The organism is Streptomyces sp. BL1, assembly GCF_057628045.1.
In genome coordinates this window covers 8071690-8123803 of sequence record NZ_JBXYWZ010000002.1, presented here as the reverse complement: position 1 = coordinate 8123803, position 52114 = coordinate 8071690, and the positions used below count along the sequence as shown (strand labels likewise).

The 52114-nt window shown below is 71.1% G+C and carries 46 protein-coding genes and 2 pseudogenes (1 of these 48 cut by a window edge); 13 read left to right on the top strand and 35 right to left on the bottom strand.

All coding sequences use genetic code 11. The annotated features are described in order from the left end of the window. A partial coding sequence (locus AC3AGO_RS35910; protein WP_487824494.1) for a hypothetical protein occupies positions 1-203 on the top strand: 203 nt, incomplete at its 5' end. A 997-nt stretch (positions 204-1200) separates the two neighbouring features. Here the strand turns inward: AC3AGO_RS35910 and AC3AGO_RS35905 are convergent. Beyond that, positions 1201-2004, bottom strand: coding sequence for an OLD family protein (locus AC3AGO_RS35905; RefSeq protein ID WP_487824493.1), 804 nt, complete (start codon positions 2002-2004; stop codon positions 1201-1203). Positions 2005-2308: 304 nt separating this feature from the next. Between AC3AGO_RS35905 and AC3AGO_RS35900 the strand changes: the two genes are divergently transcribed. Both AC3AGO_RS35900 and AC3AGO_RS35895 read left to right on the top strand, forming a co-directional pair. Next, positions 2309-2644 carry a hypothetical protein gene (locus AC3AGO_RS35900; RefSeq protein WP_487824492.1) on the top strand — a complete coding sequence of 112 codons (336 nt, stop codon included), beginning with the start codon at positions 2309-2311 and terminating at the stop codon, positions 2642-2644. 1261 nt (positions 2645-3905) lie between these two features. Continuing rightward, positions 3906-4112 carry a hypothetical protein gene (locus AC3AGO_RS35895; RefSeq protein WP_487817980.1) on the top strand — a complete coding sequence of 69 codons (207 nt, stop codon included), beginning with the start codon at positions 3906-3908 and terminating at the stop codon, positions 4110-4112. A gap of 500 nt (positions 4113-4612) precedes the next feature. Here AC3AGO_RS35895 and AC3AGO_RS35890 read toward each other — a convergent pair whose 3' ends face one another. From AC3AGO_RS35890 to AC3AGO_RS35880, 3 genes are all read right to left on the bottom strand, one after another. Next, positions 4613-6106, bottom strand: a complete 1494-nt coding sequence (locus AC3AGO_RS35890; protein WP_487817981.1) for a SulP family inorganic anion transporter — start codon at positions 6104-6106, stop codon at positions 4613-4615. Between the two features lie 114 nt (positions 6107-6220). Then, positions 6221-6814 (bottom strand): carbonic anhydrase, encoded by a 594-nt coding sequence (locus AC3AGO_RS35885; RefSeq protein ID WP_487817982.1) that lies wholly within the window; start codon positions 6812-6814, stop codon positions 6221-6223. A gap of 666 nt (positions 6815-7480) precedes the next feature. Further along, entirely contained in the window at positions 7481-8275 is a 795-nt protein-coding gene (locus tag AC3AGO_RS35880; RefSeq protein ID WP_487817989.1) for an SAM-dependent methyltransferase, read from the bottom strand. A gap of 1153 nt (positions 8276-9428) precedes the next feature. Here AC3AGO_RS35880 and AC3AGO_RS35875 point away from each other — a divergent pair. Continuing rightward, positions 9429-9743 carry a DUF4873 domain-containing protein gene (locus AC3AGO_RS35875; protein WP_487817983.1) on the top strand — a complete coding sequence of 105 codons (315 nt, stop codon included), beginning with the start codon at positions 9429-9431 and terminating at the stop codon, positions 9741-9743. 142 nt (positions 9744-9885) lie between these two features. Here AC3AGO_RS35875 and AC3AGO_RS35870 read toward each other — a convergent pair whose 3' ends face one another. Further along, positions 9886-10227, bottom strand: a complete 342-nt coding sequence (locus tag AC3AGO_RS35870; RefSeq protein ID WP_487817984.1) for a DUF309 domain-containing protein — start codon at positions 10225-10227, stop codon at positions 9886-9888. A 1512-nt stretch (positions 10228-11739) separates the two neighbouring features. Between AC3AGO_RS35870 and AC3AGO_RS35865 the strand changes: the two genes are divergently transcribed. Further along, a complete protein-coding gene (locus AC3AGO_RS35865; protein ID WP_487817985.1) occupies positions 11740-12423 on the top strand; it encodes a DUF4389 domain-containing protein in 684 nt (227 codons plus the stop codon). A gap of 198 nt (positions 12424-12621) precedes the next feature. On the opposite strand, the gene AC3AGO_RS35860 is transcribed toward AC3AGO_RS35865, so the two are convergent. Further along, positions 12622-12966, bottom strand: coding sequence for an EthD domain-containing protein (locus tag AC3AGO_RS35860; RefSeq protein WP_487817986.1), 345 nt, complete (start codon positions 12964-12966; stop codon positions 12622-12624). Positions 12967-13075: 109 nt separating this feature from the next. Between AC3AGO_RS35860 and AC3AGO_RS35855 the strand changes: the two genes are divergently transcribed. Beyond that, positions 13076-13564, top strand: a complete 489-nt coding sequence (locus tag AC3AGO_RS35855) for a MarR family winged helix-turn-helix transcriptional regulator (RefSeq protein WP_487817996.1) — start codon at positions 13076-13078, stop codon at positions 13562-13564. A gap of 393 nt (positions 13565-13957) precedes the next feature. Next, positions 13958-14311 carry a hypothetical protein gene (locus AC3AGO_RS35850; RefSeq protein ID WP_487817988.1) on the top strand — a complete coding sequence of 118 codons (354 nt, stop codon included), beginning with the start codon at positions 13958-13960 and terminating at the stop codon, positions 14309-14311. 344 nt (positions 14312-14655) lie between these two features. Here the strand turns inward: AC3AGO_RS35850 and AC3AGO_RS35845 are convergent, their stop codons facing one another. Both AC3AGO_RS35845 and AC3AGO_RS35840 read right to left on the bottom strand, forming a co-directional pair. After that, the gene (locus tag AC3AGO_RS35845; protein WP_487824922.1) at positions 14656-15375 is read right to left on the bottom strand and encodes a hypothetical protein; all 720 of its coding nucleotides are present in this window, start codon (positions 15373-15375) and stop codon (positions 14656-14658) included. Between the two features lie 179 nt (positions 15376-15554). Next, positions 15555-15712: pseudogene (locus tag AC3AGO_RS35840) on the bottom strand (NF041680 family putative transposase); the annotation flags it as partial. Between AC3AGO_RS35840 and AC3AGO_RS35835 the strand changes: the two are divergent. Continuing rightward, positions 15707-15796 (top strand): annotated as a pseudogene (locus AC3AGO_RS35835) (IS5 family transposase); the annotation flags it as partial. The pseudogenes AC3AGO_RS35840 and AC3AGO_RS35835 overlap by 6 nt on opposite strands. Positions 15797-15819: 23 nt before the next feature. Then, on the top strand, positions 15820-15951 hold the full coding sequence (locus AC3AGO_RS35830) for a hypothetical protein (protein WP_487824491.1): 132 nt from the start codon (positions 15820-15822) through the stop codon (positions 15949-15951). Positions 15952-15973: 22 nt separating this feature from the next. On the opposite strand, the gene AC3AGO_RS35825 is transcribed toward AC3AGO_RS35830, so the two are convergent. From AC3AGO_RS35825 to AC3AGO_RS35785, 9 genes are all read right to left on the bottom strand, one after another. Continuing rightward, the gene (locus tag AC3AGO_RS35825) at positions 15974-16210 is read right to left on the bottom strand and encodes a hypothetical protein (protein ID WP_487824490.1); all 237 of its coding nucleotides are present in this window, start codon (positions 16208-16210) and stop codon (positions 15974-15976) included. A gap of 220 nt (positions 16211-16430) precedes the next feature. Beyond that, entirely contained in the window at positions 16431-16796 is a 366-nt protein-coding gene (locus AC3AGO_RS35820) for a nuclear transport factor 2 family protein (RefSeq protein WP_487824489.1), read from the bottom strand. Positions 16797-16950: 154 nt separating this feature from the next. Continuing rightward, the gene (locus AC3AGO_RS35815) at positions 16951-17319 is read right to left on the bottom strand and encodes a hypothetical protein (RefSeq protein WP_487824488.1); all 369 of its coding nucleotides are present in this window, start codon (positions 17317-17319) and stop codon (positions 16951-16953) included. After that, positions 17295-18266, bottom strand: coding sequence for an aldo/keto reductase (locus tag AC3AGO_RS35810; protein ID WP_487824487.1), 972 nt, complete (start codon positions 18264-18266; stop codon positions 17295-17297). Before AC3AGO_RS35810 ends, AC3AGO_RS35815 begins: the two co-directional genes overlap by 25 nt. A 319-nt stretch (positions 18267-18585) precedes the next feature. Then, positions 18586-18930, bottom strand: a complete 345-nt coding sequence (locus AC3AGO_RS35805) for a winged helix-turn-helix transcriptional regulator (RefSeq protein ID WP_487824486.1) — start codon at positions 18928-18930, stop codon at positions 18586-18588. Between the two features lie 247 nt (positions 18931-19177). After that, a complete protein-coding gene (locus tag AC3AGO_RS35800) occupies positions 19178-19867 on the bottom strand; it encodes an HAD family hydrolase (protein WP_487824485.1) in 690 nt (229 codons plus the stop codon). A 110-nt stretch (positions 19868-19977) separates the two neighbouring features. Then, positions 19978-20805, bottom strand: coding sequence for a class I SAM-dependent methyltransferase (locus tag AC3AGO_RS35795; protein ID WP_487824484.1), 828 nt, complete (start codon positions 20803-20805; stop codon positions 19978-19980). A 225-nt stretch (positions 20806-21030) separates the two neighbouring features. Next, entirely contained in the window at positions 21031-22572 is a 1542-nt protein-coding gene (locus AC3AGO_RS35790) for an acyl-CoA synthetase (RefSeq protein ID WP_487824483.1), read from the bottom strand. A 429-nt stretch (positions 22573-23001) separates the two neighbouring features. Next, positions 23002-24426 carry an MFS transporter gene (locus AC3AGO_RS35785; RefSeq protein WP_487824482.1) on the bottom strand — a complete coding sequence of 475 codons (1425 nt, stop codon included), beginning with the start codon at positions 24424-24426 and terminating at the stop codon, positions 23002-23004. Positions 24427-24598: 172 nt separating this feature from the next. Between AC3AGO_RS35785 and AC3AGO_RS35780 the strand changes: the two genes are divergently transcribed. Next, positions 24599-25135, top strand: a complete 537-nt coding sequence (locus AC3AGO_RS35780; RefSeq protein WP_487824481.1) for a winged helix-turn-helix transcriptional regulator — start codon at positions 24599-24601, stop codon at positions 25133-25135. Positions 25136-25345: 210 nt separating this feature from the next. On the opposite strand, the gene AC3AGO_RS35775 is transcribed toward AC3AGO_RS35780, so the two are convergent. The 4 genes from AC3AGO_RS35775 to AC3AGO_RS35760 all read right to left on the bottom strand — a co-directional run bounded on the left by AC3AGO_RS35775 (position 25346) and on the right by AC3AGO_RS35760 (position 27813). After that, complete coding sequence (locus AC3AGO_RS35775; RefSeq protein WP_487824480.1) at positions 25346-25720, bottom strand: hypothetical protein; 375 nt, start codon at positions 25718-25720, stop codon at positions 25346-25348. A 399-nt stretch (positions 25721-26119) separates the two neighbouring features. Beyond that, a complete protein-coding gene (locus AC3AGO_RS35770) occupies positions 26120-26533 on the bottom strand; it encodes a VOC family protein (RefSeq protein ID WP_487824479.1) in 414 nt (137 codons plus the stop codon). Then, a complete protein-coding gene (locus AC3AGO_RS35765) occupies positions 26530-27114 on the bottom strand; it encodes a dihydrofolate reductase family protein (RefSeq protein ID WP_487824478.1) in 585 nt (194 codons plus the stop codon). The genes AC3AGO_RS35770 and AC3AGO_RS35765 overlap by 4 nt, the downstream gene beginning before the upstream one ends. 327 nt (positions 27115-27441) lie before the next feature. Further along, positions 27442-27813, bottom strand: a complete 372-nt coding sequence (locus tag AC3AGO_RS35760) for a hypothetical protein (protein WP_487824477.1) — start codon at positions 27811-27813, stop codon at positions 27442-27444. Between the two features lie 812 nt (positions 27814-28625). On the opposite strand from AC3AGO_RS35760, the gene AC3AGO_RS35755 reads away from it, so the two are divergent. Together AC3AGO_RS35755 and AC3AGO_RS35750 are read left to right on the top strand one after the other, a co-directional pair. Then, positions 28626-30260: an SLC13 family permease gene (locus AC3AGO_RS35755; protein WP_487824476.1), complete on the top strand. Its 1635-nt coding sequence runs from the start codon at positions 28626-28628 to the stop codon at positions 30258-30260. Between the two features lie 279 nt (positions 30261-30539). Further along, positions 30540-31445, top strand: a complete 906-nt coding sequence (locus AC3AGO_RS35750) for a LysR family transcriptional regulator (protein WP_487824475.1) — start codon at positions 30540-30542, stop codon at positions 31443-31445. Positions 31446-31513: 68 nt separating this feature from the next. Here AC3AGO_RS35750 and AC3AGO_RS35745 read toward each other — a convergent pair whose 3' ends face one another. The 5 genes from AC3AGO_RS35745 to AC3AGO_RS35725 form a co-directional block, all read right to left on the bottom strand. After that, positions 31514-31912 (bottom strand): DUF3592 domain-containing protein, encoded by a 399-nt coding sequence (locus AC3AGO_RS35745; protein ID WP_487824474.1) that lies wholly within the window; start codon positions 31910-31912, stop codon positions 31514-31516. Positions 31913-32221: 309 nt separating this feature from the next. Further along, entirely contained in the window at positions 32222-33439 is a 1218-nt protein-coding gene (locus AC3AGO_RS35740) for a cytochrome P450 (RefSeq protein ID WP_487824473.1), read from the bottom strand. A 355-nt stretch (positions 33440-33794) separates the two neighbouring features. Continuing rightward, entirely contained in the window at positions 33795-35432 is a 1638-nt protein-coding gene (locus AC3AGO_RS35735) for an MDR family MFS transporter (protein WP_487824472.1), read from the bottom strand. A gap of 150 nt (positions 35433-35582) precedes the next feature. After that, positions 35583-36803 carry a glycosyltransferase gene (locus AC3AGO_RS35730; protein ID WP_487824471.1) on the bottom strand — a complete coding sequence of 407 codons (1221 nt, stop codon included), beginning with the start codon at positions 36801-36803 and terminating at the stop codon, positions 35583-35585. A 180-nt stretch (positions 36804-36983) separates the two neighbouring features. Further along, complete coding sequence (locus AC3AGO_RS35725; protein WP_487824470.1) at positions 36984-38297, bottom strand: UDP-glucose dehydrogenase family protein; 1314 nt, start codon at positions 38295-38297, stop codon at positions 36984-36986. 233 nt (positions 38298-38530) lie between these two features. On the opposite strand from AC3AGO_RS35725, the gene AC3AGO_RS35720 reads away from it, so the two are divergent. Then, complete coding sequence (locus tag AC3AGO_RS35720) at positions 38531-39211, top strand: TetR/AcrR family transcriptional regulator (protein WP_487824469.1); 681 nt, start codon at positions 38531-38533, stop codon at positions 39209-39211. 85 nt (positions 39212-39296) lie between these two features. Here AC3AGO_RS35720 and AC3AGO_RS35715 read toward each other — a convergent pair whose 3' ends face one another. The 9 genes from AC3AGO_RS35715 to AC3AGO_RS35675 all read right to left on the bottom strand — a co-directional run. Continuing rightward, complete coding sequence (locus AC3AGO_RS35715; RefSeq protein ID WP_487824468.1) at positions 39297-41057, bottom strand: ABC transporter ATP-binding protein; 1761 nt, start codon at positions 41055-41057, stop codon at positions 39297-39299. Then, on the bottom strand, positions 41054-41578 hold the full coding sequence (locus tag AC3AGO_RS35710; RefSeq protein ID WP_487824467.1) for a lasso peptide biosynthesis B2 protein: 525 nt from the start codon (positions 41576-41578) through the stop codon (positions 41054-41056). Before AC3AGO_RS35710 ends, AC3AGO_RS35715 begins: the two co-directional genes overlap by 4 nt. A 114-nt stretch (positions 41579-41692) precedes the next feature. Further along, positions 41693-41974 (bottom strand): PqqD family protein, encoded by a 282-nt coding sequence (locus tag AC3AGO_RS35705; RefSeq protein ID WP_487824466.1) that lies wholly within the window; start codon positions 41972-41974, stop codon positions 41693-41695. Between the two features lie 2 nt (positions 41975-41976). After that, positions 41977-43119, bottom strand: coding sequence for an asparagine synthase-related protein (locus tag AC3AGO_RS35700; RefSeq protein WP_487824465.1), 1143 nt, complete (start codon positions 43117-43119; stop codon positions 41977-41979). 1019 nt (positions 43120-44138) lie between these two features. Beyond that, a complete protein-coding gene (locus AC3AGO_RS35695; protein WP_487824464.1) occupies positions 44139-45776 on the bottom strand; it encodes an adenosine deaminase family protein in 1638 nt (545 codons plus the stop codon). Positions 45777-45920: 144 nt separating this feature from the next. Beyond that, positions 45921-47192 (bottom strand): aspartate aminotransferase type Ic, encoded by a 1272-nt coding sequence (locus AC3AGO_RS35690; protein ID WP_487824463.1) that lies wholly within the window; start codon positions 47190-47192, stop codon positions 45921-45923. A 124-nt stretch (positions 47193-47316) separates the two neighbouring features. After that, a complete protein-coding gene (locus AC3AGO_RS35685; RefSeq protein WP_487824462.1) occupies positions 47317-48102 on the bottom strand; it encodes a hypothetical protein in 786 nt (261 codons plus the stop codon). After that, positions 48099-50084, bottom strand: a complete 1986-nt coding sequence (locus AC3AGO_RS35680) for a class I adenylate-forming enzyme family protein (protein ID WP_487824461.1) — start codon at positions 50082-50084, stop codon at positions 48099-48101. Before AC3AGO_RS35680 ends, AC3AGO_RS35685 begins: the two co-directional genes overlap by 4 nt. Then, positions 50081-52114, bottom strand: partial view of an amino acid adenylation domain-containing protein gene (locus AC3AGO_RS35675; protein WP_487824460.1) — the 3' portion only. The gene runs 9444 nt beyond the window's last position; 2034 of the gene's 11478 nt are visible here — the last part of the coding sequence; its start codon lies off the right edge, out of view; it ends in the stop codon at positions 50081-50083. Before AC3AGO_RS35675 ends, AC3AGO_RS35680 begins: the two co-directional genes overlap by 4 nt.

The following is a 52114-nucleotide window of genomic DNA, read 5'->3' as shown; positions in this document are numbered from 1 at the left end:
TCCCGCCCCGAAGGCCGCACGAGATGATCGCCCAGGAATACACCGAGCTCGTGATGGTCGCTGTCCCGGCGATTGCCGGCGTCTGCCTGGCCCTGCGCCGGGCCGAGATACTTGAGCTGCTTCCCCAGGCCCGCCACCAGCACTCCGAGGAGCGCCTGTGCTCCGCGAACGCCGGCTGCGGCTGCAGCCGCGGACAGTCTTGAAGTACACCCCTGCCGGGGCAACCGTGCAGGAAGAGGCCGCCGACGGCAGTTCGTTGACCGTCCAACGCTCGTGCGAGGAGTACCACCTGTGGTGAATCGGCCCGAGCCCGTCGCGCTGCTCCCCGGGCTGAATGCCGAGCAGCTGGCCGAGTGCGAAGCACTCCACACGCGCCCTGCTAAACCACTTGCTGCGCGGAACGTTCAACCTCTCCATAGCCGACAGCGAGGACATCGCGCAGAGGGCCTTCGAGGAGCTCCTGTCCCGGCGGCCGCACCTCGATCCGACGTGCGCTGCCGGATGCGTGCCGGACCGCCCGCAACCTGGCCAGGGATCTCTTCAGGTGGCGGATACGTGAAAGCCGGGCAACCGGGCCTGACTGGACAACAACCGGGCGAGCATCCCCTCCCCTGACCTTGAGGCCACTGAGGAGGCCGCGCTGCGGCAGGCGATCGACGAACTGGGACCACCACAGCGCGCCGCTGACCGGTACCGTCCTCCACTCCACCGGCCCCGACGCCCAGAACATGCTCCGCACCCTCATCCCCCACCACGCATACCCCTCCCCCGCCACACCAGCGCTGGCAACCACCCACCCGCGCATGCCCAACAGCCGCCCACCAGGGGCGAGATGGTGTCGAGCCGAGAAACCTGACCTTGGCCCGAACGCGAGCGCGTGACGGTTTCGGCGGAACGTGACACAGCCCCTGACCTGGCACAGGGCCGCGCGCGGCACGGCAGCCAGCGCTGGTGCTACGCGGGGTGATTGTCAGTGGCAGGAGAGAAGATGTCTTCTAGGGGAAGGAGGAGCTGATGTCCTTATCGCGTTCCGCCACGGATGACCGTATCCCTACACCTGGTGGGTGCCGGTGGTGCGGGATCGACGCACGCGAGCATGCCCGGCAGTGGCTACCGGGGGTGGGCTGGCATGCCTGGGTAGCGCCCACCACCGCGCAAGCAAGGAGCGCATGCAGCAGCGGCGCGCTCGCCGGGAGCTCCCTAGGAAGCCAGGTTCTGTACGTCGGTGAAAATGTCTCGCAGCTGGGTGGGGACGTCCTCGGCGGTGGTCAGCGTGGTAACCAGGTCATAGACCATGTCCGTCTTTCCGTTGGGGCTGTTCTCCTGGGCCTGTTCCTTGAGCATGGTGAGGACACGTCCGCTGAATTTGCTTCCGCGGTGTGGTGTGAAGTCGTCGGCGCTCCAAGGGCGCCCGGTGCGGGGCCAGTGGATGTTGGCGGCGGTTGCCCACTGCTCGTCGCTGAAGAGCTCTTCGAACTCGTTGTGCCCGCGGTTTCGCCGACGTAGGAGACTTCCGTGGTGAGGTCGAGCCCGGCCTGGATGAAGTTTTTCTTCCTTGAAATGCCTGTTGGAGCGGCTGTCGTTGTCGACCATCAGCATGACCGTGCGGTGGTGTTTGACGAGGTAGCCAGCGAGGAGCAGAGCCCCTTCGTTGTTGCCGCAGGCCCAAAGGGCAATGCCGGCTGCCTGCAGGGACAGCCCCTGGGAGAGGCGGAAGAGCAGCGGCACGCTCTGCTGTTCGGTGGGGCCTTCCACCGCGAGGAAGCAGCGTTCGTGGAGCAGGACGGAATTGCGCAGTCCTACGGCGGCCGCGATCTGGCCGAGGTGGAAGTCGATGCCTGCGTGGGTGTCTTCTGTCAGGCGTTCGATGAGGGTGCGGCCGCGGTCGTTGAGCTTGAGGTGGACCACGTCGGCGATGTCGACGCCGTCGATGAGGTTCATCGAGTGCGTGGCGATCATGACGTTGACGTGGGGCAGGGCGCACTGTTTGCGGATGATGTCCATGACGGTGCGCTGGTGGCGGTAATCGAGGTGGGTGTCGGGTTCGTCGTAGACGACGATGGTCTGCGTGGGCTCTGGCGCGCTGTGTTCTGCTGCCGTAGCGAGCTCGGCGCTCTCCAGGAGGTTGCTGGTCCATTCCCACGCCGCCAGGGCGATGCGCCGGGTGCTGCCTTTGGCCTGAGCGGGTCAGGTCCACCGGCTCCCCATCGGCCCGGGAGACTTCGAGGGGGGCGCGTTTGAAGCCGCCTTTGAAGGAGACCTCCGGCCTCACCTCTACCTCTACGAACTCGCTGCAGTGCCGGCGGATGTGCTGGCACAGCGAGTGGGCCTCTTTCTCCAGCCGCTGCGTGATCTCCGCTTCGATCTCCCGCACCTGTCCCAGGAGTGTCTCGTCCTCGAGGTGGGTTTCGTAGCAGTTACTGAGCGCGGTGCGGACGGCGTCGTCGGGGCTCTCGTGCCGGCCGCCGAACGACAGCAGCCGCGGGAGGCGTTCCTCCAGTTCTTTGGGAAGCGGCTGCCACTGCTGGACCTGCGGCACGGTCGCGGCGTGCGCGGTGAGGGCGGCGAGCAGGTCGTCCTTGAGTGTCCCGGTGGGGGTCAGGCCGAACTCGGTGACGCGCTGGGCCAGGTCTGGCTTCCGTAGCTGGTCCAGGCCCTGCAGGCGGCTGTCGTCGGGCTGGGCGCCGAAGAACTCCCAGCAGGCGGCCTCATCGGCGCGGGCGCGGCGGCGGATGCGCAAGGAGGAGGGCAGCGTATTGGTCGCTTGCTCCGTGGCATCGAGGGTGAAGTCGCCCTCGACCCACGTCTCCGAGCACCGCTGCCCGGTGACGCCGTCGCTTTGCTCGTAGGTGCGGTCCTCCTCGGTGAGCCGGTGGGTTCCCAGGAGGAAGGCCAGCGCGGTCAGTACCGCGCTTTTGCCGCTGTCGTTGCGCCCGGCCAGGATCGTGGGGCTGCTGATGGGGATGTCTGTCACGTGGGTGAGGGAGCGGAAGCCACCGGCGGAGAGGCGGGTGAGGTGCACGATCGAGCTACTCCGTATCTCCCCTTGGCCGGAAGGGGCGTGGCGTGCGGGCTCTCCCTGCACTGATGGGGCACGTGTTGCCCTCCGTGCAGGAAGTCATCGTAGATGCCTATCAGGCAAATACCCCACACTTCTTGCCACTTGAGGCGGTCCGGCCCCGCACGCTGCCGGGAGTGATGCCGCCACCGGCGGCTTGCCCCCCCCCCGCGTGCCGCGAGAGGGGAGGCGGGGCGGGCGTTTCTCTTCCTCACCCGTACCCCGCCGTCACTCCCCCAGCGGTGGGCACACAGGACCTTGAGATCCCTCATCTACCCGCCCAGGGAGGGAAGTTGGGTGGATCAGTAGCCGCAGGGCGTAGAGGGCGCTGGTGCAACGCACCTGCCGCATGTGGGCCGGCAGGGCACCGGCGCGAGCTCGCCTGCTGCACGACCGGCACAACGCGGTGCCCCCCCCGGGGGGGCCGCCGCCTGCCCCCGGGAATCAGGTACGCACGTCTTCCCGCTGCGCGCCCAGGCTCCGGAATCCGTGGCCAGCCGTCTCGGTGCAGTGCCCCCGCGCACACCCCGCCCCGAGCCGCTCACGGGACGGGCGCGCACCTGCGGCAACAGCGCGCCACGCCGGAACAGGCGGAGTCAGGACGGGACACCGAGACCGGGTCAACTGCCCTGCCAGGTACGGAAGTTACCCCAGGGCGGGGGTCGGTGTGGCGCGGCGTTGGGCCGTACGGGCGGGGCGGGGTAGCGCGGCGTTTCCTGGTGGTGGCCTGCTCGTTGGGCCATGAGTGATCTTGCATGTCCCGCCCTGGCGGGGCTGCGGCAAGAGCGCGTGGACCTGCCGGAGCATGGGTGCTCCGGCCCGAGAAGAGGAGGATCTTGTGCGTCGGATGAGCATTGCCCTGGCCCTGGCCGTGGCCGCCGGTGGACTCGGTGCGTCGGCAGTGGGCGCCCAGGCCGCTGCCGCCTCGGAGCCCCCGTTCCCCTACAGCGACTGCCTCGACGCGACCGCGAAGCACGGGGAGAGCCCCTCACACGGGAAGTGGCACTGCGACCAGCTGGTCAAGAAGGGCTGGGTCACCCCGCCCAGCAACTGACCCGGCCCCCGGACAGCCACACCCCCGCCCCTCCCCGCCCCGACGTGGGGCGGGGCGGGGCATCCCGGCCCGGCCGGCCACCGCCCGGGCCGGGGGCGCCCGTTCCTTCCCGGGCGGGGGCGCACGGACACCGCGCGGCCAGCGGCAGCCGGCCACGCGCGGGGACGCACGGGGACGGCGTACGGGCCGGGTGGCAGCCGAGCGGGCGGCGCCGCAGGCCCTCAACGCCCGTACGGAACGCCGGCGTTGACACACCCACCGCACGCAGCACGGAGAACAGCAGCGGGCGCAGCGTCCCCGCGAACGGCCCCCGCACGCCCGCCCCCTTGCGGCGCCCAACCCCCCTGCCGGCCTCTGCGCTGGGCCGTGGGCGTGACGCGTCACCGAGGAGGCCCGGGCGCCTCCCCTCGCCCCGTCCGGCAGCTGCGGGCAGGGCCAGAGGACGCCGGCGCAGCCAGGAAAGAGGGGGCGCCCTGGGCGCTTCCTCCCCCGCATCCGGCCTAGCCGGCCGCCGGAGCCGGTGCTGTGGGGGCCGTGGTGTTGTGCTGTTCGGCCCAGTGGTCCAGGGCGGTGCGGCAGGCGTGGTCGAGGTGGCGCAGCCCGGAGAGGTCGAGTTCGACCGGCTTGCCGCGGGGCAGCGACTCCAGGGTGTCCAGGATCTTCGGCAGCCGCAGGAAGGTCGCGTTGCCGCTGAGGGCGACGACGAGGCGGCCGCCGGTGAGTTCGTGCGTGGCGATGTGGAGGTGCGAGGTCTCCCACGCGCTCTTCACGACGGCGAGCAGCAGCCCCACGAGCACGCCCTCGAACATGTTGGCCAGCACGATGGCGAGTGCCGTCACAGCGAGGATGACGGCCTCGCCCCGGTGTTCGCGCCACAGCGGCAGCAGTTGACGTGCGGGCACCAGCTTGGCGCCGGCGTGCACCAGTACGGCCGCGAGCGCCGCGAGCGGGATGACGCCGAGGGCCGCGGGGAGCAGGGCGGCGAACACCAGGAGCCACAGACCGTGCAGGATGCGGGAGAGCTTGGTGCGGGCGCCTGCCTGGACGTTGGCGGCGCTGCGTACGATCACCGCGGTCATGGGCAGGGCGCCGAGGAGACCGCACACGGCGTTGCCCGCGCCCTGGGCCATGAGTTCCTTGTCGTAGTCCGTACGTGCGCCGTTGTGCATGCGGTCGACGGCGGCGGCGCTGAAGAGGCTCTCCGCCGAGGCGATGAGAGTGAACGCGAGGACGGTGCCGAGCGCGGAGACCTGGGCCAGCACCGTGAGGTCACCGGCGCCGGGCGGCTGCACGGAGGCCAGCAGGCCGTGGACCTCCACCTTCTCGACGGGGAGACCGGCGATCGCCGTCACCACCGTGGCCACGGCGATCGCGGCGAGCGGCCCCGGCACCACGCGGACTTTGGCGGGCATCCGCTTCCACACAACCAGCAGGGCGAGGGTGGCGGCACCGACCCCGAAAGCCGTCATGGCCCGCGGGTTAGGGCCGGTCACGAGCCCGGCGGCCAGGCCGGGCAGCCCGGTGATCTTCGCGATGCCGGTGCCCGGCTGCGGGGTGTCGGCCATCGCGTACACCTGGCCCAGGACGAGGAGCAGGCCGATGCCGGCCAGCATCCCCTGCACGACGGCGACCGATATCGCGCGGAACCAGCGGCCCAGGCGCAGGGCCCCCAGGCCGAGTTGGAGGAGCCCGGCGGCGAGGACGAGGGCGCCGAGCGCGGCGAGACCGAAGGCGTGCACCGCCTCGTAGACAAGCACGGTGAGCCCGGCGGCGGGGCCGCTGACCTGGAGCGAGCTGCCGGGCAGGCAGCCGGTGAGCAGTCCGCCGACGATCCCGGTGATCAGGCCGAGTTCGGCCGGCACCCCGGAGGCGACGGCGACGCCGACGCACAGGGGGACGGCGACGAGGAAGACGACGAGGGAGGCGAGGACGTCGCGCCGCACAGCGGCGGGACGGAGCGTGGAGGGGAGGGCGTTACTGAAGCGGGGCAGCATGGGATTTTCCGATTCCTCGACGTGATGCGCGAAGTGCTGTGTCAGGGAGGCGCGTTACAGCGGGAGGGAGGCGCGTTACAGCGGCAGGAAGGCGCCGCTGCCGGGCCGGTGGCTTCACACCACCCCGGTGTTCACCTCGTAGAACCCGGCGTGCAGAAAGAGGCACTCCGCCCCGATGCCCCCCGCGTACGCACGGGTAGGCGCGCAGTCTGGCCGGCTGCGCGAGCGCGTGCCGCTGCGCGGCCCCGGCGACGTCGCACGCAACCGGCTGCGGCATCCGGCCCCTTCCCTCCCCCCTGTGCTGCGGCTGCCGCGGCGCGGCGCGGTGCTGTCGAGCCACGCACGTACGGCCGGGGCGGCGCGCAGATCGTCATTGCGTGCCAGAGCGCCCACCGCCCCGCACGGGGAGTGCCCGCACACCACGATGTGCCCGACCCCCAGGACATCGACCGCGTACTCGATGCTCGCGGCCTCCCCCGCGGGGTGCCCGCGGCGGTAGGCGGGCACGATGTTGCCCGCCGTGCGCAGCGCGAAGAGTTCCCCCGGGCCCGGCCCGGCCCCGGTGCTCAGGGACGGCATGACCCGGGAGTCGGAACACGTGAGGAACCGGGCCCGCGGGCTCTGCCCGGCTTCGAACTCCTGGAAGTCCGCCGCGCCTTCCGTACACCGGGACGCGAACACCCGGGCCTGTGCGATCAGTTGCTGCATGGTCGGCCTGCCTCCTACGCGCCCCGCCGCGGGGCACGTGGTGTGGTCGGGTCAGGGAGTCGTGGCCCGGAGACCACGTGCCGCACTCTCGCGCACCGTTCCTGAAGGGACGCTGAAGACCCGCCCGTAGCGGCGGTGACGACACCGACGGGGGCGGAGAGGCGCGCGGCGCGCTGCGCCGCCGCAGCGCACCGCGCTGCCCACCCGGCCGGGCAGCCGGCTGGGCAGTCGGCCGGGCAGCCGACTCATGGTCAAGCACGGCGCAGCGGCCGGCCGGGATCCGGCAGCGGCACCCGGACGTGGCTGAGGACACGTCAGGCGGTGTGCCGGCAGGGGCAGATCCGGAGGCGGGGACTGTGGCCCGGCGCGCAGGACCCGGGGCGCGGCGGCGGACAGGCCGGCCCCCTCCCCGTTCCGCGGCCGGGGCACGCCGGGCAGCAGCCCGGTCCGGGACCGCAACAGCCCACAAGGGGCGCCGGACCGCAAGGAGCGTCCAGGCCGGAAGGGGCGTCCAGGCCGCCGGAGAGGGTGTGCGGGCCGGGCCCCCGAGGACGTACGGGGCGCGCCGGGCAGCAGCCCGCAAGGGTGTCCAGGCCGCAAGGGGGCGTCCAGGACGGCGGAGAGGGGTGTGCGGGCCCGGGCCCCGAGGACGTACGGGGCGCGGGGTCAGGGTTTGCGGGCCAGGGCGCCGTAGAGGGGGACGTCCCCCTCACCCAGCCCCTCGGCGGCCGCATCCTCGGGCCGCCAGCGGTGCACGACTCTCAGCCCGGGATCGACCAGCTCCAGGCCGTCGAAGAACCGCGCCACCTCCTGCCGCGAACGGCAGACCAAAGGGGCCCCGGCCGCGGCGAAGACACCGGCCACCTCCCCCATCGCAGCCGGCGCGAAATCCGCCGTCACATGACTGAGCGCCAGATAGCTGCCCGACGGCAGCACCTCCAAGAGCCGGGCGACCACCGGATAGGGGTCGGTACCGGCCGGCAGCCAGTGCAGAACCGCCAGCAGCGACAGCGCCACCGGCTCGCGCAGATCCAAAGTCTCCCGCAGCACCCCGTGCCCGGTGACCGACTCCGGATCACGCAGATCCGCCTCGAGATAAGCGGTACGGCCCGCCCGCCCGCTGGTGTGCAGGGCCTGGGAATGCACCAACACGATCGGATCATTGTCGGCGTAGACGACGCGGGCGGCAGGGGTGACGCCCTGGACGACCTCGTGCAGATTCGGCGACACCGGAATCCCCGTGCCGATGTCGAGGAACTGGCCAATCCCCGCCTCACGCGCCAGATAGCGCACCACACGGTGCATGAAAGCCCGGTTGTGCCGGGCAATAGCAGCAGCCCCGGGCAGGACCTTCAGAGTCTCCTCCGCCGCCTGCCGGTCCGCCGCATAGTGCGTCTTCCCGCCCAGCAGCGCATCGTAGACCCGCGCCGGATGCGGCCTGTCCGCATGCAGATCCACCAGACCATGCCGCCCCCGCGACCCCGCGGGCCGTGGCCACGGCCGTGACCGCTCCGACACACCCCCACCCCACTTCCCCACACACCACCCCGCACCGCCCCGCGCCGGCAAGCGCGGACGGCCAACTCCCCCGCGCACACTAGCGCCCCACCCCACCCCGACACGCCCCGAAACAACCCCCACCCACCCCCACACACGACCCAGGCACCAGACCCCCTACGGCCGATGACGGCCCCGCACACCAGACCCCCGCGGGCAGCTACGCGGGCCGGGTGCCGGACACCCCGTACGCGCAGAACCCGCAACCAGACACCAGCCCCCACCCCGCCCCGCCAAGAGCCGCCCGGCCCGGCACAGCAGGACCCGCAGCACCCCGAGGCGGGCGCAGCCCCGAAACCACGAACGGGGCCGGAGTCGGGCACCGGAGTCCTTCCCGTACCCCGCCGGCAGGGGCCGTGCAGCCGGGGCGCAGCAGGGATTGCGGCCGCCTCCGGGCAGGCGCCGCCCGAAACCACCCGGCACCCGGAACCCCGGCACCCACCGCGCCCCTGACCTGCTCAGGGCCTCCCCACACCTGCGCGCCTTCGCTCCCACCCGCGACACGCGGACGCGCCCGGAACCCCGCCCCGCCGGATCCGCCCGACCGCCGGCCCGCACCTGGGCCAGAACGAGCTGACCAGAAAGAGGCGTAGCCCAACACCGGGCGACGCCGCAGACACCCCTGACCGGGAGGAGCGGCCCGACCCCTCAACCGGCAGGCAACTCCAGCCCCTTCGCCCACTGCGCAACCGGGAGAGCCGACCGAGCCCGGGGAAAAACCGGCGATCCCCACCACCCCGCGCCCCGCCGCCAGAGCCGAGCCGTACGCCCCGGCGCAGCACGGACGACAGCAGCCCAGCGGGCAGACGCGGCCCACGCCACGAACAGGGGGCCGCAACCGGATACCGGCCCCCTCCGCCCGGCCCGGCCGGCAGGAAACCGTGCGCCCGGGACGCAGCACGGATTGCGGCAGCCCCAGCCGGCAGACGCAGCCCCGAACCCACGAACGGGGCCGGAGCCGGGCACCGGAGTCCTTCCCCCACCCCGCCGGCAGGGGCCGTGCGGCCGGGGCGCAGCAGGGTTTGCGGCCGCCTCCGGGCAGGCGCAGCCTGAAACCATGGCGACTGCTGAACGCACCTACCAGGGCCCCGCCGCCCTCCTCCTCAACGAGACCGAATACCCGGTGACCGCCGAACTCACGGCCTACCGCACCACCGGCGGCGACGAGGAATGGTGCGGACTGCTGAAAACCGACAACCCCCTCGAAGACTTCGCCCGCTTCGCCGACCAGCCCGTCACCCTCCGCCTCCCCAAGGGCGACGACGAAGGCGGCGAAGACAGCAGCGAAAGCGGGAACGAGGCGCAGGTACTCCTGCACGGCTGGGGCAGCCAGTACGTACGCGTCCAAGGCAGCGGCGACGCTCCCTTCTAACCCCTGCCCCTCCCGTTTCCCGGCCCCGCTCCCCGGCCCCGCCGGCCACATCCGGCGCACGCCCCTGCGTGGCCGGTGACCCGTATGACGGCGGCAGTGGACCACGCCGCCGGGCCTGCGCCACCGTCATGGCTGCGCCGGCTCAGCGGCGGCGCAGCCGTGGCGGGGTGAGGTCCGTGGCGGGGGCGGCGGCCGCCTCCCGCGCCCACACGGTGAGCGCCGTGATGTCGAGACCGTACGGCGGGTCTTCGCTGTAGGGGGCGAGGCTGTCGGCCGCACGGGTCAGCAACGACGCCGCACCGGAAGCGTTGCCGCGGGCCGCGTGGGTAAGGCCGACGGCGAACTGGGCCAACGCCCGCCACAACCCCCGCTCGCTCTCGGGGCCGGTTTTCCAGGCGTCCTCGAACACCTCGTGTGCGTGGAAAGGCATGCCGGTGTCGAGGAGGTGCTGGGCCTCGGTGAGGGTCTCCTGCGCGGTACGCACGACTCCCTCAGGCTGCCGCGCCACCCCCGGCGTCCCATACGGCAACGGACGCCCCAACCCGTCCCGCGGCCGCGCATTCTGCGCCCGCCCCGTGGCCGGGTCCCGGTCCCGCCCCCGGGGGCGGCTCCGACTGCGCGGCGCAGCCGAGGAGTTACCGGCCCCGGCACGCTGCCCGCCGGAGACAGCCCCCTCACCGGGAACGGCCCCCTCACCGGGGACGGCCGCCTCGCCGGAGGCGGCAGACGCAGCAGCGCCCGCGCCGGAACCCGCACCCGTACCGGGCCCCGCACCGGGGCCCGCCCCCGCAGGAGACTCCTCCACCGGCTGCTCTCCCGCCCCCGCACCAGAGGAAGCGGCACCATCATCCGCACCGCCGGACCGGCCGGCAGCAGAGGGAGCGGCACCATCATCGGACACAGCAGCCCCGGCAGACGCAGCAGCAGCGCCGGCGGCGTCACAGGAGACCGCACCACACCGCGGACACGGCCTACGCGGGTCGGCGGACTCACGCACCCCGCCGCACCCGGCACACACCAGCCCCGCCCAGCACGCCGGGTCACCGCCCCCGCCACGGTCCTCGCTCACGCGGCCTCCCTCACATCCTGCGTCCGTACCGGTCACCACCCCCGAAACCCTACGGGCCACGAGAGGACCCCACGCCACACCAGAGGGGCAAGCGACACGCCCGCACCCGACACCTGGCCGACAGGCCGCACCCCACCCCCTGAACCGAACATGCCCCCCCCACACCGGAGAACAGAAAAAGCCCCGGAACCCACCAGAGGGCCACCACGACAGCCACCACCACGGCGACGAGCCCCCCCCCGGGGGCACCGACACAGCACACCAGGGAAGAAGGACGGACCGGGCACCAGGGAAAAAGAGGCGGGCGGGCCGGCCGGGCAGGGCGCAGGCCGGCGCACCCCTCCCGGCCGATCCTGCCGCCCCGGCACACACCGCCCCAACACGCAGGCACATACGGACCGTTCAGCCGGCCCCCGCCCACCAGCAACCCCGGCCCGCCCCCGGACGGCACCACCCGAAACGAACGTGCCCCAGGCAGCCGCGCCCGAGGCAGCCCCGCACCCGGAACCCACACCCCCTACCCCGGCCTCCCGCCCACACCCCTCACCCCGGCACCGCAGACGCCGCGCCCACACCCGCCCGCCGCACCCGCCCGCCGCGCCCGGCAGGATGGCCGGCCGGGTGTGCACCCGGCTGTTGACACAAGCCGAACTGCACGCGCCCGCACACCCGTTCTGGCCGAAACGGCACCGCCCCGCCGCACCCGGCCGCCCACCAAGCCCCTCCCGCCCTCCCCCGGCACGCAGGGCGGCGCCCGGCCCGCCCGACGACAGCAGAACCCGGCATTCCGCCAGGCCACACGGAGAATTTCCGGCCGAGCACGAAAGCGTCATCGCCCCACCACACCGCCCGCCGGTACGGTCAGGCCCCGGTGCCCTCCAGCCCCGGGAACCCGGTGCCGGCCAGCCCGGAAAGGGAGTGGCGCACATGACCTACCCCGAGCGTGAATCCGCCCCGAAACCCTCACCCGTCACCGTCCAGGGCCTCCTCGAACCCAGACTGTCCCGCGGACTGTGGCTCATCAAGTGGCTGCTGGTCCTGCCGCACATGGTCGTGCTGCTGTTCCTGTGGATCGGCTACGCGCTGGTGTCGGTGGTCGCCTTCTTCGCGATCCTCTTCACCGCCCGCTACCCCCGCCCCCTCTTCGACTTCTCCGTGGGGGTGCTGCGCTGGAGCTGGCGCGTGCACTTCTATTCGTACGGGGCGCTGGGCACCGACCGCTACCCGCCCTTCACCCTCGCCGATGTGCCGGACTACCCCGCACGCCTCGAGATCGCCTACCCCGAACAGCTCTCCCGCGGACTCGTCCTCATCAAATGGTGGCTCCTCGCCCTCCCCCAACTACTGGTCGTCGCCCTCCTCACCGGCGGCTCCGTACGCGCCGGCGGACTCACCGGACTCCTCGTCCTCTTCGCCGGCATCTCCCTCCTCTTCACCGGCCACTACCCGGCCGGCATGTTCCCCCTCATCCTCGGCCTCCAACGCTGGATGCTCCGCGTCGCCGCCTACACCAGCCTCCTCACCGACACCTACCCACCCTTCCGCCTCGACCAAGGCCCCCACGAACCCCCCACCACCACAACACACACCACAACACACACCCCCACCTGACCCACCACCACAAACCCCACCCACAAACCGTGTTTCGGCACCACACACCCCTGACACCCCGTCACCCGAGACCCCGCCCGGGCCGTGTGTGGGGGCCTGATCGTCAGGTCACCCGGGACCCGACCCGGGACCCGAGCACAGCGAGCTGCCTGCAGCCGACTGCCCCCCCCCGGGGCGAGTCGGCGCGGACGGCGGCGGTCAGCCGAAGACCGGGGTTTCGGCCGAGTAGAGGAAGCGGGTCCGGGAGCGGTCGAGGAAGTTCTCCTCGTCCGCCGCGATGGTGGTGGTGTAGGTGTCGGAGGTGAACCAGCGAGTGGCGTCGGCGATGCTGTCGACCCACACCTCGGCGACACCGTCACAGACAGCGGTGCTGATGCCGGGGATCTCGTCGCCGGTGGGCAGCAGTTGCACGTAGCGCCGGACCGGGACCTCTCCGGCGGGCAGCGTCGCCAGCAACGGGGTGTGCTTCTGCGTCCAGTACTCCACGAACTCCTCGTGGGACAGGTCCGGCCGCCGCGTCAGGAAGATACTGAGCTTGATCACAGGAGACTCCTCGAAACCGAGATTGACTTGCCTGAGCAACTGACAACGTAGACCGCATTACTTGCCCGGGCAATAGATATTTCTTGCCCAGGCAAATAACATGGGCCACATGGACGAACCCTCACCCTGGCTCGACACCGAGCAGCAGGACCTCTGGCAAGACCTCCTCACCGTCGTGATCGCCCTGCCCGCCGCCCTGGACCGCCAACTGCAACGCGACGCAGGCATCTCCAACTTCGAATACAGCGTCCTCGCCCGCCTCTCGATGGCGCCTCAAGCCACCATGCGGTTCAGCGAGTTGGCCCGGGACTGCGACAGCACCCTCCCCCGCCTGTCAAAACTCATGGACCGCTTCGAAACCCGAGAATGGACCACCCGCCAACCCGACCCCCACGACGGCCGCTACACCCTCGCCACCCTCACCGACACCGGCCGGCAGAAGGTCGTCGACAGCGCGCCGGCACACGTCGCACAGGTGCACCGACTCGTGTTCGAGCCTCTCACCGCTGCGCAGCGCCGCCACCTCGGCGCAGCACTCACCAAAATCGCCGAAACCCTCCGCCAGGAGGCAGGCGACTCCACCGGGCGAACACACTGACCCCGCACAACCACACACACACGAACAACAAGCCCCCCGAGGACAGTTCGACCGGTTACGCATCGCCGAACTGCCGAGACGCCCTCGCCTCCATGCGCGCACCACCGGAAGATCACCTGGCCAGGAACCCTGTTCGACCCGCGCATCCCGGCCTCACACCCCGCCCATGAGTGAACGACGCCCGCACCCCAGCGACCCGCCCGACACCCGCCGCGAGTTGACCCAGCCCACCCTCACCACCCGGCACCCCCGACAGCAGCACAGCGGCCGTCCCGTAACTGCTGGTGACAAGCGTTGGCCAGGCAGAAACTGCGTGCTGGCGAGTCCGCAGTGCCGGTATGGTCCGGTATCCCGCCCGCCCTACCAGCGGCCGACATTCAGAGAGCGATCCACATGACCAGCCAGCACGCGACGACGACCCTGTGGCGTCCCACCGGCCCCAAGGAGCTGGAGCTGGTCCGCGAGCTGAACTGGCATGCGTGGCCGCCCCGGCTGCCCGAGCAGCCAATCTTCTACCCGGTCCTCAACGAGGACTACGCGATCAAAATCGCGCGGGACTGGAACGTGAAACACCACGGCGCCGGCTACGTCACCCGCTTCGAGGCCGAGTCACAGTTCCTGAGCCGGTACCCCGTCCAACAGGCGGGCGGACAGACGATCCTCGAACTCCGGGTTCCCGCCGAGGAGCCGGAGGACCTCAACGCCCACATCGTCGGCGAAATCCAGCTGGTCCACGAGTTCCACTGACACGGGAAGCCTGCTGACAAGGGCATGCCGGCCCGGTACGAGAAACCCGACGCGGCTGGCGCGATCACACCGCCGAAGCCGCCCCCGGACAACCCCGCTCACCGGGCCGAGCCGGCTTGCCTTGCGAACCCGCCACCCCCGCACAGGAGATGAAGAACAAGCCCAGGATAATTCGGCGCACCCCCTCACCATGCGCCGCAAGGTACCCCCCACAGCCGACAACACCCACACCGGACACACACACAGCCCGACCCGGACCACCTCCACCACACCCACGGACCCCACCCTCGACCCGCCACCGAGCAGCATGGCCGGAGCGACAAGCCTCTCTTGGCGTGCGCGGGTCACGGTGCCAGCGCGGTAGTCACTCGGGCCAGTCGATCGGCTGACAGGGCGAAGCGGTTGGCGGGGTTACGGACGGAGTACTCGCCATCGTTCACGGAGCAACCGTGCACGGAGGTTGTCCAGTGCGCGGGGCCGGGAGCCCCTTGATCGTCCAGGAGAGCAGAGGCAAGGGTCTCGGGGTCTTCCACATCGGTGCGGGCGCGTAGCGCACCGGCCAGGCGGCCAATGGCATCGTCGGGTACTGCGCCGTCGCCGAACGCAGGCAGCAGGAGCAGCAGTCGGGTGTGGGGATCGGTGGTGCTACCGCCGGGCAGCGCGTTGTCCGCGGCTGCCACGAGCTCGGGCCAGGACAGGCCCGGTCCCATGAAGTGCCCGTCGTCCCGGGCGAGGTGCTCGGCTTGGTCCCAGTGGGGGTGGTGGATGAGGTAGTCGGTGCCAGGGTCGTCCGTGACAGTGCGGTAGACCACGTGGAGACGGTGATCGGCGGTGAGCGGAACCGTGAATACCGGCCACTCGGCCCGCTCCCACAGCCGCCGCTGGAAGTCTCCGGCCGCGTCGTAGTCCGCGCCGAACAGCAGTTCCTCAGCTTCCCCGCTCTGGCCGCACGAGGAGAGGTGCCCAAGCCAGAAAAGGGACTCGTCCAGGAACCCGGCCCGGCACGTGAGGGGGCCACCGCCGTAACCCGGTATCCGGGCAGGATGCAGGTCTGCGCTGTTCATCACGGAGGACATCATGCCGCCCAGGCTCCGCGCCCTTGAGGCCCCGGGGAGTCGCAGAACCAGATCACCCGGCACTGTCCTGTCGGGGTGCGCGCAAGGTCGAAGTGGGCTGGACCGCCCTCGATGATGCGGCCCGTGCTGCCGGGCCTGCGCATTCAACGCGCAGCCCAAGCAGAGCAGATGGCCTGGGCGGGGGCGGGTGTTGAGGGTGTTGGCGCACGAGCCGGACAGTGCAGGTACGGGCGGAGGTTCCGAAACCTCGGCGGACACGGGCCGGGGTGAGCCGTGCGGGCTCGGCCGGTTTCTCCCAGAACCGGCTGAGATTCGCTGCGGGTTCGTGATCCTGCCCAGGCGTTGGATCGTGGAGCGCCCGATCGGTTGGTGGATGCACGCCTGGCGGCTGGTCCGCGACTACGAACGCGCCACCGCCCACGCAGAAGCGAGGTGAACACCTTCGTCATCACGCTGATGGCCCGCCGCCTCACCCGGCCATCACTCCATCCCACCGCGGCCGCACCGCGGGCCGGCGAGCTCGTGCAGGCCGCGTGGCCGGCTCCTGTCGGCCACGCGGCCTGACGCGCCCGGTTCGTTGCGGCTGCTAGCCGTCGAAGCCGGCGTGATCGAAGCCGCCGTCTTGGTAGTTCCCGCTCGGAGAGCCGAATGCGGGACCCTGGTCGGTGTTGGAAGTGTCGCCGGTGACGATGTCCGAGCCGTTGATCGCCGACCCGTCCTCGAAGGAGCCTCCACCGGGCTCGTCGGCGGCAGCGGTGCCGGCAGCACCCAGCACGGCTGCTGCGGCCAGGCTCGCGGCAGCGATGGCAGTACGAATACGCATGAGCGTCTCCTGAAGATCAGATACACCAGTACGAAACCGGACTGCCCGCCCGCCATGTCGCTGATGTGCTGCGGCTGGCCGCCTCACCCAACCGGCCGCGCGGCACCATCCGTACCGCCTCTGCCGGCTTGCTCCGCCTCAGCCAGCCGATTACCGGCCCGGGCCCCTGGTCATATCGCCTTCAGAAGCAGGGACTTACGGGCGGCGGACCATCCTTCGCTCAACTCGCCAACGTGCCCTGGTGGAAGTACATGCGCCAGCCCGTTTCCGTCAGACGCCACAGAGAGGACCGCCACGTTCGGCGCCCATTGTTGTCAGCGAAGTACGTCAGGTGAACGATGCCCGGAGCGAGTACGACCCCGGTCATCTCGCTGACCTCGACGGGAGACGCCGGATCCACTGAACCGGCGCTCGTCACCGTGAGAATCGACGTCGCGTCCCAGCGCCTGCCAGATGCTCCGAACTCGGTGAACTCCGGGTCCAGAAGCTCCGAGACCAGGACCGGGGAAGCACGCACGTCGGGGTCGAGGAGCCGTATCTCCGCCGCGATGGCCGCCTCAACGGCGAGCTCATTCTCGTCTGCCATGCACGAACCTTATGGACGGGCCCCGTCCCGTTACAGCGCATAGTTGACGCCATCCACACCCTGGCGAGGGGAGCACGGCAGGAGCCAGCGCAGCCGGCGCCGCAACAGTCGCCTCCGTCGTCATCCGGTAACGCGCCTGCTGATCCAAGAAGACCTACTCGCCCGTCAGCTCCGCCAGGAGAGCGGGGTCGCCCACTAGCGGGGCCAGCAGACTCTCCACATAGCTACGGCGGGTCGCCGGTTCCATGGCTGTGACGGCTTCAGCGTGGTCCCGCAAGTGCTGTCGCACCCTGTCCAGGACCTCTCCGTGCCCACGCGCGTCCCGCCAGGACTCCCATCTCGTGGCCTGATGGGGTTCAGCCCGCATCAGCGCTTCAAGGACCGCGTGCTGCGCGGCCGCGAGGTGAGGGCTGCCGAAGAAGACATCGTCGGGACCGTCGAACTTCCGCTCCATCACCATGCGATGCAGGGCCTTCACATGCCACAACGAGCTGAAAGTCACCGAGAGGGAATCATCTGCCACACCTGGATCATGACGCACCAGGCTCCCGGCACACGCCGCAGGGGATACACCAGCGGCCGGGCCGGCCCTGACCATCCCCCCGGTTCCGCCGTCGATGCCCGCTTCGAGCCCGGGGCCGAAGCGGGCATCCCTCCCCCTCGCACGCCCCCGCGAGAGTGTGCCGTGTCCTGGAGTTGCGCGTGTCCGCCAGCGAGAACATTCCGCTCCCGTCCGTACAGCGACTGCGGGCCGGGGCCGCCCTGTTGAACCCCCAGTTCGTGTGCGGGGCTCCCCTCCGCGGGCCCGCCGGGACGGTACTTCCCCGTCAGAAAGCCGCGGGCCAGGGCGACATAGGGCAGGCAGGCCAGCCCGGCGGCGGCAACGGTGGGTGCCAGGCCGCGTTCGTAGCCCTCGCGCTGCACCAGGTTGTACTCCGCCTGCACCCCGATGTAGGCGGCGAGCCCTTCCCGTGCCGAGGTTGCCAGTGATTCCGTGAGCCGGGCGGCGGTGAAGTTGGACGCCGCGATGTAGCGCACCGAGCCGGCCCGTACCAGCGCGTCGAACGCGGCGAGGGTCTCGGCGACAGGAGTGTCAGGGTCATCGACGTGTGCGTAGTACAGGTCGATGTGGTCCACCCCCAGCCGGCTGAGCGAGGCCTCGGCGGCGCGCCGGATCGTGGCGGGCGCCAGCCCCTCCAGGCCCGGCAGCGCGCCCACTTTGGTCGCGATCACCATCCGGTCGCGGCAGCCGCGGGACTTCAGCCAGCGGCCGATGATCGTCTCGGATTCGCCGCCTGTGTTGCCGGGGACGTTGAAGGTGTAGCGGTCCGCTGTGTCGATGAAGGTGCCGCCCGCTTCCGCGTACGCATCCAGCACCGCGAAGGAGGTCTCCTCGTCCGCGGTCCAGCCGAAGGGATTGCCTCCCAGGCACAGCGGCGAGACATCGAGTTCGCTCTTGCCGATTTTCACTGCTCCTCCAAGACGGACGAGGGTGGTGGCCGGGCGCGCAGTGGCGGCCGGCCCGTGTCACGGCGAACGGCGCTGCGGGCACGGGGCGTTGACGACCGCTCGGGTGCCGGAGCTCCGATGCGCATGCCGGCAACGTTAGGAGCGCGCAGGGCACCAAGCGGTTCCCCATCCGCCATCTCCCGCGTCCGGTCAGCCGGCCCGTCACCGCAGCCCTGGGGGGCCGCCGGTGACCTCGTGCGTCGGCCGCCTCCTGCGCCGCTGACCTCGTACGGCAGTCGCCGCGTACGTGAGTCGCCTCGTACGTCGGTGGCCTCCCGCGTCAGTCGACGTGCCCGTCGCCCAGTGCGTCGGCGTGCTCCTCGGCCCACTTCGCGAGCACGGACACCGGACCCAGCAGACTCTCGCCCAGTGCGGTCAGCCGGTACTCGACCCCTGCCGGCGCGGTGGGCAGCGTCCGGCGTTCGACTAGGTTGCCGCGCTCCCGCTTGCGCAGTGTCTGCGTCAGCATCTTGTTGCTGATCCCGCCGATCCGGTCCCGCAGATCGCTGTAGCGCCGTGGACCGCGCCCCAGGCCGAACACCACCACGACCGACCAGGTATCGGCGACCAGCCCCAGCGTGGTGCGGGCGGGACAGTCCGCGAGGAATACGTCGTATGCAGCCATGCCGGCCTCCCCCTCATCCCCTGGGAGCCCCTGCACGACCGGCCCGGGCACAGCGAATCGCCTCCCGGGCCCGTAGCCCGCCGCGCGCAAACACCCACGGTCAACCGCCCCCGAACTCCCTTGCCTTGAGTGTGGAGGAAACGACCGGCCCGGCGAAGCACCTGGACCGTGTGCTCGCCGGAGGGGATGAGGCCCCCGAGGCAAGCCGGGTGGGCCCGCCCTCAACCACCGGCCTGTGAACAGCCGTTCAGGATCCACTGAGACCGGCGAGGCGCAGCACCGCGTCCAGGCCGCGGCGCGCACCGGGCACGGGAGCGCCCGGCAGGACATAAGCCCGGAGCCCCGCGCCCGCGGCGCCGCCGTCCTTTGCCGGATGATCTCCGACCATCAGTGTCTCGGCCGGGTCGACGCCCAACTCCCTGCAGGCGTAGTGGAAGAGGGTCGGGTCCGGCTTCTCGGTGTCGTGGTCGCAGGAGTGGACCCAGGTGGTGAAGTGGTGATCGAGGGCGTGGTGGGCGAACGTGGGGCGCAGGTCCCAGCCCACATCGCTCACCACCCCCAACGCCAGTCCGCCCTGACGCAGGCGGGTCAGTGTGGCGTCCGCGTCCGCGTAGGGCAACCAGTGCCCGGGAGAGCGCAGTTGCTCGTACAGCGTGTCGGCGACCGGTGCCAGAGCGGGTACGGACGCGTACCACGTCGTGAACGCGTACCGGTGCGCCGCGGACGACACATCCCGGCCGTGCTGCGCCGCCATCACCTCGGGGTCGGACAGGCCGGCGGCGAGTCCGTCCAGCAGGGCGTCCGTCTCCGCCTCCCCCACCGGCCGTCCCAACGCGGCCCGGATCCGCTCCGCGTACGGGGCGACCTGGAAGAGCGTGCCGGAGAAGTCGAAGAGCACTGCCCGTACGGGTCGCGGCTCCTGAGGGGTCGTCACCATGCGCAACGGGCCCTCAGGGCCACACACACCAACATCAGTCATGCGGTATTCCTACCGGCACCGCCCCACAAGCCGACACCGCTGCCGGCTGCGGCCGGGGCGTTGGCGGGTCAGAACTCGGCCCGGAACAGGCGGAATGCGTTCTTGTACCAGCCGATCCGGGATCCCAGACGGTAGGCGCGGCGCGCTCTCGGGTCGGGGATCTGTTCGTACAGTGCCATGGTGGCGACGTGGTCGCGGTAGCGCAGTGCGGGGTTCCAGTGCTCGATGTCCGAGCCGTCGCGGATGGCCGTACGGAAGGCCGGATGGCCGTACCAGCGGCCCAGATACCTGCTGAGCAGCTGCGTCGCGCGGACCATCCAGGGAGCCGCGCCGTCGAAGATGAGCTCCCCGGCGGGGAAACGGTCGGTCAGCCGCTGCAGCAACTGCCGGACCTCGTTCTGCGGCGGGTACATCAACAGGCCCTCGGCAATGATCAGCACGGGCCTGTCGGCGGGGATCTCATCCAGCCAGGCCTCGTCGGTCACCGATGAGGCGATCATGCGGTAGCCGTCGGCTTCGTCGTAGAGGCTGCGGCGCAGCTCGATGACGTCGGGCAGGTCGACATCGAACCACCGCACCCCGGCCGGCACATCGAGCCGGAAAGCCCGGGCGTCCAGGCCGCATCCCAGCTGGAGCACCGTCGCATCCGGGTTGCGCCGCAGGAAATCGGCGCTCCAGAGGTCGAGTTGCCTGGAGCGGAGCACGACTGCGAACCGGGCACGCTGGTTCCCCGGCTTCTCCAGCTTCGCCCAGTCGTGGTCGATCCGGTCCACGGCCTCGGCCGCGAAGCGGTCACCGAGTACGGGGGACGGATCCTGCGCGTCCACCGCCCTCAGGAACAACGTCACCAGCATCGTCGACTGCACACCGGTGAAGTCGGCCTTTTTCGTTGTCATTTGCTCACTCCTGAGTACCGCGCGGCAGCCTATCCACGACCGGCAATCATCCCCCTGAACCGGCTACGTTCCTCGACCGGCCCGTCGCCGCTGGGAAAGCCCGGCGATCCGCTGTCGGCGTGCGGCCGGCGGAAAGCGACGGTCTCACCGTCCGCGAGCATCCGCGCCGCCGACGGGCTTGCTGCCGCATGGCGGACAGGAGCGGGGCCGGTCAGTCAGGCCCGGTCAGGTCAGGGTGTCGCGGAGTTGGCGTTTGAGGATTTTGCCGCTGGCGTTTCTGGGGAGCGCTTCGGTGAGGACGATGCGTTTGGGGGCCTTGAAGCCGGCCAGGCGTTCGCGTGCGTAGGCGAGCAGTTCGTCCGTGGTGACCTCTGCGCGCGGTACCACGACGGCGGTGACCGCCTCGACCCACCGTTCGTCCGGCAGGCCGATGACTGCTGCCTCGGCGACCGCGGGGTGGGTGTAGAGAACGTCCTCCACCTGCCGCGAAGCCACCAGCACACCGCCGGAGTTGATGACGTCCTTCACCCGGTCGACGACCGTGAGATAGCCCTCGTCGTCGCGCACCACGAGGTCGCCCGAGTGGAACCAGCCGTCCCGGAAGGCCGCCTCCGTCTCCTCCGGCTTGTCCCAATAGCCCTGGCAGAGTTGGGGTGAACGGTAGACGACCTCGCCCTGCGTTCCGTTCGGCACGTCGTTGCCCTCCTCGTCGACCACCCGCGCCTCGACGAACAGCACCGGCCGCCCGCACGAGTCCATCCGGCCCTCGTGCTCCTCCGGCCGCAGCACGGTAGCCAGCGGGCCGATCTCGCTCTGCCCGAAGCAGTTGAAGAACCGCAGCCGCGGAAGCCGTTCGCGGATCCGTTCCAGGACGGGTACGGGCATGATCGACGCGCCGTAGTACGCCTTGCGCAGCGCGCTCAGATCGCGGGTGGCGAAGTCCTCACGCCCGGCGAGCGCGATCCACACGGTCGGCGGGGCGAAGAGGCTGTCCGCCTCTCCCGCCTCGACGAGGTCGAAGATCCGGTCGCCGTCCGGTGCGTCCAGGATCGTGTTGCGCGCGCCGACGGCGAGGTAGGGCAGCAGGAAGACGTGCATCTGTGCGGAGTGGTAGAGCGGCAGGGAGTGCACGGGGCGGTCGTTCTCGTGCAGCTCCAGGGCCGTGATGGCGCTGACGTACTCGTGCACCAGCGCACGGTGGGTGAGCATCGCGCCCTTGGGGAGCGCAGTGGTGCCGGAGGTGTAGAGGAGCTGGACGAGGTCCTCGCCGTCGGGCCCCTCGAAGTCCTCCGGGAGGGGGCCGGCATCGTCGAGGCGGGCCAGCAGCGAGCGGTCATCGCTGTCGCGCAGTGGCAGCACGCGCGTGCCGGACGGCAGCCGCCCGGCCAGGTCCGGGTCGGCGAGTACGAGGGAGGAACCGGACTGCGTGAGCAGGTAGTCGAGGTCCTCGCCGTCGAGATTCTGATTCACCGGTACGTGTACCAGTCCCGCGCGGGCGCAGCCGAGGAAACCGATGACGTACGCGTCGGAGTTGTGCCCGTAACTGGCCACCCGGTCGCCGGGCGCAAGGCCTTCGGCGCGCAGTACGGCCGCGGCGGCGGAGACCGCCGCGTCCAGCTCGGCATACGTCCAGGTGCGCTCGCCGTAGCGGACCGCGGTGCGCGCCGGCACCCGCCTGGCGCTGCGGCGCAGCATCCCGTCGACCGTGCTGCTCCGCACTCCCGCCCCGTGTCCAAGGGCGGAGGTGACGGCGGGTTCGGTGCTCATCTGGTACCCCTTCTTCGGCCTTCACGGGCGGGTGATCCGGCGAGGTCCGTACGTGCGGTGACGGAACGGCCTCGCCCGTGCTCACCTCGATCTGCCGGTGCTTCAGCAGGTCCCGGTGGTTCAGCAGGTCCGTGCTTCAGCAGGTCGAGGTGGGCCGCAGCTTGGGCCAGTGTGCAGGAAGCCCCGGCCGCACGGGCACCGTTGGCCCCCTTGCCCAGCGGCCTGTTGACCAGGTCGGCGCGTCGACCCCGGGGACGGGCCCTGGGATGCGGGGCAGTGGTGCCGTACGCCCGGGCACTGATCGTCGCACGGGGCGCTTCCGCCGTCCTCGTCCTGGCATCTTGCACCTTGCGGCAGACCCTGACTTGCCGCAGACGATGACGAGGGGTCGACGGCGAGGGGTGGCGGTGGAGGGGGCGGCCGCGTTGGTCATGCCGGACGGGGCCTGCACAAGGCGACGGTCAGGGCGCCGGCGAAGGACAGGCCGGCGGCGAGGACGGCGGCGTACGTCATGCCCGTTGCCACATGGTGGGCGGCGTCGGAGTCGGCGGGGGCTTGGGCGAGGACCGCCGCGACCAGCGCGATGCCGAGGGCCGAACCGACGTAGCGGGCGGTGTTGTTGGCACCCGAGCCCATGGCGGCACGGTCCGGCGGAACAGTGCGCACCGCCAGGCCCGCCAGCGCCGCGTTGGCCAGCCCCGCTCCGACACCGGCCACAGCGAGGCCGGGGACCAGCTGCCACCACGGGGAATGCGGGGCGATGCCGTACAGGCCCAGTTCACCGATACCGCACAACACCAGCCCGACCGCCACCTGGTGACGTCCCGTCAGTCGCCCGGACAGGCGGCGGGCCTGGATGGCCACCAGGAAGGAGGTGCCCGACCAGACACCCAGCACTCCGGCGGCGTCCAACGCGCTGAGCCCAAGCGCCTGTTGGGCGAGTGCCGGCATGTACGACATGAAGGCGATCACCGACACCCCGTTGGCCAGCGCGCCGGCCGTCGCGGCGAGGAACGCGGGACGGCGCAGCAGATCCAGGTCCAACATCGGGTCCGGGCTGCGGCGTTCGGCGACGACGAAAGCGGCCAGCAGCGCGACCGCAGCCACCAGGGAGCCGAGCACAAGCGGGCTCGTCCAGCCTTCACGGCCGGCGGTTACCGCCGTGACCAGGGAGGCCACGCCGGGGCCGAGGGTGAGCACGCCCGCCACGTCCAGGGGGCGGTGCCGTTCGCTGCGGGACTCGGGCACCGTACGAACCGCCGCCACCGCGAGGGCGAGGACGAGCGCGGCGCTCACCGCGTAGACCGCACGCCACGACGCCGCCGCACCCAACGCCGCGGAGAACACCGGGCCTACAGCGATACCGGCGCCGATCATCGCGCCCCACACGCCCGTTGCCCGCACACGCTGCGGCCCCGCGGGGAAAGCGTGCGCGACCAGACCCAGACTGGACGCCAACAGCGCGGCGCTCGCCGCGCCCTGCACAATGCGGCCGCTCACGAACACGGCCGTATCCGGCGCGGCCGCACACACCGCCCCGCCCACCGCGAGCAGCACGGCGCCCCCGGTGAAGATGCGGCGCCTGCCCCAGTTGTCGGCCAGGCTCCCCGCGATCAGCAGCACGGCGGCGAGCCCGAGGCTGATGCTGCCCAGAATCCAGGTCTGCCCCTGCTGGCCGGCCCCCAACGCGCGGGCAGTGGCGGGCACGTCGGACATCGGGGCGGTGAAGTTCATCAACACCAGCAGCGTGGCCACGCTCGCCACGACCAGGACCGCGCGGGACCCGGCGGCAGACTCGGCATCAGGACCGGTCGCGGCAGCGGGAGTTGGGGCGGTCAGGGATTCGGAGGACATCACGCTCACGACTCCTCGATGCGATCGGTACGGCGATGTGGCAGGCGGAACGGGTCGGCCGGCACATGGGCGTACGGCCCCGACCCGACCCCGGACAGTTCATTCACTGAACTGCGAGACACGCTAGCAGCGGCAGTTCAATAACTGAACTGCGCCGAGTAGAGTCGGAGCAATGGGACTCGGCAAGGACTACGCCGCGCAGGACTGCTCACTGGCGCGCGCCCTCGAAATCGTCGGAGAACGCTGGACGCTGCTCGTCCTGCGCGACTGCTTCTACGGCGTGCGCCGCTTCGGCGACCTGCACGCCCACCTCGACATCCCCCGCGCCGTTCTCACCGAGCGGCTCAAGTCCCTCACCGCCGCAGGCCTGTTGGAGCGCCGCGCCCACGGCTCCGTACACGAGTACGTGCTCACCGAGCGCGGAATCTCCTTGTGGCCCGCCGTGTTCACGCTCGCCCAGTGGGGCGAACAGCACCTCTCCCCCGCCACCGGCCCCCGCCGCGTCTTCAGCCACGCCGCGTGCGGGACCGACCTCGAACCCAGCGGGCTCTGCCCCACCTGCCGCACCGTCCCCGACGCCGGGGAGCTCCTCGTACGCAGCGGCCCCGGCGCCGACCCCACCCTCCGCACCGACCCCATCTCCCGCGCCCTGCGCCGACAGCCCCACCGACTCCTCACCCCACTCGAACCGGCCACCGACGAGGACTGACACAACCCGACTCCAGGATTGCGCGCATGCCGCCGTCCCCGACTGGCTGCCCGTCCTGGGCATCAGCCCGCCGCCACGGAGCTGACCAACAGCAGGCGGCAGGCAGCAGGCAGCAGGCAGCAGGCAGCAGGCAGCAGGTCAACGATGTGGTGCGGGCGGCCTGCCGGGAGCAGCCCCCTGCTCGGCCGGGCCGGTAGGGGGCCTCGTGGCTCATCGCCCGTACGGGCGCCTCGGATGGGGCTGTTCGTGGGCGGCGTCCGAACGGTGCGCGGGTGCCGTCTGCGACGCCAGCGCGCGCAGCCTCTCCAGCCCCTTCAGGACGTCGTTACGATGCTCCGCCTGCTTCATCCAGCGCGGCAGTCGCGGAATCATCACGCTGGTCGAGGTGCTCGGTCCGCGCCCCCGCAGCCGGGCGGCGATGTAAGGGGCGAGCGTGTCGACGTGTTCTTCGTTGTAGGCCCACAGCAAGTGCCCGGCGCACCTGGCCTGGAGCCACAACGGCCGCCCGAAAAAGGGATCTTTTGGCTCACCCAGCACCACCCAGGTCCGTCCCGAGCCTTCACTCCCCCGTTCCCACTCGCTCACGACGCCGCAGCCGGCGCACATGAGGCGGCGCGGCTGGGACAACAGCCCGGTGTCGTAGCGCGGCGGAGCGAGTCCTGGTCGCGTCCTGACGCTCGCCTGGCCACCGCATCGCGGGCAGACGACGAGGACCCGACCAGTGAACTGGGCAAGCCGAGCACCCGCTTCGGTGTGCCGCACAGGCGTCGGCTCCGGCTCCGGCTCCGGCAAGGTAGACATGGTCAACACCCTGGCAGAACCGCACGGTTGGCGCGATCGAGATTCGCGCCCCGGCCTCAGCGCCGTTGGAGCTTCACCCCTGCCTCATGAGTAATCGTCAAGGCCTGCGGATGGGGTGGGAAGCCACCTCTCGTTGCGCCGCATCTCTTCAGGCGAAGCTTCGTCACTCCCCTCACGGAACGCTCAGGAGAAGTCTGCGGTGATGATGCCGTCGGGGTGTCCGGGTGGCCACTCCACCAGCTCGATCCGGTAGCCATCCGGGTCGGTGAGCCACGACGCCTTCGGGCCGCGAGGGCCGCCCGGGTACTGGACAGGTCCCGGCTCCAGGCCGGCGGCGGTCAGCCGCTCCAGGGTGGCGGACAGTGTGTCCACCTGGATCGCGAGGTGGTCGAAACCGCTGCCCACGTCGACGAGTCCGTTGGCGGGACGGTGGACCAGTTCGAGCGAGGCCGCCGGTTCGCCCGGGAACTTGAGGATCACGAGGCGGCTCCCGTCGCCCCCGTCGACCCTGCCCAACTCGACGTAGCCCAGGGCGGTGTAGAAATCGAGCGAGCGGTTCAGGTCGGTGACGCGGTAGGAGACGAAGAGCGTCTTCATGCGGTCTCCTCGGGTCGGCGTACCCGGTAGCGGAGGTGCGTGACGTCCCGGTCCTCTAGCTGTCGGACGAGGTCGAGTTCGATGTGATCACCACCGAGGTGGTCGAAGAGTCGTCGGCCGTCGCCGAGGAGGACCTGAACCAGGTGGATCTCCATCTCGTCGAGGTGCCCGGCTCGGAGGAGCGCTTGGGCCGCGCCCGCCCCATGGACCATGACCGGCCGGCCCCCGGCGGCCGCGCGGGCCTGACTGGCGCAGTACTCGACGTCGGTGACGAATCGCGCGTGGCCGGGTGGCACGTCCCCGTCGTCCACGTGGTGGGTGAGGACGAAGATCGGCACACCGTCGTGATGGTCGCCCTGCCAGCGCCCGGCGAGTTCGAAGGTCCGCCGGCCGGAGATGACCGCGCCGGTCGCCAACGCCTCGCGATAGACCTGTCCGCTGGGGCCCTCGGATTCCCGGTCGTCGAGCCAGTTGAAAAGACGTCCACCGGCACGTCCGAGCTCCTGGCCCGGCCGGTCGTCCGGACCGGCGATGTAGCCGTCGAGCGACATCGACATGTACAGCCGAATCGGATTGCTCATTCTGGCCTCCCTCCTCCATGAGCGGGCGTCCCGCCTCGTAGGGGCGGGAAGGTCACAGAGGAAGACCTCCGGCAGCAGGCAGACTCATCGACCTGACGAGGCGTAAGTCAACAGCAGTCCATCAGCTGAGGTGGCTCAGACTGCGTGAGACTGCGGCCGCGGTGAACGCGCGGCACGTTCACCGCGGCCGAAGTGTGGATGCCGTGGCCTCCGGCCGGATTTCCGTACGGCGCTGATCAGTCCGTACGGAGCCCCCCTCGATGGGTGCGCTACTGCATGCGCGGGTGACGGGTGACGGGTGACGGGTGACGGGTGCTCAGGATGGGTCTATGCGGGCGCGTTCAGCCATACACGTGCGTCGGCGGCCTTGTGGAATCCGGTGTTGTAGCGGGTCTGCTCACCGCCGCAGTCCTTGTAGGAACTGCTCTTGCCGCTGGGCGTGAACTTCACCCTGCCGTAGACACACTTCTTGTTGTTGTCCTTCTGGTCGTTCAGCACGCCTCTGACCCGGCGCTGCCGGTCGCCGTTCTTCGTGCGTGTGCATTCCTCGTAGACCGTCTCCCCGCCCTTGCCGCTGATGCGGGCCTTGTGGCAGCGCATCTGGTCGGCGTCGGCGCTGCCGGCGGCTGCGGTTCCGGCGAGGCCGCCGGTGAGGACGAGAGCGGCTGCTGAGGCTGCGATGAGTCGTCGCGCGGTCATGGTTCTCCCCCCTGTGCCGCTGTGGTCGGGGCGCGGCACGTGTCCCCCGTGCGCACCGGGGATGGTGCGCATCAACCACACAACAACAGAGGCGCGTACATGCCATGAGTATCCGTGCGTGCCCGGAACGGGCTCCCGGCCCCTTGACACATGCGAAGTGGAGAGCGGGTTCCGCACGCCTGATGGGGCCCGGCATCGCCCTGATGGGGCGGACTTGAGCGCCGGATGAGCAGGGCGACGTCGCTCCGGTGTGGGGCGGCGCGGGCACCGTGAGGGGGATACACGTGTCGCCCGCGCCGCCGACGCGGAGAGGAGGTGGGGGCCTCGCTCCACGCGGGCCTGCCGATGACCAGTCGGCGGCATTCTCTTTCTGCGCCCGACGCCGCACCTGCCACGGGGTGTTGGGCCGGGATCCGACACGTGCTCCCCGGTGGGTTCCGCTCGCCTGCTCGCTGCGGGCCGGACGCCAGGCGGCGCACCGGGCCGCATCCACGCACCAGGCTGACCGGGGAGCGCGCCGCCCTGACCAACGCACCGGGCGCAGAAAGGTTACGCCGCCGCCGAACACGTTGTGCCTCCGCTGCACCGCCCGCAGAGTCATACCGAACCGGTGTTCCTGGCGGCTCGCGGCGTACGGACCGACCTTCGGGGGCGCCTTCTCTCTCGGCTGCCGGGGCTCCACAGCGGATGCGGGACGCGGGGTGCGGCACCCAACTCATAGGCAGGGCCGATTAGTTCGACAGGTTACTTGTCTTGGACCTGGTGGTGGTCGCGTTGGAGAGTGTGCACAGTCGAGTCCTCAAGGAGGAGGCATGGCTGCCGATCACGAGGCTTCGCCGGGTTCGCAGCCGGCCGCCGAGGGTGCCCGGACGGACGTCGAGAAGGCCCTGCTCGGGGGCGCCACGTACCGCAGTCTGGTGGAGCAGCGGCTCTCGCCGGCCGAGGAGCGGTTCGAGAGCGGGCGGCGGAAGGTCGGTTGGTTCCTCGCGCCCGCGGTGACTCTGGTCTTCGCCCTGGTCCCGATCGACATGAAGAGCGACCAGCAGTTGCTGGCGGCCGTTCTTCTCGGCGTGATCGTGCTGTGGGTCTGCGAGCCGGTGCCCATTCCGGTCGGCGGTCTGATCGGGGTCTCGGCGATCATTCTGCTGGGGGTGGCACCGTCGGACGAGGTGCTCGCCCCGTTCGGCTCGACCACGGTGTTCACGTTCATCGGGGCGTTCATCCTCGCGCAGGCCATGCTCAAGCACGGGGTGGCGCAGCGCGTCGCGTTCTTCGTGCTCGGGCTGCGCGGCGTGGGCAAGTCGACGGTGCGCATCATCCTCGCGTTCGGCGGCATCACCTGCCTGTTGTCGGCGTTCGTGTCCAACACGGCGACGGTCGCCATGCTGATGCCCACGGCGCTCGGCATCCTCGTGGTCATCACGCGTCTGATGCAGGACCGCGGTGTGGTGCGCGCGGATTTCGACCCGATGCGGGTCCGGGTGGGCGCCGCGCTCATGCTCATGCTGGCCTACGGCGCCAGCGTCGGCGGGCTGCTCACCCCGGTGGGGTCGCCGCCCAACCTCATCGGTCGCGGGCTGATCGAGGAAGCCACCGGTGAGCGCATCTCCTTCGCCCAGTGGACCCTGACGGCCCTGCCGATCTGCGCGCTCATGTTCGTGATACTCGCCCTCATCCTGCTGCTGATCAACCGGCCGGAGGTGCGGCGCATCGAGGGCGTCGAGGAATACATCCGCGAACGCCGCGCGGAGCAGGGGCCGATGAGCCGGGCGGAGAAGAACACGGTGATCGCGTTCGCGGTCACGGTGGCTCTGTGGCTCGTACCCGCGGTGGTCGGGCTGGTCGCCGGGACGGACTCCAGCGCGTACGAGACCGTCGACGACCGGATCAACGAAGGTGTGGCGGCCGTGATCGGTGCCGCTCTGCTCTTCATCCTGCCGGTCAACTGGTCGCGGCAGGAGACCACGTTGACGTGGCGCGACGCGAGCCGCATCGACTGGGGCACCATCCTGCTCTTCGGCACCGGGATCATCTTCGGCGCGATGCTGTCCTCGACCGGCCTGGCGAAGACCATCGGCGAGGAGGCGTCGAGTGCCCTCGGGATCACGAGTTCCTTCGCCATCACCGTGTTCGGGGTGCTGCTCGCGGTCCTCATCTCCGAGACGACCAGCAACACCGCCTCCGCCGCGGTGGTGGTGCCGATCATCATCCCGCTGGCGGTGGCGGCCGACGTCGATCCGGTGGTGCCGGCCCTGGCCGCCACGTTCGGCGCGTCGTTCGGATTCATGCTTCCGGTCTCCACGCCCCAGAACGCCATCGTCTACGGCACCGGGTGCGTGCCGATCACCAGGATGATCCGATCCGGGGTCGTCTTCGACGTGCTCGGCGCGATCCTGATCCTCGCGCTGCTGCCGGTGATGGCCGCCGCCACCGGCATCGGGGGCTGAGCGCTGTGTGACGCCGGAGGTTCCTCACCGGGTCGGGCATCGCGTTGTCCGGTACGGCGATCGGTACTGTCCCTGCCCCGGTTGCCCCGGTGCACGCCACCGCGGCACCGAGGGCCGGGGTCCCCGTTACGCGCGCCGCGTCGCATGTGTGCGGCGGTTGAGGCGACCGTACGCCCGCCGCGTACCGTGCCGGCCTCTTGATTCTTTCGGGCGGCGCCCCGTCGAATGGGCCTGCCCTGCCGAACAGGGCCTGCATGGCGACGACTTGAGCGGAGGCACGTGGACGCACGCCAGCTCGGCTACTTCCTGGCCGTGGTCGACCAGGGCGGGTTCGGGCGTGCCGCCGAGTACATCCATATCGCCCAGCCGTCGCTGTCGCAGGCCATCGCCAACCTGGAGCGCGAACTCGGCGTGCCGCTGTTCCACCGGGCCGGCCGCGGCGTCGTCCTCAGCGAGGCGGGCAGGGAGCTGATCGAGCCGGCCCGCCAGGTCGTGCGCGACCTCGACGCCGCCCGCGCCGTCGCGCAGTCGGTCAAAGGCGTCCAGCGCGGGCGCCTCGACCTGGTCTCCATGCCGTCCCCCGGAATCGAGCCGCTCACCGCCATGCTGAGCCGGTACGCCGCGGCGCACCCCGGGATCACGGTCAATGTGGACGGCGCGTTCACCCCGGACGAGGTGATGGAGAGCGTACGTACCGGGTTCTCCGAGATCGGTCTGCTCGGCTCGGCCGGGAACCCGCACACCGCCGAGCTGCGCGTCCTGCCGATAGAGGATCAGCCGCTGATCCTCATCTCGCCGCCGGACCACGGCCTGCCCCCGGGCGGCACGGTGCGCCGTACCGACCTCCACGGCCGGCGGCTGATCGTCTCCCAGCGCGGCAGTCTGATGCGGCGGCTCGTCGACGACATCCTCGCCAGCGGAACCGAGGTGCACATCGCCGCGGAGATCGCGCACCGTACGTCGATCCTGCCCATGGTCCTCGCCGGTCTGGGTCACGCGGTGGTGCCGTCGTCGTGGACGGTCCTCGCCGAGCGGGCCGGTGCCGCGGTCCACCACATCGAGCCGACATCCCACCTGCGCGTCGCGCTCGTCAGCAGGCCCGCCGCGCTCACCCCGGCCGCCCGCGCCTTCCTCGACATGGCCGCCTCCTGGTCGTCCGGGCCCGAAGCGGACCGGGAGGGGTGACCGTGTACCCGCGGACCCGTGCCGGGCCCGGAGTCGGGCCCTGTCCACGAGTCGGCCGGGGAACGGGCTCAACGGCCGGTGACGAGCATCCAGATCCCGGCGGCCGTGAACGCGCCTCCGACCGCGAGAGGGATCACGATGCTCTCGAACCGTTTCCCGGAAAGGTCGAGCCGTGCGGCCTTCGGGGCGCCGGAGAAGTAGAGCACGGGGGCCTGACAGCCCACGGGCAGGCCTTTGACTCCGGACACCTTGGCCTCGAACTCGTACGAACTGCCCTGCGTGTCGACGAAGTTGACCACCGCGAAGTACGTGGCCCCCTTCTGGACGCGCTGCATGCGGTGGCGGACCACCCGGCCCTCGGTGCGGATCCCTTCGCGTCGCAGGCGGCGCTGGTGCACGGCCTCGTAGATGCCGAACCCGATGATGACGGGACCTGTCACCAGCAACAGCACCAGCCATCCCACCACTGCTTCCCTCCCCCGCGTCGGATGTCACTTCGGATAGCTCCTGTCACGGGAGTGGACGAAGCGTCGAGTCGACGCGGTTCCTGGCGGGACCGCTGAGCTGCGGGAAGGGCGCCCGGTAGCCGGCCGGGCCAGGAGGCGGCCTGGCGGTCGGAGCCCGTGTTCCGCCTCGGTCTCGACAGCCTGTGGCCAGCCCTGCCCGAGTACGTGGGACCGCGGTCCATGCCGTGCCGCGCTGCGAGGGGCGAACGTTCCCCGTAACAGGCTGGGACGGGGCCGTGTGTGACGTTCCGTCAACAACCGGGCGGCGGGTCAGGTGCGGGTGATCCAGCAGTGGCGGGTGGTGTCCACGATGAAGGTGGACAGGGGTTCCGGTGGGGCGTTCTCGGCCAGGCGCATGTCCGGGAAGCGCGTGAAGAGGTTTCGCAGGGCGATCTCTCCCTCTGTGCGGGCCAGTTGAGCGCCGACGCAGTGGTGCACGCCCAGTCCGAACGCGGCATGCCCCGCGGGCGCGCGGGTGAGGTCGAACGTGTCCGGCGCGGTGTGCACGTCGGGGTCGCGGCCGACCGCGCCCAGCGACACCATGACCGGCTCCCCCGCCCGGATCACCTGCTCCCCTCCCCCGCAGGCGCCGACGAGGGTGAGGTCTTCAGTGGCGAACCGCGGGAAGTTGTCCTTCACCGGCGCCCTCAGGCGCAGTGCTTCCTCGACCACGTCCGCCCAGGAGTGCTCACCGCCCTGTACGAGGGCGAGTTGGGCGGGGTGGCTGAGCAGGTGGCGGACCGCGTTGCACAGCAGGGTCGCAGTCGTCTCGTGTCCGGCCGCGACCATCAGCAGCAGCGTGTCCCGGCACTCGGCGTCCGAGAGGCCGGAGGTCGCCAGCGCGCTGGTCACATCTCCGCCCGGCGCGCGCCGTCGCTGCTCGATCAGTTCGTGCAGGCCGCGCGCGAACGCGGCCTGCATCTCCGCGACCGTCTGCGGCGAGGCGTCGGCGTCGAGTCCGGTGGTCACCAACTGGCGGAAGAGCGTACGCAGTTGCGGGTCGGTGATGCCGAACATCTCGCCGAACACCTCCAGCGGTACCGGCACCGCGAACTGTGCCCTCATGTCCACCGGACCCGGCGGCAGGCAGGCCATCGCCTCCAGCCGTCCGTCGACGATTTCCTCGATACGCGGGCGCACAGCCTCCACCGCGCGCGCCCGTAACGCCTGGGCCACCGGCTCGCGGAGCCGGGCGTGCTCGCTGCCGTCGGCGTTGAGCATGTTCGCCCCTTGCAGGAACAGCCGGTGCGGCCACGGCAGCGCGACCGCGCCCTCCCGCACCGCGCGCCAGTGGCGCATCTCGTGGGACATCGCCGGGTGGGTGAGCACCACCCGCGCCAGCCGGGTACCGGTCACCAGCCACACCGGTACGCCGCCGGGCGCGAGCACCGGCACGATCTCCCCGTGCCCGCGCAACTCCTCGTACTCCGCGCCCACATCGAACGCACGCGGGCCGACCGATACGAGCGGACGGTCAAGACTCAGCACGGCCGCCACCTCCACCCCACACGCACACCGGGACACATCCGATACACCCGCCCGTGAGTGGTGTGTTATGTACATGCCAGTCTTGCCAGACTAAAGCCGCACCACGGCGCCCGACACCCCGCGCACGTACGGACGTACAACGCGGTCTGCCGGGGGCGCCGCCCATTCACGCCCTTTCGGTCCCGGCGACGCTCACCGGGCGTACTGTCCACCGGCCCAGGGGCGCCAACGGTCGGAGACATCGACGGTTCCCGCTACCCTCGGAACCCGGCACCCGACACCCCGTACCCCGCATCGGCATCGGCACCGGTCAGCAGGCCCACCGCCCAGCCCCCGCAGAGCAGCCGAAGACGCGCTACTTGTCGGAGAGTTTCAGGTTGGGGACCCGCCAGGCGGCGATGATGACCGCGATCAGGGTCACTGCCGCGCCGGCGAGGAAGACGACCTGGAGGGCGCTGACGTAGCCCTCCAGGAAGGGGCGGGCCAGGCGTGGGGTGAGGGTGTGGAGGAAGGCGGAATCCTCCAGGTTGATGCTGCCGTCCGGGCGTACGACGTCGCGCAACACGTGGGCGTTGGCGGGCTGTTCGGCGAGTTGGCGGACTTCCGGCTGGTGGAGGGCGGCGGTGAGGCGGTCGCCGATGCGGCTTCCGGCGAGGGAGAAGAGAAGGGAGAGGAAAGCGGCGGCGCCGACCGTACCGCCGTTGGAGCGGAAGAAGTTGACCGACGCGGTGGCCGCCCCCATGTCGCCAGGAGGCACTTCGGACTGGGCCAGCGTGGTCATGGTCTGCATGGCCGCGCCCAGCCCCGCGCCCATGAACAGCATGCCGGCGGCGACGTGCCACAGCGGGCTGTCCACGCGCAGCGTGGCGTACACGAGCATCGCGGCGGTGAGGCAGGACACGCCCGTCACGAGGTGGACCTTGAAGTTGCCGGTGCGGGAGATGAGCCGGCCGACCACGAGGGTGACCGCCACGTTCGCCGCCATGGTGGGGAGCATGGCGAGGCCGGCGGTCATCGGGCTCATGCCCTGGACCAGTTGGAGGTACAGGGGCAGCGTCGTCATGGTGCCGAACATGCCGATGCCGACCAGGAAGTGGAGCACCGTACCGAGCCGGAAGCTGGTGATGTGGAACAGCCGCGGCGGCAGCAACGCCGCGTCGCCCATGCGGCGTTCGGTGAACAGGAAGGCGGCCAGTCCGGCGGCGCCCACGGCGTACATGGCCAAGGCCTGCGGGGAGGCCCAGCCCCACGTGCGGCCCTGTTCGGCGACGGTGAGGAGGGGGACGACGCCCACGGCGAGGGTGGCGGCGCCCGCGTAGTCCAGCCGGTGCCGTACGGGGCGGTGCGGTACGCGCCGCAGCACGCGCATGATCACGGCGAGCGCCGCGGCGGCCAGCGGCACGTTCAGCAGGAAGATCCAGCGCCAGCCGTCGGTGCCCAGCAGGGTGTCCTGGCCCGCGAGGACGCCGCCCACGAGGGGGCCGACGATGCTGGAGCCGGCGAAGACAGCCATGAAGTAGCCCTGGTAGCGGCCGCGTTCACGGGGCGAGGTGATGTCCGCGATGATCGTCATGGCCAGCGACATCAGCCCTCCCCCGCCCAGGCCCTGCAGGGCGCGGAACGCCGCGAGCTGGTGGATGGAGCCGGCGAAGCCGCACAGCAGCGAACCGGCGGCGAACAGCACGATCGCGATCAGATACAGCGGCCGTCGGCCGTGGATGTCGGAGAGCTTGCCGTACAGCGGGGTCGCGATGGTGCCGGTGACCAGGTACGCGGTGGTCACCCACGCCTGTGCGGTGAGGCCGTGCAGGTCGTCGGCGATGGTGCGCAGCGCGGAGGAGACCACGGTCTGGTCGAGTGCGCCGAGGAACATCCCCAGCATCAGCCCGGACAGTACGACGGTGACTTCCCGGTGCGAGAGCCGTACGGGTGGGCCGGTGTCGTCGGGTGGACTGTCGGCCGGTTCCCGGGTGGGTGCGTCTGATGACGTCACTTGACTTCCTCGGTGCGGTGGGGGGCGGTTGCGTAAGTCTCGATTGCGGCCCTGCGCGCCGCCTCAACACCCGTACAGGGCGCGGACGTTGAGGCAGGCGCGAGGGTGCAAGCAGGTCGCGGGGCAGGGCCCGGGCCCTGCGGCCGGTGCTCAGGCGGCCAGCTTCTCCAGGTCGGGTACGGCGTTCTCGATCTCCGGGAGGGCCAGCATGGCGAGGCGGGCCCGGCGGACGCCGGCCGCGATGGTGGTGTCGGCCAGTACCTCGCGGCAGAGCGCGGCGATGCCTTCGGGCGTGCTGTCGGTGACAGCCCGGCCGACGTTGAGTTCCTGGGTGCGGTGCGCGTTGCCGTGCTGGTCGCCGAACTGCGGCCAGACCGCCATGGGGGTGCCGGTGCGCAGCGATTCGCGGACGCTGTTGAAACCGCCGTGGGTGAGGAACAGGTCGACCGATTCCAACAGCAGCGGCTGCGGCAGCCGTTCGGTGAGATGGACGTGCGCCGGCAGGCCGGCCGTGTCCACCGGGAGTCCCGAGGTGGACACGATGACGGTGCACTCCTCCAGCAGCCCGGACGCCCGGACGACGGTGTGCAGGGTCTCGGTGGGGTCCGGCAGTTCGAAGGGCATCTCCGGCGCCTGCTCCCCGTCCTGCATCCGCTTGTGCATCATCGGCAGCGCGGTGCCCAGCGCGGCGAACACGAGGGGCCGGTCGGTGGGCAGTTCGGCGACCCACTGCGGCAGGGCGGAGGTGCGGTCGACGTTGACCGTCTGCCGGTAGGAGAGCGGTCCGGTCAGGTGGGCGGCGTAGGAGAACTCCGGCGGTACGTAGTCGACGCGGCCGTGCGCCACCATCGCCAACGGGTCCTGCTGCTGCGGCAGTCCGAGCTCGTCGCGCACGGCGTTGAGGCCGGGCACGGTGTGCCGCGGGTCAAGGGCGTTGCTGGCTCCGGAGGGGGTGGGGAGCTGCGGGATGCCGGCCTGTTCGGCGATCAGGCAGCTGCTCAGGTCCATGCCGTCGCGGAGGATCAGGTCGGGGGCGAAGTCCGCGGCGACGGGGCGCAGGACCTCCAGGAGCCCTCTGGCCATGGGCCCGGACACGGCCTCGGCGAGCACCCGGAGCATGACCTCCTGCTGCTGGTCGGGGGTTCGTTCGGTGCCGTCGCCGAGCTCGGCGAGGGCGGGTCCGGCGAACGTGCCGGGGCTGAAGTCCGGGAGGCAGCTGAGGACGCGGACGTCGTCGTGCTGGAAGACGTGGGTGAGCTCCGGGGTGGTGGCCACCAGTATCTCGTGTCCGGCCGCCGCGAGCGCCCGCAGCAGCGGGAGTTGGGCGCGCCCGTGGGAGGGGCTGCCGAGGGTGGTGCACAGAACCCGCATGAGGGGCCTTTCTGTTGAGTCTGCCGTGGGGGTGTATGCGATCCGCCGCCCGTACGCGGTCCGCTCCCGCTTGCGCGGTCCGCTGCCCGTACGCCGTCCGCCGCTCGTACGCGGTCGCGCTCCGCTCCCGCGCGTACCGGCGCCGGGGCAGCGGATGTGCGGTGTGCGGCGGTTGAGGTGTCAGCCGGCCGGGACGGGGGTGCGGCCGATGCCGTGCCAGGTGAGGCCGGCGCGGTCCAGGCGGGCGGAGTCGAGGAAGTTGCGGAAGTCGTGGACGACGGGCGTGTCCAGCCGCCGGGCGACGTGGTCCCAGTCCAGGTCGTGGAACTGCGGCCATTCGGTGAGTACGAGGCAGGCCGCCGCTCCGTCCGCCGCGTCGGCCGGGTCCTCGACGAGGGTGAGCAGGTCGCTGAGGTCGGGACGGGTCTCGCGCAGTGCGGGGTCGTAGGCGTACAACTCGGCTCCGCGTTCCCTCAGTTGGCGGGCGATGGCGAGCGCCGGGGAGTCGCGCAGGTCGGCGGTGCCGGCCTTGAAGGCGAGGCCGAGGAGGGCGAGCCGTACGCCGTGCAGGGAGCCGTCCGCGTGGCCGCAGCTCTCGGCGACGCGCGCGACGAGCTGGCTCTGGTGCTCGACGTTGGTGGCGATGGTGGCGCGCAGCAGGGGGAATTCGACGCCGGCCTGCTCGCAGACGGTGAGCAGGGCGTGGGTGTCCTTGGGCAGGCAGGAGCCGCCCCAGCCGGGTCCGGGTTGCAGGAAGGAGGCGCCGATGCGCGGGTCGTGGCCGATGCCGGCGGTCACGTCGCCGATGTCGGCGCCGAAGCGTTCGCAGACGGCGGCGAGGTTGTTGGCGAAGGACAGCTTCATGGCGAGGAAGAAGTTCGCCGCGTACTTGGTGAGTTCGGCGCTGGCGGCGTCGGTGAGCACCATGGGCGCGTCGAGCGGGTCGTACAGGTCGGCCACGTGGCGGGCGGCGTCCGGCGAGTCGGCGCCGACGACGATGCGGTCCGGGTGGAGGAAGTCGTGGACGGCGCGGCCCTCGCGGAGGAACTCCGGGTTGCTCACGACGGCGACGTCGTCGCGGCCGAGCAGGGCGGTGACACGTTCGGAAGTGCCCACGGGAACGGTCGACTTGTTGACGACGGCGCAGCCGTGCGGGAGGACCGTGTGGATTTCGGCGGCCACCGATTCGACGGCGGCCAGGTCGGCCGCGCCGCCTGCGCCCATGGGGGTGGGGAGGCAGAGGAAGACCGTGTCGGCGCCCCGTACGGCCTCGGCCGTGTCGTCATGGAAGCGCAGCCGGTCCGATTCGAGGCCCTCGCGGACGAGTTCGGGCAGGCCGGGTTCCAGGATGTCGACCTGTGCCCGCCGGAGCCGTTCGACTTTCTGGCCGTCGGCGTCGGCGCACATCACGTGGTGGCCGAGGGAGGCCAGGCAGGCTCCGGTGGTGAGTCCGACGTAGCCGGTTCCGATGACGGCGACGTGTCTTGGGGGCACAGGTGATCACCATTCCTGCCGTGGTCGTGGGGGGGGCGGGCGGGGCGGGCTCGGTGCCCGTACGGCCTGGACACCGTCGTCCGCGGCCGTGGCGCAGCCGGGCTGCGCACGAGCGGTCCGTCGAAAGATCGCTCGGATCACCGAACATACGCCCACCGCCCGCCTCTTGGTCAACGACTGGTGACAACGACCGATGACTTCCGGACAGCGTGCGAATGACGGAGCATGTGCGCTTGAACCATGAACCGAAGCAGAGGCAGATCACGGTGAACGCACCACAGGAACACGACAAAGCGGAGGCACACACTCCCCCGGCGCGCAGGCGCGGCGCGGCGGGCACCCGTACCGCGCTGCTGAAGGCCGCCGCGCTGCGGTTCGGCAAGTACGGCTACGACGGCGCCAGCGTCCGCGACATCGCCCGCGACGCGGGCGTCGACGCCACCCTCGTCTACCGTCATTTCGGTTCCAAGGACGCGCTGTTCAAGCTGGTCTCGACGGACACGGCGCTCTTCGACCCGCTGTTGGAGATACCGCTGGAGGATGTGCCCGGCTGGCTGTGCGACTTCATCACCAGTGGCCCCGCTTCCGAGGACGTGCCGCACCCGGTGCTGACCGTGCTGCGCTCCCCCAGCCGCGAGGAGGCCGTCGAGCACTTCCGCGAACACGTCACGCAGGTCTTCTCGGAACGCTTCGCGCAGCGGCTGGACGGGCCCGACGCGGCCGTCCGCGCGGAGCTGGTGGCGGCGTGGCTGATGGGCGCGAGCCTGCTCCACAACGCCTTCCGCACCCCCGCGCTGGAGGCGGCGCCGCAGGAGGTGCTGCACCGTCATCTGCGGGCGGGACTGGCCGAGTTGCTGGGCACCGGCGCAGGTGAGGAGTGTCACTGCGGGGGTGGGCAGAGCGGTTCTGGCTGAAACGGGACGGGCTGACCGGGGTGCAGTAACGGGCTCGCCCGGCCCTCGCGGAGGCGGTGGACGGGGGCATGCCGCCGCTGCCGGGCTACGTCACCCCGGCCGCCCGGTCACGCGCCAGTGAGCGGTAGTGGGCGCTGCCGTCGAAGAGTTCGTCGTGGGTTCCGGTGGCCACGACGTGGCCGCTCTCCATCACCACGACCCGGTCGGCCGCCCGGATCGTGGAGTACCGGTGGGCGATCACCAACAGCGCGCACTCGTACGGGATGTGGCCGATGGCGTCGCGCAGGGCCGCCTCGTTGGCCGCGTCCAGATGCGCCGTCGGCTCGTCCAGGAGCAGCAGCCCCGGCCGTGTCAGCAGGGCGCGGGCGAGCGCGATGCGCTGCCGCTCGCCGCCGGACAGCGCGGTGCCGCGCTCGCCCGCCTCGGTCTCCAGCCCCCGGGGCAGCCGCGATACGAGTTCCGTCAGCTGCGTCAGCTCCAGGACCCGCTCCAGTTCCTGTGGTGTGGCGTCCGGTGCCGCGTACAGCAGGTTCTCCCGGAGGGTGCCGTAGAGCACCGGGGCGTGCTGTTCCACCAGTCCGATCCGCGCCCGGTGCTGCTCCCTGGTCGCCTCGCGTACGTCGCTGCCGCGGTAGAGCAGCTGCCCCGCGTCCGGGTCGTAGAACCGTTCCGCCAGCGCGAACACCGTGGACTTTCCCGCGCCGGATCTGCCGATCAGCGCGACGTGCCCGCGCCGCGGCACGTCGAAGGAGACGCCGCGCAGCACCGGTTCGCGCGGCTCGTAGCCGAACCAGACGTCCCGCAGCTCCAGCACGGGGGCGCGCTCATCGGTCGCTGCGGAGTTCGGGGAGGCGGGGCGGCGTGTCTCCTGCTGCTCCCCCGGCAGGTCGAGGATGCCGCTGATCCGCCGCAGCGCGCCGAGCCCCTGGCGCATGCTGCTCAGTGCCTGGAAGAGGGCGCTGACCGGGCTCATCAGGTAGAGCATGTAGAGGAGGAAGGCGGCGAGTTCGGCGAACGAGGCGCCGCCGTTCGCGACGCGCAGTCCACCGATCAGCAGGACCAGCAGGAACGAGCCGTTGACGGTCAGCATGATCGCCGGCGTGACCACCGCGTCCAGCGCGCCCACCCGCACGCTCTGTGTGTAGGCGGACTCGGCCTGCTGTCCGATCCGTTCCGCCTCGCGCCGCTCGGCACGGCTGGCCCGTACCGTGCGGATGGCACCAAGCGCACGCTCCAGGTCGGCGGTCATCGCGCCGGTCGCCTGCTGTGCGTGGAGCGAGGCCCGCTCGACGCGGCGCAGCACCGAGGCCACGGCCAGGGCGCCGACGGTGATCATGGCCAGGGTGATGAGGAACAGCGTCCAGTCCAGCCACACCATCAGCACCACCACGCCGGCCAGTCCGAGGCTGCCGGTGACCGCGTCGGTGAAGCCCTCCGCGATCAGTACGCGCAGTGCCGTACTGTCCGCGCCGGCGCGGGAGATGAGGTCACCCGTCCGGTAGCGGTCGTAGGTGCGCATGGGCAGCCGCATCAGATGACCGATCAGGTCCAGGCGCAGCCCGAGCACGATGCCTTCGCCGGTGCGTGCGAGCGCGTACCGTGCGAGCGCCTGCACCGCGGCCTGGGCGACGAACAGCGCGATCAGGAAGACGATGAGCCCCCCGGTGCCCCGGCCCGCGCCTGCCGCGTCGAGCACCCGCTTGACCAGCAGGGGCTGGGCCAGTGCCAGGGCCGAACCGGCCAGTGCCAGCCCCGCCGCCAGCGTGATGCGGCGCCCGCTGCCGCGCAGTACGAGCAGTACCTCCCGCAGCGCGCCGCGCCGCTGCGGGCCGCGCCGGGCGCTCATCGCGCGGCCCCCGGCCGGGAGAGGTCCCCTCGTGGCGCCAACAGCTGGTCGGCGCCCACCCGTTGCAGCACGGTGAATCCGCTCTGCACGCCGGGTATGTCGGCGAGTACCTCTCCGTGCAGCTCCGCCCAGGCGTGGAAGGCGAACCGCGCGCCGACGGAGGTGCGTTGCCGGGCTATCACCACCTCGGCCGGCAGGCCGAGCGCGGAGAGGTGTACGGCCAGGGCGTAGGACCGCGGCAGGCACAGGGCGTTGGGCTCCACCACCCGCAGCACCATGAGGCAGGGCTGCACCTCGCGGTGGGCGAGGCGGAGCGCCGGCTCACGGTCCGGGGCCACGGTGTGCAGGGGCCGCATGGTGCGCAGATACTGCTGTGCCCTCGGCCAGCCGTACCGGTGGAGTATGCGCGTCGCGCGGGCTGTACGGGCCGCGGCCAGCAGCCGGGACGCGCGGGGCACCGCGGGCGGCGGGGGGCCGGGGTCCCGGAGCAGGAACTCCCAGTCGGGGGTGGTCCTGTGCATGGCCGCGCCGCCTCTCTGTTCTCCCGGCTCTCGTGGGTTTTCAGCCCTCGTGGGCGTCCTCTCAGCACGATTCGGTGCGGTTGGGTGCGGTGGGTGCGGTTCGGTGCGGTGGCGTCAGGTGTCGGGGCGGGCGGCGGCGCGGTGGACAAGCTGGTTCTCCGCGAGCTGTCCTGCCAACTCCGCGAGGCCGTCGCGCAGTTCGTCCTCGCTCGCTTCGATCCGCTCGCCCAGGTGCCGTGCCGCCTCTTCCGCGGTGTCGTACCGCAGGGCGGCTTCCAGCATCAGCGTGGCCACCGGGTTCAGTTCGAAGTAGACGCCCTGTGCGCCGTCCAGTAGCACTCCGGCGCCGTCCGCGGGGTCGAAGGTGGTCTGTTCGGTGAGGTGGAGCAGCGGCATGGTCAACTCCTGTCCGCAGCACGGGTGATGACGGTCGTGCGGGTGACGGCGTCCTGTCCGGGGCCGGTCTTGACCTCCAGGTCGCGCAGGAAGAGCTCGACCATGGCGGAGCACAACAGGTTCTCTGCGTTGCGGCGGTGTGCCAGCGGGTCCGCGAGCACTCCGGCGAGCCGCGCCGAGTCCACGACGCCCGCGGCCGCCAGCCGGGATTCCGGGGCGCCGAGGAGCCGGGAGAGCATCTCCGGGTGCTCCAGGCACCAGCGCTCGTCGGGCGAGCCCAGCCAGGTGCGCCCGTAGTGCCGCCACACCTGCGGCGGGAGGCGGTGCGCCGCGGCCAGCCGCAGCACGGGCTTGTCCAGGGTGCGCCCGCCGTAGGGGATGAGCCGGTAGGCGTCGGGCAGCCGCGCCGCGAGCCGGCGCAGCGCGCGGCAGCCCAGCGGCTTGTCGAAACGGATGCCCCGCGGGCGCCAGAGTGCCAGGTTGAGGGTGTGCTCCTGCGGTGCGAAGTCCCCGCCGTACTCCTCCGGTGCCGCCCCCGGAAGCGGGGTGAGGAAGTCGCTGCCGAGCTCCACTTCGGCGTGCGCCTCGGGGTCGGCGTAGAGCGAGTACGAGCGCCTGGCGCTGCGCAGGAGGCGGCGCAGCTCCCAGCGGGTGGCCGCCAGGCCCTGGAGCATCCGCCACTTCTCCCGCATCCGTACGTCCCCGGCGACGATGTCGTGGAGTCCGTAGCGCAGCGGCCCGAAGAGCATGTCCCCCTCCAGCCCGGACAGCAGCACCGGTATACCGTCCGCGGCCACCCGGTCCGCGACGCGTTCCAGGGAGCGCAGCCAGATGTGGTTGTAGGGGTGCGGAAAGTCCCAGCCGCCGTCGGGGTGGGGGAAGTAGTCCTCCCCGGTGGCGCGTTCGACGGTCACCAGGGGAACGTCCAGCTTCCGGCACACCGCCCGGGCGCCTGCCGACTCGTCGGCCGCGGGGTCGTCAGCGCCCATGTGGTACGCCACGACGTCCGCGCCCTGTTCGGTGAGGGCGGCGAGCACGGTGGCGGAGTCGACCCCTCCGGAGAGCAGCATCCCGACCCTGCTTCCGGCGTACGGCCGCACTTCCTCCAGCAACAGCTGGTACGTGAGCTCCGCGTACTGCCTCAAGGGGGCACGTCGCGGCATGTCCAGGGGAAGGGGCCGCTCGAAGTACGCGCGCCTCCCTGGCTGTTCGGGCTCGCCCGGCCCTGTGCCGCCGCCCTCAACAGCCCCTGTTCCGCCGCATTTCAGCTCGGCGAGTTCCCCGGAGTGCAGGGTCCCCAGACCCGGATACACGAAGACGTCCTCGCCCCGGCAGCTGCGCCACAGCGTCTCGTGGGAGAAATCAGGAAAGCGTCCCCCCAGGAGATCCCGCGGGTCACTGGACCATTCCACCCCGCCGTCCGGAGCCCGCCGGAAAAAGACCTGATCCGGACTGCAGATACCGCGGAACACCACGGCTCCCTGCGGCCGGACGACACATCCCGACGCTTCCCCGGGGAGTTCTTTCAAAGCGGCGAACCGCCCGGCGCACACGTCCCGGACAATCCGCTCCACAAGCCCTGTCGCAATGGGCCGGGGAAACGGCCCGCAGAGCAACAGGGCGGCCCCACGCGCCGGTTGCGGCAGTCCCCCGCCCCCTCCCGGCGGCACCCACTGCACTGCCTCGTCCCCGCCGCGTCCACGCACCGCCCCGAACTCCCTTGTCCGGTACGGAATGTCTTCCCCCAGGCCCCCTGGGCCGACCCGTCCCGAGCATCCCGCCCAGTGCATGACTACCGGCCCAGAGGGGGAAATCACGGGGACTTCAGAGAATGTTCCCGTGCCCGAGCAGATCGGGTACGCCATGGCGCAGCTGCCCGGTCAGTTCTTCGATGCTGCCCATCCGCAGAACCACGGGAGGCACGTACTTCAGCATGTCGTCACCTTCTCTCTGAGAATCTTCCAGTCACGACACGGCCACCGTAACGCCGTTCCACGGGATCCGCTCCGCGAAATTGATTGACACGCCAACCACCGCGAACGGGCCTTTCCTGTGCGGGCATTGAGGGCTGCGCAGTACGCCGACGTGCCGGCTCGCGGCGAAGCACCCCGGCCGCGAGCCCGTCGCCGGGCGGGAGCCGCGTACGACTCCCGCCGGGCGTCCGTCACCCGTTGTCGCGCACGACGCGCTGCTCGAACTTCCTGAAGGAGTCCTCCAGTTGCCACTCCATCCGCGCCTTCGGGCTGGCGGTCAGGAGTGCGCGGCACGTGGGGCCGGGCCGGTTCGTACCGGGCTCGTCACCGCGGCAGGGGGCGGCCGGGGTGTAGCCGCGCTGGGCGGGGCGGGCCTGCCACAGGCTGCGGCCGGGGAGGAAGGCGTGCTCCAGGGAGGCGCGGGCCAGGTCCTTCAGCTCCGGATACGTCAGGTCGTACGTGGTGGTGGCGCGCTGGTACTCGGTGCTGATGTCGGTGCGCGAGATACCCGGGTCGTCCGTGGAGAGCACCACCGGCACGCCGGCCTTGCGGTACGTCTGGAAGGGGTGGTCCTTGCCGGACACGCCGAGGATCTGCGCGTTGCTCGTGAGCGGGGACTCGACGGCGATGCCGCGGCGGGCCATCGTACGCAGCAGCTGCCGGTAGTTGTCCTCGTGCTTCAAGTCGACGCCGTGGCCGATGCGTTCGGCGTGCCCGGTCCGTACGGCCTCGCTGATGTGGAAGCTGAGGTCCTCGGGCTTGGCCATGCCGGGGGTGAGCTCACCGGCGTGCAGCGTGAGGTGGGCGCGGGGGTACTTCTCGTGCAGGTAGTCCAGCATCCGCATGTGGAGCCGGTAGTTGCGCAGGGAGTTCTTGTCGTCCTCGGGCTGTACGGGGTTGACCGCGACGAACCGCTTGTCCCGCTCGGCCAGCCGCATGCCGACCTCCATCTGCGTGAACACCTGCTCGTTCGGCATGGCGCGGGAGATCTGGGAGATGAAGCGGACGGGTACGCGGCAGCCGGGCTGGGCCTCGGCTGTGCCGCAGTGCGCCGCCTTGCGGAAGTCGGCCTCGGTGCGGTCGGCTTCGCGCTGCGCGTGCCGTACGACGCGGTCGATGCCGCCGGACTGCAGCTTGGCGTGCATCCGGTCGAGGTTTTTGTCGAAGCCGGTCCTGTCGGCCAGCTTCTTGCCCTCGGCTTCGGCCGGGGTGACCATCGTCTCCAGGTACGACTGGTGCTGCGCGGCGGCCGTGTTGGTCACTTCGGCCAGCATGCGGCCGTTGTGCTCGGGCCCGGTGACGGCGCCGAACTTGCCGAACGAGTCGAAGAAGTGGTCGTGTCCCGACTCCCCCGGGCTGCCCTGCGGGAAGTCCTGCATCGACCAGGCGCGCAGCACCTTCTGCCGGAACGCGGAGTCGGTACGGGTGTCGGCGGCGGGCCGCGCCCCCTCGGGACACGGCGCCGGGACGGCCTTGGAGGTCTTGTCCTCGATGCACAGTCCGTCCTCGACGGCGAGCTGCATCAACAGCTCCGTCGAGACGGCGCCCGGCAGGTGGTTGTGCAGGTCGCCTCCCTTGGGAAGCGCCTTTATCAACGCGCGTAGCTTTTCCGGATGATCCTTCACTCTCTCCAGATGCCGGGCGACGCGCTGCTCGGTGGAGGTGGAAGTGGAAGCGGCGGACCGCTCCTCCCCCGGAGGCGCGGCGGCGGACAGGGCGGGCGGCAGAGTGGCGGCGAGGAGGCATCCGGTGCCCAGCAGCGTCAGCGCGCTGCGGGCGCCACGTCGGTGAATTGTGCGGCGACCGTGGCGGCGGTTCACAAAGATCATCGCGCATCATAGACATGACAGACCGCCGGATTGCAGCAACGGATTGATAACGTCCGCTACTCGTCCGTATGTGACGCCCCGTCAGGCCCTGCGACGGGGCGGACCGATGTACGCCCGCCCCGTCGCCGGACAGTCGGGGTGACTTCAGCCGACGCGCTGCTCGTAGCCCACCAGGCGTACGCAGACGGCGAGGCCGTGGATCGCCTGCTCCAGCTCGTCGAGGCCCGGGTAGCTGGGGGCGATCCGGATGATCGCGTCGCGCGGGTCGTTGCCGTAGGGGTGGGTGGCGCCGGCCGGGGTCAGCACGATGCCGGCCTCGCCCGCGCGGCGTACGACCTCCTGGGCGCAGCCCTCGGGGACCTCCAGCGTCACGAAGTATCCGCCCTTGGGCGAGGTCCAGGTGGCCAGGCCCGTACCGCCGAGCTCGGCGTCGAGGATGCGCTCGACGGCCGCGAACTTCGGCTCCAGCAGGGCGCGTTGGCGCTCCATGTGGGCGCGGAGCCCTTCCTCGTCCTGGAGGAACAGTACGTGCCGCAGCTGGTTGATCTTGTCGGGGCCGATGGAGCGCTTCTGGTTGTTCGCCAGCAGCCACTGCACGTTGGCGGGCGAGGAGCCGAAGAAGGCGACGCCCGCGCCCGCGGCGGTGATCTTCGAGGTGGAGCCGAACACGAAGGCACGGTCCGCGTGGCCCGCCTGGTCGCAGGCGGAGAGCAGGTCGGCGATCTCGACGGGCTCGGCGGTGAGGTGGTGGACGGCGTACGCGTTGTCCCAGAAGATCCGGAAATCGGGTGCGGCGGTGGGCATCGCCGCGAGCCGCGCCACGGTCTCGTCGCTGTAGGAGACGCCGTCGGGGTTGCTGTACTTGGGCACGCACCAGATGCCCTTGACGGCCGGGTCCTCGGCCACCAGCCGCTCCACCGTGTCCATGTCCGGCCCGTCGGCGGTCATCGGCACGGTGATCATGTCGATGCCGAACCGCTCGCACAGCGCGAAGTGCCGGTCGTAGCCGGGCACGGGGCACAGGAACGCGATCCGCTCCTGGTCGGCCCAGCGCTTTTCGGCGCCGGGCAGCACGCCGAGCAGGGCGTGGACGAGGCAGTCGTGCATCAGTTCCAGGCTGGAGTTTCCCAGCGCGAGCAGCTGCCCGGCCGGCACCTGCAGCGCCTCGGCGAACAGCGCACGGAGCTCGGGCAGGCCCTGCAGGCCGCCGTAGTTGCGTACGTCGGTGCCGTCGGCCGCGGTGTGCCGGCCGGTGCCGGGCAGGCTCAGCAGCGCGTCGGAGAGGTCGAGCTGCTCGGGTGCGGGCTTGCCGCGGGTGAGGTTGAGCGAGAGTCCGCGCCCCGCGAGGTCCTGGTACTCCTGCCGGGCCCCCTCCAGGAGCCCGGTCAGCGCGTCGGGGGTCAGCTCGGTGGTCATGGTGCTTCCTCTCGCGGGCGGCTCATCGGTGCTGCCTGGAGAGAATACAAACCGGCGCGGGGGCCGCCGGTGGCGGGAGTCGGTCCTCGCGGGTACGTCGTGGCTGGTCGGGCGGGCATCGTTGTCAGTGGCGCGTGCTGTGGACCGGCGCTGTGACGTGGTCCGGTGCGGGGACGTCGGCACACGTGGCGGCCGGGCTCTTGTCCTTCGCGAGGAAGATCGTCTGCGCCATCATCCGGTAGCCCGACATTCCCTCGCGCAGCGTCTCGATGGATTCCTCCGGGTGCACGGAGTCGATCACCGCGTTCGGGCCCACCGCGTTGAACTGGTGGGACACGCCGCGCGGGATCTGCATGTCCACCCAGGAGTTCGGCGGCACGATCACGTTGTACCGGTCCCGGTCGACCCCGGTGGGCGTATCGGGCAACGCGTCGGTGAACGCGTTCAGCGGGGTGGTCCAGCCCACCGCGGGGCGCAGGGTGATCGGGGACAGGCTGGAGACCCGGATGGTGGTCTCCGGGCCGGTCATCATCCGTACGAACCGCAGCCCGGTGTGCAGGTGCATGCGCGAACAGATGTCGCGTTCGGTGGTGTCGTAGAAGTCCATCAGATAGCGGTCGGCGAAGAAGCCCTCGAAGGGCGGCTCCACCATGAAGACATCGCCTTCCTCGAACTCCTGGGCCTGCTTGAGGTCACCGTCCGCGGTCGGGTTCGCCTCCTCCTCGCGGTGCTGTGTGCGGACCAGCCCGGCGAGTGCCTCGACCACGGCCAGAGCGGCTTCCGGCGGCAGCTTCACCACCGGGGTCAGCCGGTTGCGGTCGGGGTCCTGGTGCCCCCGGACGTCGAGGATCTCGTCCTCGTGGTCGGGGGTCTGCTTCATCCGGCCGGCTGTCTCGGTGCTCTGGGTCATGCAGTCGCTCCAGTGTGCGTGTGCGTGTCGGTGCTCGTGTGCGTGTCGGTGCTCGTGTTCGGTCCGGCATCGGGGCGGCGTGCCCACAGCACGCCGCCCAGGTCGTGTCGCCCGGCACGCAGTACCGAGCAGCCTGTGGTGGAGAAAACGCGCTCCCGCAGCCGGGCCAGCCGCTGCCAGCGGTCCGGTTCGCCGTCTTGGGTAGGGCTGTTGCCGTCTTGGGCGGAGCTGTCGAGGAAGGTCAGGAGGAGGCCCAGCGGCCAGGCGGGGCCGTCTGCCGACGGGCCGTGTGGGAGTACGAGGAACGCCCCGTCGCCGAAGTGGGTTTCGGTTCCGTACGGCACCGGCTCCCCCTCGTACCCGTGGCGCGCTGCCACTTCCGCGGCGAGTTCCGCGTGCACGGACAGGGGCCATTCGGTCAGCAGGGTGCTGCGCCAGCGGGCCTTGGCGCGGGACAGTTCCGTACCGCCGGACAGTTCCGTACCGTCCGACAGTTCCGTACCGTCGGACAGTTCCGCCTCGTCCTCGCTGTGCCAGTGCTCCCGCAGGAAGTCGAGGGCGCCGAGGACCGGTTCGTCGGCTGTCTGCGGGCGGGCGTCGGCCTGCGCGGCCAGCGCGTGCAGGCCGGGGTCTTCGGCTCCGGTGCGCAGGAGGTGGTGTGCGGTGGCCGCGGCGTGGTGCAGCAGCCGTTCGTAGCGTGCGGGGGCCAGCCGGCGCGCGGCGAGGGTCCGGCTCATCGCCTTGCGCTGGGGCTTGCCGGTGGATGTCGCCCGGAATCCGCCGAACTGGAGCGCCGCGGGCCGCAGTTGTGCCTGCCGGTGCAGGTCGCGTACGGCGTCGATGTGCTGGTCGGTGGCGATGAGGCCGACGTCCTGGCCGAGTGCGGGTTCGTCCACCGCGACTGCCGCGAAGCGGCCGGAGAGGCCCGCCTCGCGCCAGCCGTTCTCGATGTCGAGGGGGTAGTGCTTCTCCCCGCCCCGGTTGATGCGCTCTCCGGCACGCCCGCGCAACACCAGCAAACCGTCCCGCAGTTCGCCGAGGTCGCCGGTGCGCAGCCAGCCGTCGTCGGTGACCGTGGCGGCGGTGGTGTCGCTGTCCTGCCAGTAGCCGGTCATGAGGTCAGGGGTTCTGATCCACACTTCGCCGGATTCCAGGTGCAGTTCGGTGTCCGGCAGCGGCTCCCCTACGGGAGGTGTCTGCTCCAGGTAGTGGTGGCGGAAGGCTGTGTCGTCGAGCCGGGGCATGGTGAAGCTGAAGTTGACGGCCTCGGTCAGGCCGTAGCCCTGGCGCAGGCGGGGTCCGTAGCGGCGGTGGAAGCGGCGGGCGAGGTCGGTGGTCAGCGGGGCCGCGGCGGTGATCAGGTATTCCAGGCCGTCCGGCCACTCGGGGCCGGCCTCCAGCAGGTCCGCGAGCAGTGCGGGAACGATGGAGGCGGTCTTCGCCCCGGACGCGTCCAGCGCGGCGAAGTAGCCGGCGGGGTCGAAGGTGTCCTGGACGGTCAGGGGCGTACCGGTGAGATGGGTGCCGAGCAGGGACATCATCAGCGCGTTGCAGTGGTACAGCGGGAGGCAGGTGCCGTGCGGGCGGTCCGGCGTCAGCCCGTGCAGCTCCGCGGTCTTGGCCGCGTTGCCGACTGCGGCCCGGCGGCTGAGCATGACTCCCTTCTGCGGTCCTGTGGAGCCCGAGGTGAACATGATGAAGGCGAGGTCGTCCGGGGCCGGGTGGCGGTCGGGCAGGCCGGTGCGGTGCAGCCCGTGGACGTCCAACAGGGCCGTGGCGGAGACGCGTTCGGCGAGTTCCGCGACCGTGCGGTCGGTGGTGCGCGGGGGCAGCGGGACGGCGACGAGATGCAGGTCGAAGCAGGCGAGCAGGATGTCCGCCAGGGCGCGCCCGTTGGGCAGGCGGACCATCACCCGGGCGCCGGTGGGGAGTTCGGCGAGGGCTCCCGGGTCGGTGAGGGCTGCGGGGTCTGTGGGCTTCAACGCCGCCTCCTGAGCAGGTCGCGGAGCTGGACTCCGACGTCGTCCACGTGCTGCGGCTGCATCACGCGGTGGTGTGCGGCGGCGGTGTGCGCGACCGTCAGCCGGCCACCGACGTGGGGCCGCCACAGTTCGTGGTGCGGGGCCGCGGCCGGGGCGTCCGCCGCTTCGATGTAGGTGGTGTCCCCCGGGTAGCGCGGTGGGCGGTAGGCGCGCAGGAGCTTGTCGTTGTGGCGCGAGACCTGGATGACGCGGTCGATGTCGTCCTTGCCGAAGCGGGCGAACACGCTGCCCTCGCGGTGCAGCAAGGACGAGACGCTGTCGAAGTCGAGGTCGTCCACGGCGAATTGGCTGTCGTCGAGACCTGCGGCTGTCAGCAGCACCCGGTAGACCCGTTCGTCGTCGACGGGCGGCTGGGGTCCGGCTTCGGTGCCGGCGACCGTGTCCACCAGGAGCAGCGATCCGGCGGGCTCGCCGAGTTGGTGGAGCCGTACCGCGATGTGGTGGGCGACGAGTCCGCCGAAGGACCAGCCGACCAGGTGGTAGGGGCCGTGGGGGCGGACCGTACGCAGGAGGTCGAGGTAGCGCTCGGCCATGGCTTCCACGGTTTCGGGCAGGTCCGCCACTCCCCCGGGGCCTTCGGCCTGGATGCCGTGGACGGGGTGGTCGCGGTCGATGTGCCGCAGGAGGCCCGAGTACAGCCAGCTGATGCCGCTGAGCGGGTGGACGCAGAACACCGGTTCCGCCGTGCCGCCGGTACGGAAGGGCACGAGGTGCGTCGCGGGTGCGGGCTCCTGTGGTCCCTGGTCGAGCAGCCGGCTCAACGCCGCGGGGGTGGCCGCCTCGAAGACGTTGCGGAGGGCCGGTTCCAGTCCGAGCACCGTGTGGATGCGCTCGGTCAGCCGGGCCGCGAGGAGCGAGTGTCCGCCCAGTTCGAAGAAGTTGTCGCCGGGGCCGACCCGGGGCAGGGCGAGCACTTCGGCGAACAGTTCGCACATCAGGTGCTCGCGCAGGTTCTCCGGTGGCGGCGTGTCGCCCGTGGCGGCCCAGTCCGGTTCGGGGAGCCGGTCGCGCAGCAGTTTCCCGTTGACGCTGAGAGGGAGCCGGTCCAGGGCGAGCAGCCGGGCGGGCACCATGTAGTCCGGCAAGTGCCGGTTCACGTGTGCGCCCACTGCGGCCAGGTCGGCGTCGGCCGGGGTGACGTAGCCGACGAGGCGGCGGTCGTCGGCGCTGCGGTCGTGTACGGCGACGGCTGCCGCTTCGACGTCTTCGTGCCGGGCCAACGCGGCCTCGATCTCGCCGAGTTCGACGCGGTGGCCGCGGATCTTCACCTGGTCGTCGGTCCGTCCGTGGAAGTGCAGCGTGCCGTCGGCGCTCCACGAGGCGAGGTCTCCGGTGCGGTACATGCGCTGCCCTGCCGGGCCGAAGGGGTCGGGGACGAACCGGGTCGCGGTGAGGCCCGGCTGATGGAGGTAGCCGGTGGCGACGCCCGCGCCGGCCAGGTACAACTCGCCCCGTACGCCCGGCGGTACGGGCTGCATCCGGGCGTCGAGGACGTAGCAGCGTGTGTTCCACAGGGGCCGTCCCAGGGGCACCGTGGCGCCGTTCGCGTGGCCGACCGGGTGGGTGGTGGACCAGACCGTGGTCTCGGTCGGGCCGTAGCAGGCCAGCAGTGAGCGGGTGAGGCCGCTGAGCGTCGCGGCCAGTTCCGCGGGGACCGCTTCGCCCCCGATCACGGCGCGGATGTGGCGCAGTCGGTCCGGGCGGCGCGCCGCGAGGGTCTGCCACAGCGACGGGGTCGCCTGCATCACGGTGACCTGGCGCTCTTCGAGGAGGGCCGAGAGTGCGTCGGGGTCCCGGAGGGTGTCCTGGTCGGCGAGGACCATCGCGGCGCCGGTGATCAGCGGGAGGTACAGCTCGGGCTGGGACATGTCGAAACCGGCGGGCGCGGAGGCCAGCACCCGGTCGTCCGCGGTGACTTCGAGCTGCTCGCGCAGGGCGAGGAGGAGGTTGACCAGCGCGCTGCGGGGCAC

Bases quoted from the DNA above. Each gene is read 5' to 3' on its own strand.
- AC3AGO_RS35715 (WP_487824468.1), bottom strand. From the start codon at position 41,057: ATGAGCGCCCGGCGCGGCCCGCAGCGGCGCGGCGCGCTGCGGGAGGTA.
- AC3AGO_RS35760 (WP_487824477.1), bottom strand. From the start codon at position 27,813: ATGACCGCGCGACGACTCATCGCAGCCTCAGCAGCCGCTCTCGTCCTC.
- AC3AGO_RS35790 (WP_487824483.1), bottom strand. From the start codon at position 22,572: ATGAGCACCGAACCCGCCGTCACCTCCGCCCTTGGACACGGGGCGGGA.
- AC3AGO_RS35855 (WP_487817996.1), top strand. From the start codon at position 13,076: ATGGACGAACCCTCACCCTGGCTCGACACCGAGCAGCAGGACCTCTGG.
- AC3AGO_RS35800 (WP_487824485.1), bottom strand. From the start codon at position 19,867: ATGGTGACGACCCCTCAGGAGCCGCGACCCGTACGGGCAGTGCTCTTC.
- AC3AGO_RS35755 (WP_487824476.1), top strand. From the start codon at position 28,626: ATGGCTGCCGATCACGAGGCTTCGCCGGGTTCGCAGCCGGCCGCCGAG.
- AC3AGO_RS35730 (WP_487824471.1), bottom strand. From the start codon at position 36,803: ATGCGGGTTCTGTGCACCACCCTCGGCAGCCCCTCCCACGGGCGCGCC.
- AC3AGO_RS35785 (WP_487824482.1), bottom strand. From the start codon at position 24,426: ATGTCCTCCGAATCCCTGACCGCCCCAACTCCCGCTGCCGCGACCGGT.
- AC3AGO_RS35690 (WP_487824463.1), bottom strand. From the start codon at position 47,192: ATGACCACCGAGCTGACCCCCGACGCGCTGACCGGGCTCCTGGAGGGG.
- AC3AGO_RS35865 (WP_487817985.1), top strand. From the start codon at position 11,740: ATGACCTACCCCGAGCGTGAATCCGCCCCGAAACCCTCACCCGTCACC.
- AC3AGO_RS35875 (WP_487817983.1), top strand. From the start codon at position 9,429: ATGGCGACTGCTGAACGCACCTACCAGGGCCCCGCCGCCCTCCTCCTC.
- AC3AGO_RS35795 (WP_487824484.1), bottom strand. From the start codon at position 20,805: ATGACAACGAAAAAGGCCGACTTCACCGGTGTGCAGTCGACGATGCTG.
- AC3AGO_RS35905 (WP_487824493.1), bottom strand. From the start codon at position 2,004: ATGGACATCATCCGCAAACAGTGCGCCCTGCCCCACGTCAACGTCATG.
- AC3AGO_RS35850 (WP_487817988.1), top strand. From the start codon at position 13,958: ATGACCAGCCAGCACGCGACGACGACCCTGTGGCGTCCCACCGGCCCC.
- AC3AGO_RS35845 (WP_487824922.1), bottom strand. From the start codon at position 15,375: ATGAACAGCGCAGACCTGCATCCTGCCCGGATACCGGGTTACGGCGGT.
- AC3AGO_RS35890 (WP_487817981.1), bottom strand. From the start codon at position 6,106: ATGCTGCCCCGCTTCAGTAACGCCCTCCCCTCCACGCTCCGTCCCGCC.
- AC3AGO_RS35895 (WP_487817980.1), top strand. From the start codon at position 3,906: ATGAGCATTGCCCTGGCCCTGGCCGTGGCCGCCGGTGGACTCGGTGCG.
- AC3AGO_RS35770 (WP_487824479.1), bottom strand. From the start codon at position 26,533: ATGAAGACGCTCTTCGTCTCCTACCGCGTCACCGACCTGAACCGCTCG.
- AC3AGO_RS35705 (WP_487824466.1), bottom strand. From the start codon at position 41,974: ATGCCGCTGCTCCACCTCACCGAACAGACCACCTTCGACCCCGCGGAC.
- AC3AGO_RS35765 (WP_487824478.1), bottom strand. From the start codon at position 27,114: ATGAGCAATCCGATTCGGCTGTACATGTCGATGTCGCTCGACGGCTAC.
- AC3AGO_RS35825 (WP_487824490.1), bottom strand. From the start codon at position 16,210: ATGCGTATTCGTACTGCCATCGCTGCCGCGAGCCTGGCCGCAGCAGCC.
- AC3AGO_RS35695 (WP_487824464.1), bottom strand. From the start codon at position 45,776: ATGATCTTTGTGAACCGCCGCCACGGTCGCCGCACAATTCACCGACGT.
- AC3AGO_RS35710 (WP_487824467.1), bottom strand. From the start codon at position 41,578: ATGCACAGGACCACCCCCGACTGGGAGTTCCTGCTCCGGGACCCCGGC.
- AC3AGO_RS35685 (WP_487824462.1), bottom strand. From the start codon at position 48,102: ATGACCCAGAGCACCGAGACAGCCGGCCGGATGAAGCAGACCCCCGAC.
- AC3AGO_RS35780 (WP_487824481.1), top strand. From the start codon at position 24,599: ATGGGACTCGGCAAGGACTACGCCGCGCAGGACTGCTCACTGGCGCGC.
- AC3AGO_RS35885 (WP_487817982.1), bottom strand. From the start codon at position 6,814: ATGCAGCAACTGATCGCACAGGCCCGGGTGTTCGCGTCCCGGTGTACG.
- AC3AGO_RS35805 (WP_487824486.1), bottom strand. From the start codon at position 18,930: ATGGCTGCATACGACGTATTCCTCGCGGACTGTCCCGCCCGCACCACG.
- AC3AGO_RS35820 (WP_487824489.1), bottom strand. From the start codon at position 16,796: ATGGCAGACGAGAATGAGCTCGCCGTTGAGGCGGCCATCGCGGCGGAG.